The sequence below is a fragment of the Acinetobacter sp. Q85-2 genome (assembly GCF_013420555.1).
Lineage (GTDB): Bacteria > Pseudomonadota > Gammaproteobacteria > Pseudomonadales > Moraxellaceae > Acinetobacter > Acinetobacter indicus.
Genome location: NZ_VOXW01000010.1, coordinates 57,672 through 115,342, shown reverse-complemented (window position 1 = coordinate 115,342; position 57,671 = coordinate 57,672). Strand labels below are relative to the sequence as shown.

At 49.1% G+C, this 57,671-nt stretch carries 44 protein-coding genes, 4 tRNA genes and 2 pseudogenes (2 of these 50 cut by a window edge); 29 read left to right on the top strand and 21 right to left on the bottom strand.

Going from position 1 to position 57,671, the window contains the following annotated elements:
* From FTT68_RS07725 to FTT68_RS07700, 6 genes are all read left to right on the top strand, one after another.
* Window positions 1–908 carry the 3' end of a primosomal protein N' gene (locus FTT68_RS07725; RefSeq protein WP_005181868.1) on the top strand. Its footprint begins 1,315 nt before the window's first position, so 908 of the gene's 2,223 nt are visible here — the last part of the coding sequence; its start codon lies off the left edge, out of view; its stop codon occupies window positions 906–908.
* Window positions 909–958: 50 nt separating this feature from the next.
* Window positions 959–2,800 carry a monovalent cation:proton antiporter-2 (CPA2) family protein gene (locus tag FTT68_RS07720; RefSeq protein ID WP_180006875.1) on the top strand — a complete coding sequence of 614 codons (1,842 nt, stop codon included), beginning with the start codon at window positions 959–961 and terminating at the stop codon, window positions 2,798–2,800.
* Between the two features lie 50 nt (window positions 2,801–2,850).
* A complete protein-coding gene (locus tag FTT68_RS07715) occupies window positions 2,851–3,726 on the top strand; it encodes an Hsp33 family molecular chaperone HslO (protein WP_005181862.1) in 876 nt (291 codons plus the stop codon).
* 410 nt (window positions 3,727–4,136) lie between these two features.
* Window positions 4,137–4,598: a DUF2147 domain-containing protein gene (locus FTT68_RS07710; RefSeq protein ID WP_005181860.1), complete on the top strand. Its 462-nt coding sequence runs from the start codon at window positions 4,137–4,139 to the stop codon at window positions 4,596–4,598.
* Between the two features lie 403 nt (window positions 4,599–5,001).
* Window positions 5,002–5,340, top strand: coding sequence for a chaperone modulator CbpM (locus FTT68_RS07705; RefSeq protein WP_005181858.1), 339 nt, complete (start codon window positions 5,002–5,004; stop codon window positions 5,338–5,340).
* 76 nt (window positions 5,341–5,416) lie between these two features.
* Window positions 5,417–5,686, top strand: coding sequence for a YdcH family protein (locus FTT68_RS07700; protein ID WP_034598128.1), 270 nt, complete (start codon window positions 5,417–5,419; stop codon window positions 5,684–5,686).
* Window positions 5,687–5,772: 86 nt separating this feature from the next.
* Here the strand turns inward: FTT68_RS07700 and FTT68_RS07695 are convergent.
* From FTT68_RS07695 to FTT68_RS07665, 7 genes and pseudogenes are all read right to left on the bottom strand, one after another.
* Window positions 5,773–6,999 (bottom strand): annotated as a pseudogene (locus FTT68_RS07695) (magnesium transporter CorA family protein).
* A 97-nt stretch (window positions 7,000–7,096) separates the two neighbouring features.
* Complete coding sequence (gene pnp / locus FTT68_RS07690; protein ID WP_171065134.1) at window positions 7,097–9,184, bottom strand: polyribonucleotide nucleotidyltransferase; 2,088 nt, start codon at window positions 9,182–9,184, stop codon at window positions 7,097–7,099.
* Window positions 9,185–9,431: 247 nt separating this feature from the next.
* Window positions 9,432–9,701, bottom strand: coding sequence for a 30S ribosomal protein S15 (gene rpsO, locus FTT68_RS07685; RefSeq protein WP_004637724.1), 270 nt, complete (start codon window positions 9,699–9,701; stop codon window positions 9,432–9,434).
* A gap of 217 nt (window positions 9,702–9,918) precedes the next feature.
* Window positions 9,919–10,981 (bottom strand): annotated as a pseudogene (locus FTT68_RS07680) (RNA-guided endonuclease InsQ/TnpB family protein).
* A gap of 684 nt (window positions 10,982–11,665) precedes the next feature.
* Window positions 11,666–13,441 (bottom strand): exodeoxyribonuclease V subunit alpha, encoded by a 1,776-nt coding sequence (recD, locus tag FTT68_RS07675; protein ID WP_180061612.1) that lies wholly within the window; start codon window positions 13,439–13,441, stop codon window positions 11,666–11,668.
* A gap of 62 nt (window positions 13,442–13,503) precedes the next feature.
* A complete protein-coding gene (locus FTT68_RS07670) occupies window positions 13,504–17,220 on the bottom strand; it encodes a UvrD-helicase domain-containing protein (RefSeq protein WP_180006874.1) in 3,717 nt (1,238 codons plus the stop codon).
* A 3-nt stretch (window positions 17,221–17,223) separates the two neighbouring features.
* Window positions 17,224–20,910, bottom strand: coding sequence for an exodeoxyribonuclease V subunit gamma (locus tag FTT68_RS07665; RefSeq protein WP_180175269.1), 3,687 nt, complete (start codon window positions 20,908–20,910; stop codon window positions 17,224–17,226).
* 181 nt (window positions 20,911–21,091) lie between these two features.
* On the opposite strand from FTT68_RS07665, the gene FTT68_RS07660 reads away from it, so the two are divergent.
* A complete protein-coding gene (locus tag FTT68_RS07660; protein ID WP_180175268.1) occupies window positions 21,092–21,598 on the top strand; it encodes a hypothetical protein in 507 nt (168 codons plus the stop codon).
* Window positions 21,599–21,672: 74 nt separating this feature from the next.
* Here the strand turns inward: FTT68_RS07660 and FTT68_RS07655 are convergent, their stop codons facing one another.
* Entirely contained in the window at window positions 21,673–23,097 is a 1,425-nt protein-coding gene (locus FTT68_RS07655; protein ID WP_104505587.1) for a phosphate--AMP phosphotransferase, read from the bottom strand.
* 207 nt (window positions 23,098–23,304) lie between these two features.
* Here FTT68_RS07655 and FTT68_RS07650 point away from each other — a divergent pair, with 207 nt between their 5' ends.
* The 14 genes from FTT68_RS07650 to FTT68_RS07585 all read left to right on the top strand — a co-directional run bounded on the left by FTT68_RS07650 (window position 23,305) and on the right by FTT68_RS07585 (window position 39,153).
* On the top strand, window positions 23,305–24,009 hold the full coding sequence (locus FTT68_RS07650; protein WP_168370336.1) for a hypothetical protein: 705 nt from the start codon (window positions 23,305–23,307) through the stop codon (window positions 24,007–24,009).
* A gap of 207 nt (window positions 24,010–24,216) precedes the next feature.
* Window positions 24,217–25,158 (top strand): bifunctional demethylmenaquinone methyltransferase/2-methoxy-6-polyprenyl-1,4-benzoquinol methylase UbiE, encoded by a 942-nt coding sequence (ubiE, locus tag FTT68_RS07645; protein WP_168370335.1) that lies wholly within the window; start codon window positions 24,217–24,219, stop codon window positions 25,156–25,158.
* 19 nt (window positions 25,159–25,177) lie between these two features.
* On the top strand, window positions 25,178–25,849 hold the full coding sequence (locus FTT68_RS07640) for an SCP2 domain-containing protein (protein ID WP_104471776.1): 672 nt from the start codon (window positions 25,178–25,180) through the stop codon (window positions 25,847–25,849).
* Window positions 25,850–25,861: 12 nt separating this feature from the next.
* A complete protein-coding gene (locus FTT68_RS07635) occupies window positions 25,862–27,481 on the top strand; it encodes an AarF/ABC1/UbiB kinase family protein (RefSeq protein WP_104494772.1) in 1,620 nt (539 codons plus the stop codon).
* A 194-nt stretch (window positions 27,482–27,675) separates the two neighbouring features.
* Window positions 27,676–28,752, top strand: coding sequence for a patatin-like phospholipase family protein (locus FTT68_RS07630; RefSeq protein ID WP_005181814.1), 1,077 nt, complete (start codon window positions 27,676–27,678; stop codon window positions 28,750–28,752).
* A 148-nt stretch (window positions 28,753–28,900) separates the two neighbouring features.
* Window positions 28,901–29,686, top strand: a complete 786-nt coding sequence (hisIE, locus tag FTT68_RS07625; protein WP_005181811.1) for a bifunctional phosphoribosyl-AMP cyclohydrolase/phosphoribosyl-ATP diphosphatase HisIE — start codon at window positions 28,901–28,903, stop codon at window positions 29,684–29,686.
* Window positions 29,687–29,697: 11 nt separating this feature from the next.
* Window positions 29,698–31,200, top strand: a complete 1,503-nt coding sequence (locus FTT68_RS07620) for a UvrD-helicase domain-containing protein (protein ID WP_005181808.1) — start codon at window positions 29,698–29,700, stop codon at window positions 31,198–31,200.
* A 16-nt stretch (window positions 31,201–31,216) separates the two neighbouring features.
* Entirely contained in the window at window positions 31,217–32,584 is a 1,368-nt protein-coding gene (locus tag FTT68_RS07615; RefSeq protein WP_168370334.1) for an AAA family ATPase, read from the top strand.
* A gap of 339 nt (window positions 32,585–32,923) precedes the next feature.
* Window positions 32,924–35,761 (top strand): monovalent cation/H+ antiporter subunit A, encoded by a 2,838-nt coding sequence (locus FTT68_RS07610; protein ID WP_104499198.1) that lies wholly within the window; start codon window positions 32,924–32,926, stop codon window positions 35,759–35,761.
* A 2-nt stretch (window positions 35,762–35,763) separates the two neighbouring features.
* On the top strand, window positions 35,764–36,129 hold the full coding sequence (locus tag FTT68_RS07605) for a Na+/H+ antiporter subunit C (RefSeq protein ID WP_075167613.1): 366 nt from the start codon (window positions 35,764–35,766) through the stop codon (window positions 36,127–36,129).
* Entirely contained in the window at window positions 36,129–37,937 is a 1,809-nt protein-coding gene (locus tag FTT68_RS07600) for a monovalent cation/H+ antiporter subunit D (protein ID WP_168370333.1), read from the top strand. The genes FTT68_RS07605 and FTT68_RS07600 overlap by 1 nt, the downstream gene beginning before the upstream one ends.
* A 2-nt stretch (window positions 37,938–37,939) precedes the next feature.
* Window positions 37,940–38,461: a Na+/H+ antiporter subunit E gene (locus tag FTT68_RS07595; protein WP_104499197.1), complete on the top strand. Its 522-nt coding sequence runs from the start codon at window positions 37,940–37,942 to the stop codon at window positions 38,459–38,461.
* Entirely contained in the window at window positions 38,458–38,733 is a 276-nt protein-coding gene (locus tag FTT68_RS07590) for a monovalent cation/H+ antiporter subunit F (protein ID WP_168370332.1), read from the top strand. Before FTT68_RS07595 ends, FTT68_RS07590 begins: the two co-directional genes overlap by 4 nt.
* Window positions 38,734–38,742: 9 nt before the next feature.
* Window positions 38,743–39,153: a Na+/H+ antiporter subunit G gene (locus FTT68_RS07585; protein WP_168370331.1), complete on the top strand. Its 411-nt coding sequence runs from the start codon at window positions 38,743–38,745 to the stop codon at window positions 39,151–39,153.
* Between the two features lie 200 nt (window positions 39,154–39,353).
* Here the strand turns inward: FTT68_RS07585 and FTT68_RS07580 are convergent, their stop codons facing one another.
* The 10 genes from FTT68_RS07580 to tpiA form a co-directional block, all read right to left on the bottom strand.
* Window positions 39,354–39,758 carry a ribosome-binding factor A gene (locus tag FTT68_RS07580; RefSeq protein ID WP_005181793.1) on the bottom strand — a complete coding sequence of 135 codons (405 nt, stop codon included), beginning with the start codon at window positions 39,756–39,758 and terminating at the stop codon, window positions 39,354–39,356.
* Window positions 39,758–42,478: a translation initiation factor IF-2 gene (infB, locus tag FTT68_RS07575; RefSeq protein WP_005181788.1), complete on the bottom strand. Its 2,721-nt coding sequence runs from the start codon at window positions 42,476–42,478 to the stop codon at window positions 39,758–39,760. The genes FTT68_RS07580 and infB overlap by 1 nt, the downstream gene beginning before the upstream one ends.
* A gap of 10 nt (window positions 42,479–42,488) precedes the next feature.
* Window positions 42,489–43,973, bottom strand: coding sequence for a transcription termination factor NusA (nusA, locus tag FTT68_RS07570; protein WP_005181786.1), 1,485 nt, complete (start codon window positions 43,971–43,973; stop codon window positions 42,489–42,491).
* 32 nt (window positions 43,974–44,005) lie between these two features.
* Entirely contained in the window at window positions 44,006–44,530 is a 525-nt protein-coding gene (rimP, locus tag FTT68_RS07565; protein WP_005181784.1) for a ribosome maturation factor RimP, read from the bottom strand.
* Between the two features lie 228 nt (window positions 44,531–44,758).
* Window positions 44,759–44,835: transfer RNA gene (locus tag FTT68_RS07560), tRNA-Met, on the bottom strand.
* A 143-nt stretch (window positions 44,836–44,978) separates the two neighbouring features.
* Window positions 44,979–45,055: transfer RNA gene (locus FTT68_RS07555), tRNA-Met, on the bottom strand.
* 78 nt (window positions 45,056–45,133) lie between these two features.
* Window positions 45,134–45,210, bottom strand: a tRNA-Met gene (locus FTT68_RS07550).
* A 51-nt stretch (window positions 45,211–45,261) separates the two neighbouring features.
* Window positions 45,262–45,346: transfer RNA gene (locus tag FTT68_RS07545), tRNA-Leu, on the bottom strand.
* A gap of 53 nt (window positions 45,347–45,399) precedes the next feature.
* A complete protein-coding gene (secG, locus tag FTT68_RS07540; RefSeq protein WP_005181783.1) occupies window positions 45,400–45,729 on the bottom strand; it encodes a preprotein translocase subunit SecG in 330 nt (109 codons plus the stop codon).
* 13 nt (window positions 45,730–45,742) lie between these two features.
* Window positions 45,743–46,534: a triose-phosphate isomerase gene (gene tpiA / locus FTT68_RS07535; RefSeq protein ID WP_005181780.1), complete on the bottom strand. Its 792-nt coding sequence runs from the start codon at window positions 46,532–46,534 to the stop codon at window positions 45,743–45,745.
* Window positions 46,535–46,822: 288 nt separating this feature from the next.
* On the opposite strand from tpiA, the gene pilB reads away from it, so the two are divergent.
* From pilB to coaE, 4 genes are read left to right on the top strand one after another with little or no spacing between them, the layout of a single operon-like run.
* Window positions 46,823–48,529: a type IV-A pilus assembly ATPase PilB gene (gene pilB, locus FTT68_RS07530; RefSeq protein WP_168370330.1), complete on the top strand. Its 1,707-nt coding sequence runs from the start codon at window positions 46,823–46,825 to the stop codon at window positions 48,527–48,529.
* 30 nt (window positions 48,530–48,559) lie between these two features.
* A complete protein-coding gene (locus FTT68_RS07525) occupies window positions 48,560–49,786 on the top strand; it encodes a type II secretion system F family protein (protein ID WP_016659656.1) in 1,227 nt (408 codons plus the stop codon).
* Window positions 49,786–50,646 (top strand): A24 family peptidase, encoded by an 861-nt coding sequence (locus tag FTT68_RS07520; protein ID WP_005181774.1) that lies wholly within the window; start codon window positions 49,786–49,788, stop codon window positions 50,644–50,646. Before FTT68_RS07525 ends, FTT68_RS07520 begins: the two co-directional genes overlap by 1 nt.
* A 10-nt stretch (window positions 50,647–50,656) precedes the next feature.
* Entirely contained in the window at window positions 50,657–51,265 is a 609-nt protein-coding gene (gene coaE, locus FTT68_RS07515; RefSeq protein ID WP_005181773.1) for a dephospho-CoA kinase, read from the top strand.
* Here the strand turns inward: coaE and FTT68_RS07510 are convergent.
* The 3 genes from FTT68_RS07510 to FTT68_RS07500 form a co-directional block, all read right to left on the bottom strand.
* The gene (locus FTT68_RS07510) at window positions 51,262–52,182 is read right to left on the bottom strand and encodes a DMT family transporter (RefSeq protein WP_016659657.1); all 921 of its coding nucleotides are present in this window, start codon (window positions 52,180–52,182) and stop codon (window positions 51,262–51,264) included. The genes coaE and FTT68_RS07510 overlap by 4 nt on opposite strands.
* 17 nt (window positions 52,183–52,199) lie before the next feature.
* Window positions 52,200–52,952, bottom strand: a complete 753-nt coding sequence (rlmB, locus tag FTT68_RS07505) for a 23S rRNA (guanosine(2251)-2'-O)-methyltransferase RlmB (RefSeq protein WP_005181769.1) — start codon at window positions 52,950–52,952, stop codon at window positions 52,200–52,202.
* Between the two features lie 105 nt (window positions 52,953–53,057).
* Entirely contained in the window at window positions 53,058–53,381 is a 324-nt protein-coding gene (locus FTT68_RS07500; RefSeq protein ID WP_005181767.1) for a pyrimidine/purine nucleoside phosphorylase, read from the bottom strand.
* Between the two features lie 711 nt (window positions 53,382–54,092).
* Between FTT68_RS07500 and recN the strand changes: the two genes are divergently transcribed.
* The 4 genes from recN to FTT68_RS07480 form a co-directional block, all read left to right on the top strand.
* Window positions 54,093–55,757 (top strand): DNA repair protein RecN, encoded by a 1,665-nt coding sequence (recN, locus tag FTT68_RS07495; protein WP_168370329.1) that lies wholly within the window; start codon window positions 54,093–54,095, stop codon window positions 55,755–55,757.
* Window positions 55,758–55,866: 109 nt separating this feature from the next.
* Complete coding sequence (locus FTT68_RS07490; protein WP_005181761.1) at window positions 55,867–56,421, top strand: YqgE/AlgH family protein; 555 nt, start codon at window positions 55,867–55,869, stop codon at window positions 56,419–56,421.
* Complete coding sequence (gene ruvX / locus FTT68_RS07485) at window positions 56,414–56,854, top strand: Holliday junction resolvase RuvX (protein WP_016659659.1); 441 nt, start codon at window positions 56,414–56,416, stop codon at window positions 56,852–56,854. The genes FTT68_RS07490 and ruvX overlap by 8 nt, the downstream gene beginning before the upstream one ends.
* A 119-nt stretch (window positions 56,855–56,973) precedes the next feature.
* Window positions 56,974–57,671, top strand: the 5' portion of a protein-coding gene (locus FTT68_RS07480) for an IclR family transcriptional regulator (RefSeq protein WP_016659660.1). The gene runs 70 nt beyond the window's last position; the window shows 698 of its 768 coding nt (coding positions 1–698); its start codon is at window positions 56,974–56,976; its stop codon lies beyond the right edge, outside the window.

Below are 57,671 nucleotides of genomic sequence, written 5' to 3'. Positions count from 1 at the left end.
ATGCACCGGTGCTGGTCTGTGACAGCTGCGGCTGGCAGGCACAATGCCCACACTGTGATGCCAACTTTACCCTGCATCATAGTCCATATACCCATCTGCATTGTCATCATTGTGGCACCATTCAACGCAAGCCGGAGCAATGCCCGCAGTGCCAGCATAATGAACTGAAAACCCTGGGCATGGGCACAGCCAAGGTTGAAGAAAACCTGCAACAGCTGTTCCCAGATTACGATGTGGTGCGGGTGGACCGCGATTCCACCAGCCGCGTCGGCAGCTGGCAAAAAATTTATGACCGCATTCAAACCAGCCAGCCGCTGATTCTGCTCGGCACCCAAATGCTGGCCAAAGGGCACCATTTTCCTTATGTGACTCTAGTGGCGATTTTGGATATTGATGCCGGCCTGTTAAGTGTTGATATCCGGGCGCCAGAGCGGACTGCGCAGCTGATTGTGCAGGTGGCCGGTCGTGCCGGCCGCGGTGAACATAAAGGCGATGTCTATTTACAGACCCTGCGTCCTGATCATCCGCTGCTGAGCACCCTGGTCGAGCAGGATTATCGTGCCTTTGCCCGGCAAACCTTAAAAGAACGTCAGGCCGCCCTGCTGCCCCCGTTTCGCTATACCGCCCTGATTCGCTGCGAATCCAAAAGTCAGGAGCAGAACCAGCAGTTTTTACAGCAACATGCCCAGTGGCTGCGAGAAAATTCTGAACAGTTAATTGATATCTGGGGACCGATTCCGGCGCCAATGGAACGCAAGGCCGGCCGCTATCAGGCGCATCTGGTGCTGTTGTCGCAAGATCGCGCCCGTTTACATTTTTATCTACGTGCATGGTGGCAAAATATGTTGCATCACAAGCCATCAAATATGAAACTTAGCTTAGATATAGACCCTCAGGAATTCAGTTAACCACTGACTTTGGCTGCAGCCTGAGGGCACCATAACTCCTAGGATTGTCGATGTCGTTACTGCTGCAAATCACCCTGTTTCTGGGTGCCTCTTTATTACTGGTTCCGCTGCTCAAGCGTTTTGGGATTGCCACCGTACTCGGCTATCTGTTTACCGGTATTTTATTGGGCCCGAGTGTGTTCAATATCGCCAGCGACCCGGAAGCCATTCAGGAACTGGCTGAATTTGGCGTCATTTTACTGATGTTCATTATTGGTCTGGAACTCAGACCCCAGCGGCTCTGGCAAATGCGTCAGTCGATTTTTGTCATGGGCAGCGCGCAGGTGGCCGTCACTGGCCTGTTACTGGCGATTCTGGTGTTTTTCAGTTTGCAGCAGCAGATTGCCGCCAGCCTGATTATTGGTTTTGCCCTGGCCCTGTCCTCAACCGCCTTTGTGCTGCAACTCTTGAATGAAAAACAGCAACTGAACAGCAGTTATGGCCAGCAGTCTTTTTCAATTCTGCTATTTCAGGATATCGCCGCCATTCCATTAATTGCAATTATTCCCTTGCTGGCCGGTACTGAATCGACTCATCATGGGCTGGCCTATTTCGCCGCGATTTTAGCCACCTTTAGCGGGCTGTTTTTATTTAGCCGTTATCTCATGCGCCCGTTTTTCCGTTTTGTTGCCAAAACCGGCGCGCATGAGCTGATTACCGCGGTCGGCCTGTTTATTGTGCTGGCCGTGGTCTGCCTGATGGATGTCTTGGGGATTAGCACCACGCTTGGCGCCTTCCTGACCGGGGTGCTACTGGCCGATTCCGAATTCCGACATGAACTGGAAGCCAGTATTGCACCGTTTAAAGGACTATTGCTCGGCCTATTTTTCATGACCGTGGGGATGACCACTCAGATGTCCCTGCTGATCGACAGTCCACTGTTCATTCTCGGCGGCGCCTTAATACTGCTGTTGGTGAAATTTATTTCCCTGACCGCAATTGCCCGGTATTTTAAATATTCCTGGCAAAACAGTTTGCTACTGGCCACCTGTCTGGCGCAAGGCGGTGAATTTGCCTTTGTGGTGTTACAGGTTGCCTTAACAGAAAAAGTGGTGGCACAGGCCATTTTAGAGCCGATTACCCTGATGGTGACCCTGTCGATGGTGCTAACCCCGGTGCTGTACTGGTTCATGACCAGCCAGGTGATTCCGCGTCTGAATCAGGACAAGACGCCGGAATATGACCAGATTCCCGATGCGCATCCAGCGCTGATTATTGCCGGTTTTGGCCGGGTTGGGCAGATTATTGCACGGGTGGCCTATTTGCAGCACCTACCCTATACCGCCATTGACAGCAACCTGGATAAAGTTGATTTTGTGCGCAATTATGGCGGTAAAGTCTATTATGGCGATGCCACCCAGCCCGATATTTTACGTGCTGCGGGGATTGAACATGCCAAGACCTTTATTCTGGCCATTGATGATATTGAAGACTCGATGAATGTGGCCCGGCATATCCGCCTGAATTATCCGCAGCTCAAACTGCTGGTGCGTGCCCGTGACCGCCATCATGTGCATTTATTGCGGGATTTAGGCGTTGAACACATCTGGCGTGAAACCTATTTATCTTCTTTAGGCATGGCCTATTGCGCGCTACGCGACCAGGGTATTGCTGAAGAAGATGCTTACAAGAGTATCGAATTGTTTCGCAGTTATGATGAAAAATTACTGGCCCAGCAGCAGAATATTTATACCGATGAGCAAAAAATCTATGAAACTCATCGCAATGCACTGGCCGAGCTGGAGCACCTGTTCGAGAATGATGCTCAGGTCCGGGAAAGCCCGACCGGTGTAGATTTAAAGCGTTCACTACAAAACCATCATATTGATGTAACACGTAATGAATCAAACTGACTTGTGATTTACAATATCATCACCATTAATGCAGGGTTATGGAGAATTTTATGTCTGATTTACGCCAACGCTTTTTTATTGAAGATAGCCCTGTCCGCGGTGAGATTGTTCATCTTGAAGAAGCCCTGCAAACCATTTTGGCCCAACGTGACTATGCGCCTGCCATCCAGGTCCTTTTGGGAGAAATGCTCAGTGCCACCGCTTTGCTGGCCAGTACCTTAAAAATTAAAGGTCGGATTAGCCTGCAAATTCAGGCCAGCGGCACCTTTAAATGGGCAATGGCCGAATGTAATCATCTGGGTGAAATTCGTGCTTTGGCAGATTATGAACCAGATCCACATTTCCAGCAGGCTGAAGACAGCAGCACGGTACTCAAAACCCTGGTCAATCCGGTGCTGTTTATTAATATTGAACCGGAATTTGGTGAGCGTTATCAGGGTATTGTGCCTTTAGACAAGCCAAATCTGGCCGGCTGCCTGATGCAATACTATGATTTATCTGCACAAATTCCCACCCGTATTGTACTGGCCAGCAACGACCAGCGTTCTGGCGGCTTGCTGATTCAGCTGTTACCGCGAAATAGCGAAGAAGAACAGCAACGTGTAGATGAAGATTTATGGCCACGTCTGACCATGCTGACCGAAACCCTGAAAACCAGCGAACTGACCGATCTGGAAGTTCAGGAAGTATTGTACCGTCTGTACAACGAAGAAGAAGTACGGCTGCCAGAAGTTGAACATCTTAAATTTGGCTGTACCTGTTCCAAAGAACGCTGTGCTACGGCACTGACCCAGATTGGGGCCAATGCAGTACGCGAAACCTTGGAACATCAAAACCCGATTGTGATGGATTGCCAGTTCTGTAATGCACGTTATCAGTTTACTGCAGAAGAAGCACTTGGCCTGTTTGGTGAACACCTAAGCTAGGCCGCAAGATTCAAGATTACCAAGAGATCAAACCGGAGAACGGTTTGGTCTCTTTTTTTATGTTCAGTTTCATACGTTTATTCAAGCTTTTTGCGCTGTAGATATAGCTTCAAATAGCGCACGCTTTTTACTGAACTCAGCATCAATCTCGCTCAAGCTGTTACTCATCTTTTTTAAGCGACTGGGTTACACAAACCGTACCGCTTTATTCATCTAGCGCAAGCACACATTCTTTGTATAACCTGACTGATGAATTCAAGCGTGTGCAATAGTTGCAACTATTTAGTGGTTTCTCATCTTATTGTGATCTCTTTCACTTATTATTTCATTGATTTAACAGTATTTTCTTCTATAAAATTAGGCACTTTACTCTAATTTTAATAACGCGCATGGCGTTGGGGATAATAATCATGAAAAAGGGGTTTACAGGGATTGTTGCTGGATTGCTTTTGGCAACAGTTTCAGGCGTATCTTTCGCAGAGAATGATCCATTGGTGGGGAAATGGAAAACAATTGATGACCGTACCAGTTATTCCCGTGCCGATGTCGAAATCCGTAAAAAGCCAGATGGCACCTATGAAGGTATTATTGTTGAAACCCGCAACATTCCGGGCGCAGAAAAAATGAATATTTGCCACCAATGTCCGGGTCAACTTAAAAACAAACCGTTTATCGGCTTGCCATTTATCTGGGGCTTTAAGCAGGATCCAAAAAACCCGTTACAGTTTGTGCAAGGCAGTGTACTCGACCCGATTGGCGGCAAAGTCTATAAAGGCAAGGCACGCCTAAGTGCCAACGGTAAACGCCTGACCTTACGCGGCTATGTCGGTGTTTCCGTGATTGGTCGTAGCGTGACCTGGATTAAATACTGATTCTTCAACAGGTTTACAAGAGGCTTCTACGGAAGCCTTCATTTTATCTTAATGATATGGACATAATTTGAAACAATATAGTTGCTCTACCCTCTGTCCGTCCCTCTCGAAAGCCTGAATAATGAATAAAATTTAAACAGTTTATTTAAACTGGAGATTAGCCAAAAGTAGGCCTGCTGAGCGTCCTTGGTGCCAGCAAAATGGCGAAAAAGCAAGCAAGGCTACGTTTCAAGCACAAAGGAATACCAAACAAAACAGCCAAATGCTGAAATATGGTTTTAAATAAAATTAATCCTTCAGATAAAACAACAAGAGCGCAGCGCATAGACCCGAAATTACGTTAGAACAACCCATGCATCTGCTCTTCCTTGTTTTAACAAGTTCAAGCTAAAAGGAGTAAGCCATGACCACGATCCAATATCGCGAAAACTCCCAGTCTGGTCGCCCACAAGCTGAAATTATAGATGAGCGCGTATCTTTTGATTTAGAGCATTTTGCTGAAGCTTGTGGTCAAAGCCCGGAATGGGTATTACAGCTTTTAGAATATGACATTCTCCCTTCACGTCCGGAAGAACGGATTCACCAGTTTTTTGGGGAAGATGTCTCTCGTGCCCGCCAGGCCTATCGCCTGCAACGTGATTTTAATGCCAGCTTTTCTGCCGTCGCCATGATGCTCGACCTGATTGATGAGCTGCAAAATTTGCGCAAAGAAGTCAAACATCTGCATTTAAGACAAAGCTAGGCACCACGCCATTTACTCTCTACAGGGAAATCTGCGTATTTCCCTCTCTTTATTTTTGGGAAAATAGACGGTCGCAATGAAAACAAAAGAATGCAACAAAAAGGTCAAACTCATGTTCCCGGAGTTTCGGGAATTAATGCAACAACTGCGCGAAGACAACCCACATTTTGCGCGCCTGTTTGAAGATCATGAACATCTGGACCGGAAAATCAGCCAGCTCGAGCTTGATCCGGTTCATCAGATTAATGATGATATCGAGGCGCTGAAACGCAAAAAATTAAAACTGAAAGATCAGATTTATCAGCTTTTGCAGCAGGCCCAGCAAAATCCTTCATCTTCACCTTAACCGGTTTTTATTGCAGTGCGATGAAATCTGCACGCTGCCCGAAAGAAAGCAGATGCTTTCTTTCGGGCAGGCAAATGAAGGCTGCATTATTTTGGTTTAAGCTGAGAATCTCGAAGAGCGTTCTGACCTTCCGGCAGTAATGGCTTGCCAGGCACATAATCCAGAAACCAGAACAGGTCCATCCGGGTCCGATCCGGCCGCTGCGAAAGCATGTCCAGTACGCTTTTTTCACCGCGTCCCACCATATGTCGCCGATAAAAATAATACAGCAGCAACAAAGTGGTAATAAGCATGGTGCCAAGCATCACCCAGAAGGCATAGGGTGAATCCAGCCCCGGAATCATCACGAAATTCATGCCATAAATTCCGGTTAACAGGGTTAAGGGTGCAAACACCGCGGTAATAATCGCCAGAATCCGCATATTTTCATTGGTCTGGTTGGCAATGGCAGAAAAATGCAGGTCAATGGCCGCCTGAATGGCACTTCTTAAACGCAAGGTATGTTTCTGGATGCGGGCCACATGGCTGCTTAAGTCATCTACCCGCACCAGCATGATTTCCTGTTTTTCACTGCGTTTCTTGCCTTTTAAATGCAGATAGTTTTCGACAATTTCATCGCGCAGTTCCTGCAAGGTATCAATCTGTTCTTCACACAGATTTTCCACATGCTGAAATGCCATATTTTCCTGTAGCAACTGATGCCACTGGTTAAAACGGCGATGGCCCTGCAACAGCTCACGCTGCCAAAACTCGACCCGGCGGGTTAAAGGATGACGCAGGTTTAAATAGTCATCGACCATACTGTTCAGTAAACGTAAGGCCAAATCTAGAGGCGAGGTCGCCAGTTTTTTTGGTTTATTCTGCTCTTCAGCCGGCCGGCTTAAAATGGTATCTAAACGGGCAATATAATTTTCGATGGCTTTATTGCCCTGCTCACTCACCGTAATAAGCACCTGCGGGGTCAGAATAAAACTGACCGGTGTGGTGCTTAAGCCAAACACATGCTCATGCGCTTCGTCATTAAAGTTATGAATCTGGTCATCCGGAGTAATCAGTTTGCGGAAAATCAGCAGGTCATAATCTTCCAGACTGTCGAAATTACAGGGATGTTCCAGATTTAAAATATCTCACAGATGATATTCATTCAGCCACAACTGGGTGTGCTGAAATACCTGTTGCTACCACTGTTCCGGATGCTGGCGTACATCTTCCCGGGTATAGTCCAGCCAGATAAATTCCGCCTCGGCGGCCGGCTCCCGATGCAGAAATAACTGTTGTGTGGTGTCATGAAGGGAAAAATAATACTGTTGCATCCGCGTGCATCCACATTCCTGTCATTTTATTTTGCGATCATGCCATAAAAAAGCCCGCTTCATAAAGCGGGCTTTTTCAATTCATCAGGGCCTGAAATTAAGCCTGATCAATGTCTTTCATGGTTAACTTGATACGACCACGGTTGTCGACATCTGCAACCTGGACTTTCACTTCCTGGCCTTCTTTCAGTACGTCAGTCACGTTGGCTACACGCTCATTTGAAATTTGAGAAATGTGCAGCAGACCATCTGTACCTGGCATGATGTTTACGAAGGCACCGAATTCAACAATACGGATTACTTTACCGGCGTAGATTTTGCCTGGTTCAACTTCAGCAGTTAAAGCCTGAATTTTGGCAATAGCCGCTTGTGCAGCTGCTTTGGTTTCACCAAAGACGCGAACGGTACCGTTGTCTTCAATATCAATTGCCGCTTTGGTTTCTTCAGTGATTTGACGAATGGTTGCACCGCCTTTACCAATCACGTCACGGATTTTGTCCGGGTTGATGGTAATGACCTGGAAGGTAGGCGCATGCATTGAAATTTCTGGACGTGCACGTGAAATCACTTTGTTCATTTCGTTCAGGATGTGCATACGACCGGTATAAGCCTGGTTCAATGCCACTTCCATGATCTCTTCAGTGATCCCTTCGATTTTGATGTCCATTTGCAGCGCAGTAATACCGTTGGCAGAACCGGCAACTTTAAAGTCCATGTCGCCCAGGTGGTCTTCGTCACCCAGGATGTCAGAAAGCACTGCGAAACGCTCGCCTTCTTTGACCAGACCCATCGCAATACCCGCAACTGGTGCTTTTAGTGGAACACCGGCATCCATCAGTGACAGAGATGCACCACATACAGACGCCATAGAAGATGAACCGTTCGATTCAGTAATGTCCGATACAATACGGATTACGTACGGGAAGCGGTCAGCAGCTGGAAGAACCGCTTGTACACCACGACGTGCCAGACGACCGTGACCGATTTCACGACGTTTAGGACCAGACTCACGACCCGTTTCACCAACCGAGTAAGCCGGGAAGTTGTAGTGCAACATGAAGTTGTCAGTTTTGGTTCCAGCCAGGGTATCAACCATTAATGCATCACGGGTGTTACCAAGAGTCGTTGTTACCAACGCCTGTGTTTCACCACGGGTGAACAGCGCAGAACCGTGAGCACGATCAAGAACGCCCACCTGTACATCTAACGCACGTACAGTTTTGGTGTCACGACCATCAATACGCGGCTTACCAGACAGGATGTTGTCACGTACAGTGCGGTATTTCAGATCTTCAAACAGTTCATTCAGGTCATCTGCGATGCCATCTACATCTTCTTCAGGTACGAACTGCGCAACCGCCTCTGCTTGCAATGCATCCAAAGCAGCATAACGGTCTTGTTTGATTGCAATGGTATAGGCTTCAGAGATTTTCGCTTCAAACGCTTCTTTTAATTTCGCGCGAAGGTCTTCATTTTTCTCTGGTGCAGTCCAGGTTGACTCAGTTGCGCCAGCCGCTGCTGCAAATTCATTAATCGCCTGAATCGCAATTTGCATTTCGTCATGACCGAATAACACTGCGCCCAGCATCTGGTCTTCAGACAGTTCTTTCGCTTCAGACTCAACCATCAGTACTGCAGCTTCTGTACCTGCAACCACGAGGTCAAGGTCAGACTGTGCCAGCTGTTCGTGGTTCGGGTTCAGGATGTATTCACCGTTGATTAAACCCACACGTGCTGCACCAATTGGGCCACGGAACGGTGTACCCGCAATTGCCAGTGCTGCTGAAGTACCTAACATGGCAGCAATATCCGCTTCCATGGTTTTGTCAGAAGAGACAACTGTTGCTGTTACCTGGATTTCGTTGTAATAACCTTCCGGGAACAATGGACGAATTGGACGATCAATAAGACGTGAAATTAAAGTTTCTGCCTCAGACGCACGGCCTTCACGTTTGCCATAACCACCCGGAATACGGCCAGCAGCGTATTGCTTTTCTTGATAGTTTACGGTTAGTGGGAAAAAGTCCTGACCGGCTTTTGCTGTTGGCTGTGCAACTACCGCCACCAGTACCGATACACCACCCATGGTGATTAAAACCGAGTTGGCCTGACGTGCAACACGACCGGTTTCCAGTACCACGTTGTACTGACCATATTGGAATTCTTTACGAATAATATTAAACATTGACATGTATTTTTGTTTCCTGATTTTATTCTAGTGGAGACCCCTAAGGTTTGGCATTCACGACTCAGGTTCAAGTAAATGACAAAGCTTAGAAGCCGACCTCACTAGAAATATAGGTTTTTTAAACACAAAGAAGGAGCGAAACAATCGCCCCTTCTTAATTACCCGGTCAACGCCGGGTACACTTTAGTTTTCAGACATACAGCGCAACGCATGCAATAACCCGAAAATAAAAGTCTAAATCGAATTAACGACGTAAACCTAAAGCACCGATCAACGCAACATAACGACCGTGATCTTTACCGTTTAAGTAGTCTAATAATTTACGACGTTGGTTAACCATACGGATCAGACCGCGACGGCTATGGTGGTCGTGTTTGTGCTCTTTGAAGTGACCTTGTAAGTCATTGATTTGAGCAGTTAAAAGAGCTACTTGAACTTCTGGTGAACCAGTGTCGTTTTCAGCACGAGCAAATTTAGCGATGATCTCTGCGCGATCTGCGTTTGTTAAAGCCATTCGATTTCTCCGAGATGCTTATAAAATACCTTGATAAAAATCAAACCGATGTCAAGCATCTGTCTGACTGCCGTGCATCACTACAGCAAGTGCATTATTTTAAGACAAAACCGCTTAAATTGCAAAACACAACGCGAAAAAGCCATGAATTATCCGATGCGATGTCACATGAATGATGCAGCGTCTACCCGGAGGATTGATTCTATTCTTGACATCCTCACCCACCTGAAAGGAGGGTGATTCCTACTGCTAGACGCTTATGCCCAAGCGCAAGTATGTTCTTGGCGGAGTTTAAATCGCGTTGATTTACACTTCCGCATTCACATTTCCATACTCTTATTCGCAAATCTATCTTTCGGACTACTTGCGGTGATTGCACCGCAGCTCGAACAGGTTTGGGTTGTGAATCTCTCGTTGACTTCCTCAAACATGACCCCTGCGTTCTCGCATTTATACTTGAGCATGGTTTTGAGTGCTAAAAATCCTGTATCTAAAACAGATTTCGCCATTTTAGTTTTTACAAGTTTGTTCGCACTTAGATCACCAACGACAATCAGTGCATTGTCTTTCACCAGCTGGGTGCTAGCCTTGTGCAAATGGTCTTTACGACAGTTTGCAATCTTGGCGTGTAATGCACGGACACGCTTTTTATTTCTCGCTCTCTGAGCAATCCCTAATTTCTGTTCATATTGATGGTAGAACTTGGGATTGGAAATGATCGTACCATCTGAACAAGTAGCAATATCTTTTAAGCCTAGATCAATACCCACGGCTTTTGTGGCGGTAGGTTTGTCTTGTTTGGGTGAATCAACCACTAAGCAGACATACCAACGTCCACGACTATCCTCTACAAATGAGCCTGTTTTAATGCTGTATTTCGATAGTCCGTAACGATCCCATAGCTTAAATTGATGCTTGCCATACTGAACGTATCCATCGGCATATTTAATAGCGACCTTTTTAAAGGGTATCCAACCTAGTGATCTTCTTGCTGATTTCTTATTACTGACACGCCATCTCAATTTTGATTTTTTGAACTGTTTTCTGCGAGTGACCAATTCTTCTGTTACAGCCTGAATGGTTTGGCTATGAAGATTACATTCCTTTGATGCGCCTTTCGTGTATTTAGCAATATCGTATGCTGAAAAGAATTGTTGTTTGCGCTGTAGGTGTTTGAAACACAAATCATTGACATAGTTCCAGACAAAATTAACTTCAGATGCCAATTGGTCTAGCACCTTACAATGTTTGTCTTTTATACGTAATTTAAGTGTTTTCATGGGCTTATATTAGCTCATATTAGGCTTGAAATATTGTTTTTTAGCAATTAAACGACATTTCATGTCGTGTCGCTTATATCTCTGACTGAAAGACAGAAGTTTACGCTCCATTTGATAAAACACCGAGTAGAAGCCCAAGATGATCAAACGCAAATAAGCCCAAGTGGAATAAAAATAGCCCGGGAATAAATTCCCGGGCTATTTTTTGCGCTGTAGTTTCTTCTTTTTTCGTTGTTCTAATTTTATTTATTGTGATGTATAGCGAGGCTTTGGCCTTCTTCTAATCAACATTCCCTGTTTTAATTGGCTTTCCTTATGTGATAGATTTTGCCACAAGCCCTTGGGGAAAGAAGCAGATAATTACCTCTCTCCTTGTACGTTTTCGCTTACGTCGATGAATGACGCTTCATTTTTTTGATTTTGAACTGCCAATAAAAAAGCCCTGTAGTCTCTCCCAAAACTACAAGGCTTAGCGGCTGTAAGTTTCCTCTTTTTTTCACCTACTTCAATGTAAGCTCGCTGTCTCTCGACTTTCTTATTCTGGTTTTGCGATTTTCCTCAACTTTCCGTGTTGAGCTTTTGTGTGAAGTCATCTTCTCAAAAACTCAGGCAAAGCTCTATGCGCAAATTTCTCGAATCGTTGTAAGCATTTTCTTACAACGGCCGGGTTTATTTATGCCAACTTTATAATGACAAATGTTCATTTACTTTTTCTAACACACCACTGTTACGGCTGGTTTTCACGGTTAAGGCCTGTACCAGCGCCTGCCGGTCTGCCAGTAAACTCACCACCGATTTGGCCCGGGTAATGGCGGTATAGATCAGTTCCTTGCTCAGCAGATTCTGCGCGGCCTGATCCAGCACCACCGCCACATGCTGAAACTCCGAACCTTGAGATTTATGAATGGTCAGAGCAAATGCGGTTTCAATATTTTTTGGCAAGCGTGTGGCTGGCACCCATTTATCCAGACTCGGGAAATACACTTCAAACTGCCGGTTGCCCTCACGCAGACGTTGCAGACACAGGCCAATATCACCGTTGGACAGGCCGAGCTGATAGTCGTTATAGGTCATCATTACCGGCCGGCCGACATACCAGTCGCCCTGCTTGGCCACGTCCAGAGCCAGTTGCTGCAACAAACGCTGCTCAATCTGCATGTTCAGCTGTTGCAAGCCCAAGCCACCATGCCGAATTGCAGTCAGAATCCGATACTGGTCAAAGGCTTTCACCACCTGCGCCACCACCGAGTCCGGATCATCAGCCTGTAAATACTGTTTTAGGCTGTGCACATAGCCCTGATAGCCCAGCATCAGTTTGTCATAATAGCCCTGCCCGGCTACGGGATCGGGCGCTTCATCGGGTAAATATTCCAGTTGCAGTACATCGGCCATATCCGGCGTTAAAGTTACGGCCTGTAATTCACCCGGCTGTACCAGCTGTGCGGCAAACTGCTGCAAGATTTGCACGGCCGGCTGTTCAGCCGTTTGCTGCTGAATAAAGCGGGCCATTTCACCAATTAAGGCACCGGCTTTAAAACGGCGACTGGTGACCAGATGCACATGATTATCTGCCAGTGCCGGCACCTGCTGTAAATCGGCCAGCACCGAACCAACATCGACCGACGCCAGCTGCTGCGCATCCCCAAGTAAAATCACCCGGGTCTGTTCAGCAATGGCATTGAACAGCATGCTGGCCAGATTCAGGTCCAGCATGGAAGCTTCATCAATCACAATCAGGTCATAAGGCAACGGCTGCCGGGCATGAAAACGTGGCTGCTGCCGGTTGCCAAGGCCCAAAAGCCGGTGGATGGTAATCGGGGTCAGGCGTTTGAGATCGTCACTGACCAGATTGGCAATTTTCGGATCATCAAAGGAATTCTGTAGCGCTTCTTTCATACGCTGCGCGGCTTTTCCGGTCGGGGCCGCCATGGCAATCCGGATCTCCGGCAAGGCTTGGTTCAGCACGGCAATAATCCGCGCCAAAGTATAGGTTTTACCGGTGCCCGGGCCGCCCGTAATCAGGTTAAAGGCGGTCGTCGCGGTCATTTTTAAGGCCTGCTGCTGGTGCTGGTCTTCCAGTAAATGCAGATAGTCCGACACATCTACCGCCGTAACAACTTGCTGTTTTAAGCGTGCCACCTGCTGTGCCAGCGCCGACTCCAGCGCCCAATATCGGTACAGGTATAAATGCTGCTGGTCATAAATAAACGGCGCCACCGAACCCGGTTCAGAACCGGAGCCGACCAGATTGGCCAACGCTGCCACCTGTTCGGCAGAGGCGGCTATACAGCTGTCACCATTGAGAGTAGCCTCCAGCAACTGCGCGATGATTTTAGCGGAATCTTCTCGCTTTTCCGCCTGAAAAAAAGGCGCCTGTAAAAGATAGTTACTCCAAAGCGCAAACCATGCCGGGGTTTGGGTTTCAGGCGTTGCTGCTAAAACTGTCCGCTGGTTGTCCACACTATTATCCTCAAAGTTATCCACATGCTAAATCATTCTTTCTTTAAATGTTATTAAATGATTTAGGCAATTTTCCCCAGTTGATCGACAGTTGGATTCCCCAACAGTGCATCCAGTCGCAAAATAAACTCGACCGGCGGTTTCCAATGGTACACGCCCTGCCCGGCCTGACCATTCATGCCGCGCAAATACAAATAGCTGGCCCCACCTAAATGTTGATAAATATCGTAATTTTCCAGATGGACTTTCAGGTAGCGATGCAGGGCCACCAGATACAGACCGGCCTGCAGCCAGTAACTGGACTGTGACATGCTGGCCTGCACCGAGGCCGCCTGATAATGCGACTGATCGGCGCCTAAAAAGTTGCTTTTATAATCGGCAATATGGTAACGGTGGCCATCAAAATACACCAGGTCAATCGAACCGGTTAAATAGCGCGCCGAATTGGCATCATGAAAATCCAGCATCTGAATGCCATATTCATCAAACAGCTGATGAATCCGCTTGATCGCCAAGACCTGATCGGACAAGGACAGATAAAACGGAAATTCTGCCAGATGCTGCTCGGGCGCCAGCTGTTTTAACTGAAAGCCCGGATGCAGCGGTGTACTCAGCACATCCAGCAGCCAAGCCGACAGCCAGCTCAGCAAGATGTCCTCCGTATGTTCCGGATATTCCTGACTAAACTTGTCCTGCAGCTCCTGCCACAAAGAAGGATAATCATTTTTAAAACGGCGCTGGATTTCCAGCGGCCAGTCCTGCTGATCCTGAAAATCAATGTGTTCAAAAATCTCATGCAGGAAATTACCGGCCAGCGTACCCATCGGGAACTGGCGTTTAATCCAGGCAATCGGCTGATTCAGGATGTCGACATCAGCCACCGCTACTGGCTGATGCAGTTCATCAGAGGCACTGCTGTGCTGCTCAATATGAGCCGCCAGCGCATCAATCGCCTGTTTACGGCTTAAATGCTGGGCCAGAGCACTGAAACTGGTTTTACTGCGCGGATAAAAACGCTGCTGCGGGAAAGTCTTTGCCGTTAATGGCAGCGTCTGCTCATGCTGCTGCAGCTTCAGCCTTGGCGGCTTTTCAGTCAGCAACGCTTCATCGCCACAATGCGGATGCTGGAAAACGTCGCTGCCCTGACCGCGCCAGAAGGCCAGACCGGAGCAGGATTTTCCGCTCTGATCCTGCAAAATGGCATAGACCCGATGGCTGGCCCGGGTCAGTGCCACATACCACAAACGGCGTTGCTCAGCTTCGGCCCGGAGCTGATGCTGCTGTTGATCCTCTGCACTGAGCAAGGCTGCTGCATTTACCGCAATCAGACGCTGCTGCTCGGTTTGACCGGTCAGCGGATTGACCGCCTGAATGGTCGAAAAATTCAGGGTTTTGTTGACCTCACGAAAATCCTTATCCGCCCCCAACAAGAACACCACTTTAAACTCCAACCCTTTGGACTGGTGGATGGTCATCAACTGTACCCCGGCGGCATTGGACAGTTTTCGCTCCAGTTCCCACTCGCGTTCACTTGGCGCCTGCAACTGTTTTAAATACCACTGATACAGGGTTTGTGCGCCCTGATAATGTTCGCTGTGCTGGCTAAGCAGTTCGCTTAAATGGCGCAGATTGACCACCACCCGTTCATTGTCACGGCTGTGGTGGGCGACCAGATTCTCCCAGACCTGAAACAGGTTCAGGGCATATTGCCAGGCACTTAAAAAGCCTTTTTCAAACCAGATGCTGCGGATGCCGTCAAAATCATCCATAAACTGGCTCAAGCCGGCCGGATGGGCTTCCAGTTCCAGTAAGCGCTGTAAATTAAAATTCAGCAGGCGGCTTAACAAGGCTCTTTTGACTTTGGCTTCATCATAAGGATGCATAATTGCGGTCAGCACCGCCCCCACATCTTTGGCGATCTGGCTGTCAAACACACTGCGTTTGGATGGACGGTTCACCCGAATCCCGAGCCGCTCCAGTTCATACTGCACCTTGTCCAGCCCGTCATGGTTTTTGGACAGCACCGCAATATCATCTTCAATTAGCGGGCTGCGCTCCTGACCATTGTGCAGATAGATTTGCTGCTGCGCCGCCTGATTTAAAAGCGCCCGGATTTTCCAGGCCACCTGCAATGCTTCATTATTTTTGTCTTCCAGCATTAACCAGCGTAAAGGCTGCCGGTTCTCCCCTTGCCCGTCAATTAAGGCCGGATGGGGACGAGGTCCGGCTTCTACCAGGCTATATTGCACCTCTTCACCAAAATCTATTTGGCGCTGGAACAAGGCGTCCACCACTTCCACCAGAGCCGGAATAGAACGATGATTGTATTTCAGGCTATACAGGCGCCCCTGTTTGGCCTGCACATCGGCCCGGGCCTTGTTATAGGTCAGCATATCACCGCCGCGGAAACCGTAAATGGCCTGTTTTGGATCACCCACCATAATCATGCAGCCCTGCTGATAATAGCGGGCATGACGCCAGATACTGGCCAGCATACTGTCCTGATCCTGGTTTGTATCCTGAAATTCATCGACCAGAATCAACGGATATTTACTGTGCACAAACTGGGCAAAACGCAGTCCCTGCTCGCCCTGCAAGGCTTCCGACAGGCTGCGGATCTGCTGGGCAAAGGTGGTTTCACCTTTTTGCTGCAACACCTGTGGCAGGCGTTTTTTCACTTCGCGGCTTAAATAGTATTTGAGATAGGCATCCAGCAGCTCTAAATCCAGTTGCAGCTGCTGCAACTGCTGGCAGAAGGCTTTTAGCCGTTGAATCACCGCATGCTGTTCAAACTGCGTCAGCACCTCGTCCGGACATTTGTTCAGCACTTTTTTGGTGGATAAATCGGTACACAGCTTTAAGGTTTTTTCAAAATGTGGTGCAAACAAGGCATAGCCACGTTGCTGGGACAACGCCTTTAGTAATGCCGGCAAAGCCTCGCATAAGGTGTGTTGCATCAGCTGATTGGTGCGCCACTTTTTCCCAACCAATGCAGCGTACTGGCCCTGCTCCAGATAATAGTCGCTTAGGCTGTCGACATCAGCCAGATCCAGCTGCAACAACTCATCAATGGCTGCTTCAAACTGGTTTAAATCCAGTTCGGGCGCCGGTACTTCACGAAACTGGGCCGAGGCAAAATTCAGGGTATTTTCAACAATACCCACATAGGCGTCGACATGCTTGAGTTTCTTTTGCAACAGCAGATAATTCACCACCTGCTGTGGCTGGGCCTGCAGCCATTGCCGCAGCACATCATGAATCAGCTGATGCACATAACTTTTGGCATCATCAGTAATATCGGCGCGTTCAATCTTGCCACATTCAAAACTGAATTCTCGCAACAACTTCTGGCTAAAACTGTCTAAGGTACCCACAAACAGTTCATCCAGCTGGTCAATCACCAGCTTGAGCCGGTCACGGGCAAAGTCCGGTTTGGCAGCATAATCCGCCAGCACTTTTTGCAATAGCGGATCGGACTCAGTCTGGGCCTTGGCTTGCAGTTCGGCTTCAGTATAGGACTGGCACTGTTCAAAATAACGTAGGGTTTCAACCAGACGTGCACGAATCCGGCTTTTCAGCTCGGCCGCGGCGGCACGGGTAAAGGTGGTCGCCACCACCTGATGGGGTAAATAGGCTTCCAGAAAAATCCGCACAATCAGGCTGGATAAGGTATAGGTCTTGCCGGTGCCAGCCGAAGCTTCAATCCAGTGCAGCCCCTTGAACTGCATGTCGGTAATGGGCTGGAAAGATAGTGGCGAAGAATGTGGAGTAGCGGCCATCATTTACTCCTCAAGCGTCTGCTGGTGCCAGAAAATCGGCTGGTATAAATCATAGGAAAACTGTTCACAGGCATGCGCCAATAATAAACTGGCATCCTGCTCCTGCAAAATAAACTGCCAGTCACGATGATGCTTGCAGGCTTCGTTGTCGGCCACCGAAAAGGCACTAAACTGGCCCGAATCATTCCAGTCCTTATACAAGCCATCCAGATCTTTCAGCTGCATACGCTGTTCGGCATCGGGTTCCCATTCATGCTGCTTGCCTTTTTCCGCCACTTTCAGCAGCAAGGCCGATGGCAGCACCAAAGGCTGGCGCTGGCCATAGTCCCAAGCCTTAAACCAGTGTTCCAGCCACTGTCTGGCCTGATTGGAACTGACTCCTTCACAGCAGACGGTATCATCACTAAATACCACAATCCGCTGATGCTGCTGGCCACCATCGCCCAGATTCAGATAGGCCAGCCAGAGCAGATATTCCAGCCAGAGTGCGGTACGGCGTTTGGCACGCGCACTGGACGCTTCCAGACTAACCCAGCGCTCGGCGCCCTGTTTTGGCAGGGTCAGGCGGATGTGCAAGTCAGGACGCACTTTCCAGACCTGTCGGGTGATAGTCGTTTCACTCGGTGCATAGTGCTGCAAGCGGGCCTGTAGCTGCTGCTGTTCGACCAGACTCATGGTCCAGCTGCCTTCACGAATTTTGCCAATCGGCAGGCGGTCTTGTAACAGCGCCGGATCGGGCGTGTTGTGCTGCTGCTTCAGAAAGTCGCGGATGGTATAACGGCCCAAACCATCCAGCAATAACGGCTCGGCCTGATCGCTGCGCTGTTCCGGACGCAGGTTTTCCACCCCGACACTTTTTAAATACAGCCGCGCCGGGAAAATCATGTCCTGAATCCATTGCTGGCTGTCCAGCACCTGCAAATCCTGGGTCAATAAAGGATAAGGCTGATTGGCCCAGTGACTGCGCTGCCCACCCGGCTGACGAATCTGCTGTGCCACTGCATACCACTGGTCCTGAAAACGGATGATCTCGCTGGATTCAAAACCGAGCGGATCAAACGGCTGTAAACGGTGCACACAGTACAGCTGACGCAACTGCTCCGGCACCTCAATCCCGTCAATACTCACGGTCTGGTTCAGCGCAGACTCGGGCTGCGGCGCGGCAACAATCAGCGCCAGATGCTGAATCAGCTCCTGCAAGATGCTGGACGGATCACGCACCTGCCCGTCATTGACATCAAAGCCGTTATAAAACAGCCAGACCTTGTCCTGCGCCAATAGCAGTGCATCCAAAAATGCACCCTGATCATCTTCCAGACGTGAGCGGTCACCCAGTTGCGGTTTCAGCAACTGCATTAAATCGAATGGCAGCTGCACATTACGATTCGGGAATTTGCCACTGTCCAGATTCAGCATCACCACCAGTTTATACGGCAGCGGACGCAGCTGGCCCAGCTGGCAAAAGGTAATCTGGCCGCTTGGTTCAGCCTGTTCCAGTTGTGCTGCCAGCTGTGCTTCAATTTCTTCCAATATATACGGCAAAGGCAGACTTAAGGCCGCCAGTGCATGCCGGTCCTGCTCATCATAATAGCTGGCCAAAGTCAGCATACGGTATTGCTTTTTAATGATTTTATAGACGTTTTCCAGCGCGGTGACACCAGCTGCGCTAAACTCGTCAATGTCTTGCATTAAGCGTTTTAGCCACTGTTCGGCCCGCGTGTTCTCGCCGCGTTCATGCGCAATCATCCAGTGCCGGCGCTCGGCCAGGTCCTGATAAATCTGGATCAGTTTGGCAATCAGTTCAAAATCGGCCGGCATTACCTCGGCAAAACACAGCGTATCCTGAAACAGGGTATGTTCCGGAATGGCCAGCCCCAGCGCCAGACGATCCAGCGCAAATTTAAAGCTGAAGCGATAATCCTGATCATCGGCGCTTAGGCTGCGCTGCAAATGCTCGGCATCAAAACCGCGTTTAAAACCGGCAGCACTGAGTAGCTCCAGCAGACGCTCCAGCTGGGCAATGTCCAGCTCATAACGCTGCAAACTGGCCGCTAGCCCGAGCCAATCGGCAAATTCATCCAGACTAAAGCGGCCCTGTAACAGACGAATCCGGCCAGCCACGGCGCGCCAGGCATTGCTGACATCCAGCTGGCTGACCCCGGCAATCTGAATTGGCAAATACACGCCGTGCTGGGCCAACCGGCTACTGTCATGTAAGGGATTGCCCAGATCACGCGCACTCGGTGGCGGCGCAAAGACACTGCGGATTAAAGGCTCAATCTCTTTTAAATTCGGACTTAAAACCAGAATATCGCTTGGCCGGCGCGGCTGCTCTTTCGTGCCTTGCGACAGCCAGTGCAACAGCTGGTCTTTTAACACTTCCAGCTGACGCAGACTGGAATGGCAGACATGAATCTGGATGGAATCATCATGCTGCTCTAAAGCATATTGATGCGCGGCCGGTTCATTTAAATACAGGATATCGGCCTGCAGCTTGCCCAATAAGCTGGGCTGATAGTCATCAATAAACAGATCGGCCCAGACGCCTTCTTCACCGGAAGATAAGGCAGAGAGTAAGGAGAAATGATCGCGTGCCTGCTTGCCCAGACGGGTCAGCAAGGGATGACGCGACTCGCGGTTCTGGGCATTAAAATGCAGGGTAAACTGTTCGAAAAACTGGGCAATCTCGGCATCATTGGCCTGTGGATGCTGCGCCAGAAAACGCTGTTTCACCCGCGCATCATAACGTGCCTTCCAGTTCGGATCGACGCTGTCGGCCCAGTACTCCTGTGAAGGGTTGTAATGCAGGATAAAAATTTCAATGTACTGACCTAAACGGCGCAGGAACTGTAACTGCTGCGGCGGCAAGTCCAGCAAGGTAAATACCACCAGCTGTTTCGGTAATTTGCGTAGCGCCTTGCCCGGCTGCTCCGGACTGCCCAGCGCCTGCCAGAACAGCTGGTCAATCTGCTGCATCTGCTCAAAATCTTCATGAAAAACTGCCTGCCACAGCCAGCGCTGCCACGCCTCCAGTTCTTCTGCCTGCTGCAGCATAAAGCCCGACACTTCGCTGTCGGTTTTAAAGAACATCTGCTCCAGATCAAGGGCCTGATCACGGCCCCATTGCATCAGCCAGTTGGTCGGACAGCGGCACTGCTCGCCACAGCCTTTCTGGCAATGCCCGCGATAAGTCATATAGTGGCTAAACAGTTTGGATACCTGTTCGGCCACCCAGTACAGCATGCTCTGTTTTTTCAGCTGGCGTTCCAGCGGCTGTTCCAGCCGGTCAGCACTGGCATAAATCTGCTGGATAATCGGAAACAGCGCATGGCTGGTTGCTAGCGGATTCTGTTCCGGCTGAATAAATTCTTTTAGCGCCTGAAATACGCGCCATTTAATGATAATTCGTGGAATATTGGCTTGACGGACCAAGTCTTTCTGATCGTGCAGCACCCATTGATAGGCACTCCACTGGAAACCGCGAATCCGGTGATGAAACTCGGTATTGGCACAGATGCTTTGATGTTCGGCCAGACGCTGGGTTAACCAGGCTTCCACCGCAGGGGACGGCACAATAAAGTGCTGGGTTTTTAATACCTCCAGCGGATGCGCTGCAGGTTTACGGACTGTCTTCAGCATCGCCTCGACCAGTACATCGACACGCTGACTTTGAATGACATGAATCCCCATAACGCTCTACCCTGTTAAACTTTTGCCATGATATCTACAAAACCATAAAGATTCATTACTATACTTTTGCAGTTGCCTATGTCACTTTTAGCTCATGGTTCGATTCAAAAATGCTTTGAAATACGTACCTTAATAGTGCTTCAATAAAAAAATCGATACACCGCTTAAGGTATTTAATATTATGAAAATAGACAAGATTCCCAACTCGATTGACCCCAATTTAAATTTAGAGCAAGTTCGTGCTGACTGTCTGGAGCTGGTCAAAAAACGGGCCTACGTGTCCGCAGGCGCGGCGGTCATTCCGGTTCCATTTTTAGATGTCGTGATTGACGTCGGTATTTTGTCACAACTGATTCCTGAAATTAATGCCCGTTTTAGTCTGTCGCCGGAACAGGTCAGTGTCTATGACCCCGAAACCAAGCAGATTCACTGGCAGGAACTGCGTAAACGCGGCATTGAATTTTCCGGCCTGGTGGTGGCACGTACCGCCGTCAAAAAATCATTGAACAATGTTGCCGCGAAAGTGATCACGAAGCAAGTCACCAAATTTATTCCTTTAGGCGGACAGCTGGTGGCGGCCAGCCTGGGCTATTTTGTCATGAAGAAAGTCGCCGAAGCGCATGTGGAAGAAAGCTATAAGATTGCCAAAGGCATCCAGCAGAAACAGACCCAGGTGGTCAATGGCTAAGCCTTTTTCCTCAATCTGATGCCGGTCCAGTGACCGGCATTTTTATAGCGGATTCATGCCTGTTTGCTGCCGGCTTAATCAGCTTTCAGCTGTTTTAAGATGGTTTTCAGCACTTCAATCCGGGCACTGTTTTTATCATTGGTGGCAATAATATGCCACGGCGCATCCTCGGTGCTGGTATGGGCAAACATATCGGCTGCGGCATTTAAATAATCATCCCAGCGATTCCGGTTCCGCCAGTCTTCCTCGGTAATTTTAAAGCGTTTATGTGCAGTCTGTTCACGCGCTTTAAAACGCTGTTCCTGCTCATCTTTGCTAATCGCCAGCCAGAACTTGATAATCACGGTCTGATGCTCGGTTAAATCCTGTTCAAAGCGGTTAATTTCCGCATACGCACGTTGCCATTCCAGATCACTGGCAAAACCTTCAATCCGTTCCACCAGTACCCGACCATACCAGGAACGGTCAAAAATACAGATTTTTTCTTCTGGTTGCAGCTTGGTCCAAAAACGCCATAAATAAGGCCGGCGTAATTCATATTTTTCCGGTGCGCCAATGGTATAAATTTCGTATTCACGCGGATCCAGCTTTTTCACAATCCGTTTAATTGCGCCGCCTTTGCCGGCTGCATCCATCCCTTCAAACACAATCACCACGTTGCGGTCATCAAAACGCAAGGCATCGGCCACTTTGCGGCTGAGTTTTTTGAGTTCGGCTTTATAGTCGCCCTCATCCAGCGCGGCATTGTCCGGATTGAGCAAGGCCTCAGGAATGGGCGCCTGCTGCCAGCTCTGCTCAACAGTTTTCGGATGCTCCGGGCAATCTTTAAAAGCCTGTAATACATGCTGGGCAAACTGCTGGTCACGCAGCTGCTCATCTTCACCATCAATAATAATCCAGTCATCGGTAAAGCGCTGGCGCAGCTTTTGCAAGGTGTCGTACTGTTTTTTGTTACGCCAGTCGAGGCCATTCATCTTATGCCAGCGCACTTCGCTCGGGTCCATCTCGTTCAGGCGTTTTTGCAGGGTTTTCCAGGACAGGTCAAACCAGATCTTGACCACATCGACCTGGTTGTTTTTTAAATCCTGTTCAAAGGCCCGAAAACGCTGCACATACTCATCAAACAGGCTGTCATCAAAAGGCTTCGAGACATGGGTGGCACTGCTGAGCAGATCGCTATACCAGTTGCCAAACAGAATCATGATCTGCCCTTCGGCCGGAATAAAACGGGCATAGGGCTGCCAGAAACTGGTTTTGAAATCAAACAGGTGTGCGGCATCGGCCTTCACATGCAAATAACGCGGATCGACCCATTCACGCAGCTGTTTCACCGCCTCGCCTTTGCCAGCCAGCTCAATGCCGCTGACCAGAATCACCAGACTTTTGGCATTGCTCTGACCGCGGCTGTCTTTTAGGGCATATTGTGCTTCAATCAGCTCGACAGACAGCTGATCTTCATCCATTAACTGAAATTCTGTTTGCGGGTTCTGCTCGGTCATAGGCACACACTCTTGTTTTATTGTTCCGTTCAGTATAACCAGCCTGCTGGCCGGGCGGCTGATGATTTTGTATAGCGCGTCTGTCTGATTTTGTCTATTTCTAGTGCAAACTGACCCGATGATCCTGAATCTGTCACCAATTTGTCATGGCCTGTGCATCTAACTGGCTTTAGAATGCCGCTTAAGTCAAAACAATTGAGACGCTCCATGTCCAAACTTGCGGTTTTAGATGACCTTTTAGAACTTTATAATCAATTTGAATATCATCGCCAGCCGGAAATTTTCACACGTTTGCAGGAAGTGCAGCTGTGGCAGAAACAGCGCATGCAACGTACCCATGCCCCGCATTTTGCCGAAAAAAATAATGTACTGATGGCCGAATATTTTCTGAACCGTTTATACGGCGGCCCCGATTTTGATGCGCTGGCCGGACAGATTGCACGCCTGACCAAATACGCACATAAAGCAGAAAAACTGATTCCGGAAAATGCCATTAAAACCGGCACCTCCGGGGTGGCCCTGGCCATTTTAGCAGTGCAACTGGATGAACAGGTTGCCATTCAGCTGTTAAAGGATTATCCGGCGCAGACGCCATTGAGCGACGAGATGATGCGCCTGACCTATTTAAAGCTCGATCAGGGCAGCGCGCGTTTAAAACAGCTGGACATGCTGGATGAACTGGGCAAAAGCCTGGACAAATACATGCGCTCCTTTATGGTTTATACAGCCTTTAAAATGTGTAAAGGCGCCGCGCATAAATATAATTTCGATATCATGTACGAGTTTATGCAAGATGGTTTTGTGGCCATGAAACCGCTGAAATCTGCAGAAAAATTTGTCCGCGAATTTACCGCAGTTGAACGCCAGATTATTGACAAAGTGCATCGGGGAGATCCGCAGCCCTTTCAATAAAGCCACATAATTTTTTGCATGTGATGGCCAAAATTTGGTACAAAAACAGCAGTAAAACGAATATGCATTCACGTTCATCAGGATAACAATTCAATTTTCTGTATTTTATTCCTGACAATTGCAGGCCGATGACTGTACAACGCCTAAGAATCTGTCATCATGCTTGCACTGCCACATCAACCCGATTTTCATGTTAGGAGTGACACTATGTCTAATGAAGAGCAAAAGCCTACCCATCCAGAAACGGCAACCAACACAGACAAAGTGAGCCCATTCTTAACCTCGCCATTACCGGAAGGTGCACCACAAGGTCAGCAGCAGTCTCTAGAACAGCGCCTAACCGATACTCCGGTAACGGGCAGCATTCCAAAATACAACCTGCCACGTGGCGCCAATACCGGTAATGTCGGTGCGACCACACATTTTGGCTACCAGACCGTAAACAGCGAAGAAAAAGCCCAGAAAGTGGCGGAAGTATTTCATTCGGTGGCCAGTAAATACGACATCATGAATGACCTGATGTCTTTTGGTATTCACCGTTTATGGAAACGCTTTGCGATTAACATGTCGGGTGTACGTCGTGGCCAGCACGTACTGGATATTGCGGGCGGTACCGGCGACCTGGCCAAAGTTTTTAGCCGTGAAGTTGGTCCAAGCGGCCATGTGGTCCTTTCAGATATTAATGAATCGATGCTGAATGTCGGTCGTGACCGTCTGATTGATGCCGGCTGTACCAATGTCGATTTCGTCCTGGCCAATGCTGAAACACTTGAACCTTTTGATGACAACAGCTTTGACCTGGTGACCATTTCTTTCGGTTTACGTAATGTGACCGATAAAGATGCTGCACTGCAAGCCATGTACCGTGTGCTTAAGCCAGGCGGCCGTTTACTGATCTTGGAATTCTCAAAACCGGTATTTGAACCGTTCTCGAAACTGTACGACCTGTACTCGTTCACTGCACTGCCAATCATGGGCAAACTGGTGGCGAATGATTCTGAAAGCTATAAATATCTGGCGGAATCAATCCGTATGCACCCAGACCAGCGCACCCTGAAAGGCATGATGGAAAATGCCGGCTTCCAGAACTGTGACTACCACAACCTGACCGGTGGTATTGTGGCGGTGCACCGCGGTTTTAAACTCTAATTCCGAAAAGGACACTGCTATGTGGTCGATTCTGGCCTTAGGTGCCGTTGAACGATGCATCCATCATGTCATTAATCTGGATGCGATTACCCGCATCCAGCTGAACCAGCTACAGGGCAAAACCCTGCGCGTGGTGATGGATGCGCCGCAACTGTCGGTAGATGTATTTTTTGATGAAAACAAGGTGCGTCTGGAGCCGACCGTTACCGGACAGGCAACCCAACCGTCTATTTTCGAGCAGCGCCCGTTTGAGCGCGAACAGCAGCTCAGTGAAGCCACCGCCACCTTGCAGGTCAAGAATGTGGTGGAACTGCTGAAACTGCTGCTGGCCGATGATGTCGGCACCATTCCGGTACAAGGCGACTATAAGCTGCTACAGGACATCCAGCGTATTATCGAGCAGGCCGAACCCGATCTGGCCGCGCATCTGTCGCCATGGGTTGGCCCGACACTGGCACATGAGCTGGGTAAAATCCAGCTGGCACCCAAGCAGCTGAAAAAAACCTTGCAAAGCCAGCTGTTTTTCGCCGAAGATGCCCTGAAAGAAGATTCCGGCCTGTTTGCACCGCGCTGGCAAATGGATGATCTGCAACAGGATACCCGCATCCTGAACCAGAATATCGACCGCGTAGAGGCCAAGATTCAACAGCTCCGCAAGCAGCTTGAAGACACTCCAGATTCACACGACTAGGTAAAGAGATTTATGATTCCGCACGTTTCACGTTTAATCGAACTTTGGCGTATTGCTGCGCACTATAGACTCGACACGTTGTTCCCTGCGGAAGAATTACCAGAAAAAGCCCGCCATATTCTGAGTCTGATCCGGATGCATCCGGCGGCCTGGTCCAGTAAGGAACGGAAAAATCCGCTCAAGCTGAAACAGGCCCTGGAAGATATGGGACCGCTGGCGATTAAACTCGGTCAGCTGTTATCGACCCGTCGTGACCTGATTCCACCTGAAGTATTACAGCAGCTGGTCTTGCTGCAGGACCGGGTCAAACCCTTTGGTTCCGATGTCGCGCAAATGCGGATTCAGGAATCCTTAAAGGCCGATGTCAACACCCTGTTCGCGCGTTTTGATGAACAGCCGCTGGCAGCTGCTTCAATTGCCCAGGTGCATACCGCTGCCCTGCACGATGGCCGCGAAGTGGTGGTCAAAGTCACCCGTCCTAATATCCGCCAGCAGATTCTGCAGGATTTTGAAATTCTGCAATGGCTGGGCCATTTTCTGGAAAAACGTCTTGAAGCGGCACGCGCGCTGCATTTATCCGAAATTATTCAGGACTATCGCCAGATTATCCTGAAAGAACTCGATCTGACCTTAGAAGCGGATAACACCCGCCGTATGCGCCATTACTTCACCGGCTCCAGCATGATGTATGTGCCGGAAGTGTATATGGACAGCAAAGATGTGATGGTGGCCGAGCGGATTACCGGGGTACCAATTTCCGATGTGGCCACCTTTGACCGCTTGGGTATGGACCGCGCCGATCTGGCGCAAAAAGGCCTGACCATCTTCTTTACCCAGGTGTTCCGCGACAACTTCTTCCATGCCGACATGCACCCGGGCAATGTGTTTGTAGAAACCATCAATCCGCAAAACCCGCGCTTTATTGCGCTGGACTGCGCGATTATGGGCGAGCTGTCCAAGCACGATCAGATGACCGTAGCGCGCATGTTACTGGCAGTCATGAACAGCGACTTTATGCAGCTGATCCAGATTGTGCATCAGGCCGGCTGGATTCCACCGGGCACCGATCAGGATGCTTTGGCACGTGAAATGCGCCGTACGGTAGGACCGATGGTCTCCAAACCCATGCATGAGCTGGACTTTGCCGGCATTCTGATTGAAGTGATGGATATTGCCCGCCGTTTCCATCTGGAAATTCCTCCACAGTTAATGCTGCTGCTCAAAACGCTGGTGCATGTTGAAGGTCTAGGCACCGATCTGTATCCAGAACTGGACATCTGGAGTCTGGCCAAACCAATCCTCACCGATTGGGTCAAGGCACAAATGAATCCGCAGAAAAACCTGAAAGAGCTGGGACAAAAAATTCCGGACCTACTGTTGGGTGCGCAGGATTTACCGACCTTGATGATCGACAGCTTAAACGGCCTGAAAAACCAGTCGGCCTGGCATGCCAAACAGCTGAATGAACTGCAAAGCATGCGTCTGCAAATGGAACATCAGCAAAAACGCAGCTGGATCTTTGGCAGCGTAATGGCGATTCTGCTGTCGATTGCGATTATTTCACCGTGGTTTGTCTCAGTCATTCTGATTGTGCTGGCCAGTATTCTGGCAGTCTGGCGCGTGGCCAAATAAGGCGAAATGGGCAAGTTTCCTGAATCCTTATATTCCTCCATTATTTAAACCGGTCACATGACCGGTTTTTTTATGGCCTGCAATTGCAGATAACATACCGGATGACTGAGCAGTCAGAGAGTGAACATTCCTGCCCTTGTGAGCCTTGGTCACTGGCCTAAAATACAGACAACTGTTTATTTTTCTGCCTGACTATGATCCAGATTCTGCAAAAACGTCCACCTGCCCTCACCCTTCGTGCCGGTCATCTGGCCCGGCAGCTGATTGCCGAGCAGGGCCTACAACCCGATCAGGTCGATATGATTCCGGGTGCTGCCGGTGGTCCAAAAGGTATTGGTATTCAGGGACTGGATCAGGCCATTTTTGGCGAGTTTTTGCCGCAGTCAGCGCAGCGCCGCACCCTGATTGGTTCTTCAATTGGCAGCTGGCGTTTTGCCAGCATTCTGGCCTGGGGCGCCAAAGCAGGTACCGAACGGCTGGCAGACTTATATACCAATCTGAGCTTTCATAAAAAAATGTCACGGCAGGACGTCAGTCATGTCTGCCGCGATATGCTGTTGAATCTGGTCGATGGCAAGGCACAGCAGCTGGTCGATCATCCGGATTATCATCTGACCGTGCTCTCGGTAAAAGCACAGCACATTTTCCAGAGTGACCGTGCACTGGCCCTACTGGCCTCGGTGGCTGGTATTGTCAGCGGCAATGCACTGGCGCGCAAACACAACCGCCTGTTTATGCAGCGCGTGATCAGCCAGCCAGCTCAAGGCAACCAGTTTCAGGTGCAGGATGATTTCTTTACCCATTATCATGCGCTAACGCCGGACAATGTCACCAGCTGGCTGATGGCTTCGGCCTCAATTCCGGGCGTGATGTCCGCAATTCGGGATATTCCGGAAGCGCCGGGCAGCTACCGCGATGGCGGCCTGATTGACTATCATATTGACCTGCCGTTTCAGAGTCAGGGACTGGTGCTGTATCCGCATTTTACCGATAGCATTACCCCAGGCTGGTTCGACAAAATGCTGAAACACCGCAAGGCCAATCCGGACAATCATGCACGGACCCTGCTGATTTCACCATCAGCCGAATATTTACAGTCTTTACCCCTGGGCCGCCTACCCGACCGCAAAGACTTTAATTTAAAAGGTATGGATCAGGCACAGCGCATTCAGCTGTGGAAACAATGTATTGCGGAAAGTCAGCGTCTGGGCGATGAGTTTTTAGAACTGGTCGAAAAGCAGTGTTTGCCGGAGGTGTTACAGCCGCTTTAAACAGGACGATAAATGAATGTTAGAGTGGTAACATCCTGAGCGAAAATAGGCAAAGATTTTTTCCTGCAAGCCGGTCAGATACCGTACACTATAGCGTTTGCGCACTGGCGTAATCTCGTTTTTCTGAACAAATTTTGGTGACATACTCATGAATAACTTGCAATGGCTCGATGAAGTAAAATTTAACGAACAGGGATTAGTGCCAGCCATTGCACAGCATCATCAAACCGGTCGGGTGTTGATGGTGGCCTGGATGAACCGCGAAGCGCTGGCCTTAACCGCAGAAAAAAATCAGGCGGTGTATTTTTCCCGTTCACGCAACAAACTCTGGCACAAAGGTGAAGAATCCGGTCATTTCCAGACCGTGCATGAAATCCGTCTGGACTGCGATGCCGATGTGATTATCCTGCAAATTGAACAGCATGGCGGCATTGCCTGCCATACTGGCCGTGAATCCTGCTTCTATCGCAAACTGACTCCGAATGGCTGGGAAATTGTTGATGCGCAGCTGAAAGACCCGAATGCGATTTATGGCGAGAAGTCCAGCAATCCGCACACCCTGGCCATGAATGCCTCCACTGCGCAATCTGAACAGGTCGAAATTCTGAGCTATTTAGGCAAAATGATGGCTGAACGTAAAGCCGCCGATCCGGATTCTTCGTATGTGGCCAAGCTGTATCACAAAGGCCTGAACAAGATTCTGGAAAAAGTTGGTGAAGAAAGCGTAGAAACTATTCTGGCAGCCAAGGAATATCAGGCTGCAGCTTATGAAGACAATAAAAATGACCTGATCTATGAAGTGGCTGACTTATGGTTCCACAGTCTGGTCATGCTCGGCTATTTCAATCTGGACCCGCAACTGATTCTGAATGAACTGGCACGCCGTCAGGGCTTATCTGGTCTGGTGGAAAAAGCCAACCGTACTCAGGCTTAAGCTGTCGCCCTGTGTCTGAGCTGAAGAAACCGACCGCCACCTATGAGCAGGCCACTGCCATTGATAACGCACGTCTGGGTAAATCCTTCAAGGTGATTGCCTATGCCGGCACAGGGAAAACCACCACCTTGCAGATGATCAGTGAAGCCATGCCGGAGCGGCGTGGCATGTATCTGGCCTTTAACAAATCCATTGCCGCAGAAGCGCAACACAAGTTTCATCGCAATGTCGATTGTCGCACCTTTCACTCGCTGGCCTTTCGTAGTGTTCCACGTGGAGTCACCGACAAACTGCGCCTGCCGCGCCTGAGTCCGAGTTTTATTGCCAAGGAATATCGTCTCGAGCCAATTACCCTGCGCCGGATGATGGGTGGCCGCTATGAAAAATATGTGCTGATGCCTTCACGGCTGGCCAGTCTGGTGGCCAATGCCGTTGGCTATTTCTGCTCGACCAGCTCGCAATATCCGGCACCACGGCATATTCAGGCACCGAACTGGCTGCACCCTGATGATGCCGAGCTGCTGCAAAAACATTTGTATCCGGCAGTGGAACGGCGCTGGCTGGAATCAATTGATCCGAACCATCAGGCCGGAATCGGTCATGATATTTACCTGAAACTGTGGGCGCTGTCGGAACCGAATATTCCGGCCGATTATGTGCTGTTTGATGAAGCGCAAGATGCCGACCCGCTAATGCTGGGGATTCTGCTCAAACAACGCAACACCCAGGTGATTTATGTGGGCGATGCCCATCAGCAAATTTATGCCTGGCGCGGTGCCATCAACGCCATGCAGCAACTGCCTTTGCCGGAGTCGCGCTTAACCACCTCATTCCGTTTTGGTCCGGACATCGCCATGACCGCCAATGCCATTCTCGGCGGCTTAAATGAAACCGTGCCGCTGCTCGGCAACCCGGATTTACATTCCAAAGTGGTGAACAAGCCGCATACCAAACAGCGCGATGCGATTTTATGCCGCACCAATGCCCGGGCGATGGAATTGCTGCTGGCCGGTCTGGTACATGGTGACAAGGTCAGCCTGCAGGCCGACCATGTCAAACTGAACCGTTTTGTCGATGCTGCCAGTATGCTGAAACAGGGCCGCCGCGTCACCGATGTGCCGGAACTGGCCTGGTTTAACTCCTGGCACGATGTACATGAATATTGCGAAACCAATGAAGGCAGCGACATTAAGCCGCTGGTAAAACTGGTGGATGATCATGGTACCGATCCGCTGAAAAAGGCGCTGGCCAAAATCACCCCGATTGGTCAGGCGGACTATATTATTTCAACCGCGCACAAAGCCAAAGGGCTGGAATGGGACCGCGTGCATCTGGAAGATGACTATCAGTTCAAGGTCAATGAACGCGATCATAAAATTAGTGATGAAGAGTTACGATTACTGTACGTGGCCTGCACACGTGCTAAAGTAAGCTTAAATATCCATCATATTTACGATCTGGTGCAACAGCTGAAACAGCAGATGCCGGTGTCCTTGCGTAAGGCGGTGGGTTAAAGCATGCAGGTGACCCATGAAAATTCAGTCTGTCCAGTTCAAGCACATCACCCACTTTACCGACCTTCAGCTACAACTGCATCCGCAGCAACAGCCTGTGGCCTTAATTCTGGGCAATCAGAGTTCCGGTAAAACCTCGCTACTGCGCTTCACCTATCAGGCACTGACCTGGTTTGCTGCCCGCTATAAAGATTTACGCACCTCCGGACTGGTCATGCTTGATCAGGACATTATGCACACCCGGCTGCAGTCCAAAATTGATCTGTGCGTGTGTTTTCCCAAAGACATTGGCAGCCTGCCGGAAAGCAGCGATGCCCAGCAGCAGGACCGTCAGTGCTGCGACTGGCAGCTGTACAAAACCCTGAACAGCAACGGCGTCGGGGTCAGCAAGGCTGAAACCCAGAAACTGGAAAAAATGGTCAGCCTGTACCAGCAGGCGGTAAAACAGGACCCGCTACAAGGCTTGCCATTAATTGCCTATTACCCGGCCGAACGTTTTGTCAATGAAGTCAATCTGCTAAGTAAAAACAATCCGCTGATTTTTCAGGCCGCACATGCCTATGAAATTTCGGCCATCCCCTTCACCACCTTTACACGCTTCTTTGAGTGGTTCCGGGAAATTTCCGATATTGAAAACGCCCAGAGCGCCCAGCTGATTGAACAGTTATTACATCCGCAGCATCCCGACGCAGAACCTCCACGGCGTGACAAACTGATGCAGGCACATGCCCAGATGCACGCGCCAAGTCTGCAGGCCCTGCGCGATGCACTACAGATTGTACTGCCAGAACTGAGCCAGATTTATCTACAATATCATCCAAAACTGCAATTAATGGTCACCTATCAGGGCAAAACTCAGCTGTATCAGCAGCTGTCCAACAGTATCCGCAACTGGATTGCACTGGTCGGAGATATTGTGCGGCGTTTATGTCTGCTCAATCCCTATAGTCTGTATCCAACTCTAGAAGGCGACGGCATTCTGCTGATTGATCAGGTCGATCATCAGCTTGATCAGGATATGGCCTCGGTAATTCTGGCGCGTTTGCATCAGGCTTTTCCGGCACTGCAGATTATTGCCACCGGTAACCGCACGGCACTCTTGGAAAATGCCGAAGACTATCAATGTTTAAGGCTGGATCAGCAGCAATTGCATCCAATTCATCTGCAACCGGTGCAGGAACAGCTGGACGCTATTTATGCCCAGTTTATGCAGACTGAAGCCAGCAGCAGCGATGAAAGCCTGAGTGAAGCGGTACAGGAGCCCACCAGCGTAGATGACATCTATCAGCAGATTCAGCAGCAACTGAGTGCCGAACAGCAGGAAGCCTTGCTGAAACGGCTGCAAAATGATGATGACACCTCGACCCCGCATCCGTTGCCTTAAATACGGCTTTGAATAGAGGGGAATATCGGAAAATCAGCCGAAAAAATCCGGTCTGATCTAACAATTTCATCCTGAAAAAAGTTCGGCGGCGTATAATGTCTGCCGTGTGCGCAAAAACAAATTGATGTTGTTTTATTCATGTAATAAAATCAATCAGATTTATATTTTTATAGTAAAATCCGATTTTCTATAAGTTTCTCAAGTTGCGCAACACAACTTGTTTATTTAGACATAATTCTATTTTTCGGCTTTCAAGATTGAGTATTTTGGACTGCTCCTTGCATTCCTGTAATCCTTGAAAGATAAGATTCACCCTTAGGTTTTGAACCTATCAAGACAATGGATACGAGTGTGCTATCGATTATTATATTGCTACCGCTGGTACTTGGCACAACCCTTGTCTCGTGGCTGAAGCAATTCTCGCGCGGGGTAACGGCTTTAGGGGCGATAGGAGTCAGTTTAAGCAGTCTGATCCTGTTACTGACTCAAGCAAAGGATGTCTTTAATGGCGCCACCATCATTCAGTCATGGTCGTGGCTACCCCAGTTAGGGATTGATTTAAGCTTTCGCCTGGATGCTTTAGGTTTATTATTTTCTTTGCTGATTACCGGTATCGGTACCCTCATCTTTATTTATGCTTATTATTATTTAAGCCCCAAAAACTCCCTCAGCAAACTGTATCTCCTGCTCATGCTGTTTATGGCAGCCATGCTCGGGATTTCATTGTCGAATAACCTGATTATCCTGCTGGTGTTCTGGGAACTGACCAGTATTTCCTCCTTCCTGCTGGTGGGTTACTGGAGCAATTACGAAGCGGCTCAACGCGGCTCACGTATGGCCCTGACCATTACCGGCATGGGTGGCTTGGCTATGCTCGGTGGTTTTGTCCTGCTCGGACAGATCACCGGCACCTATGAGCTAGACCAGATTCTGACCATGACCGATCAGATTCAAAGCCATGCGCTGTTTGTACCCAGTTTATTGCTGATTTTACTCGGCGCCTTTACCAAAAGTGCCCAGTTCCCGTTCCATTTCTGGTTGCCGAATGCCATGGCGGCACCAACGCCGGTATCGGCCTATCTGCACTCCGCGACCATGGTGAAAGCCGGAATTTTCCTGCTGGCACGTCTGCTGCCAATTTTTGCCGGCGCAGCGCTGTACCATAATCTGGTGACCTTTGTTGGTCTGTTTACCCTGTGTATCGCGGCTTTCTTTGCCATTTTCAAAGAAGATCTGAAAGGTCTGCTGGCCTATTCCACCATCAGCCATTTGGGCCTGATTGTCTGCCTGCTCGGGATTGGTTCTCCGCTGGCCGTGGCTGCAGCCATTTTCCATATTATCAACCACGCCACCTTTAAAGCGGCGCTGTTCATGATTGCCGGGATTATTGACCATGAATCCGGCACCCGTGATTTACGCAAACTGAGTGGCTTATGGCAGCTGTTACCGTTTACCGGTACGCTAACCATGATTACGGCTGCGTCGATGGCAGGTGTGCCTCTGTTCAACGGCTTCCTGTCCAAAGAAATGTTCTTTACCGAACTGCTGGCCAATTTAAGCGGACCGGTGGTGGTGATCTCGGCAATTGTCGCGACACTGGCCGGTATTTTTGCCGTGGCCTATTCGGTGCGCTTAGTGCATGGCGTGTTCTTCGATGGCCCGATTGGCAAAGACGTACCCAATAAAGATGCACATGAACCGCCAATGGGCATGCGCGCACCGGCCCTGATTCTGGCGATTTTATGTATTGCTGTCGGCCTGTTCCCTGCCCTGCTGGTTGAGCATCTGGTCAATAGCACCACCCGTGCCAGTACCCAGCTGATGAATTTTGAAGGCACCCATCTGGCCATCTGGCACGGCTTTAACCTGCCATTGCTAATGAGTGTGATTGCGCTGGTGGGCGGTCTGGTGATGTATTTTGCCCTGGCCAAAGGCGGCCGTATCCGCGAGATTGATCTTGATCCGGCATTGGGCCGCTTACAGGGACGGGTGTTATTTGACCTGTTCTTAAAAGGCCTATTGCTGAACTCGCGCCGCTTTAAACGCCTGACCGAAAACGGCTCCCTACAAAGTTATCTGTTCTGGATTCTGGTGTTTACTATTGCATTAGTTTCTGTGCCGCTGCTGAATCAGGGGATTGGTACCGGTACGCGTGAGCTGACCCAGGCACCTGCGATTGCCATTGTCTTGTGGCTATTATTATTCAGTGCCTGCTGGATGATGCTGTGGTTCCATCATGAACGGATTAAAGCCGTATTAATCAGTGGTGCTGTCGGTCTGGTGGTAACCATGATCTTTGTGACCTTATCGGCTCCGGATCTGGCCCAAACCCAGATTACCGTCGATGTGGTGACGACCGTGCTGTTATTGATGAGCCTGTCACTGCTGCCACAATTAACCCCGTATGAATCGAGCAGCACCCGTCGCTGGCGCGATGCCGGGATTGCAATTCTGGCCGGTGCTGGTATTAGCTGGCTGGCCTGGTTAATCATGACCCGTGATCACAACTCGATTTCATGGTTCTTTAACCAGCAGTCGATTCCACTGGGCGGCGGTACCAACGTGGTCAACGTGATTCTGGTCGACTTCCGTGGCTTCGATACCTTCGGTGAAATTACCGTACTCGGTATTGCTGCCATTGGCGCCCTCTGCCTGATGGATGGGATGCGTGCCCACGGCACCACCATGACGCAGGGCCTGACCTATCGTTTTAACCCATCTCCACTGATGCTGCGCATGACCGCTTCCTGGATTTTACCGGTGGCCTTAGTGGTCAGCCTGTATATTTTCCTGCGCGGGCACAATCTGCCAGGCGGTGGCTTTATTGCCGGACTGGTCACATCAATGGCACTGATCATTCAGTACATTGCCATTGGTCAGGACCAAACCGAGCAAATGCTGAAAGCCAAATCCGGACGTTTATATGAAATCTGGATTGGTTCCGGTCTGACCATTGCCGGCCTGACCGGGATTGCAGCCTGGTTCTGGGGCCGTCCATTCCTGACCAGTGCACATATTTATGTCAATCCGCCGGTGATTGGTGAACTGCATTTGGCTTCAGCGGCACTGTTTGATGTTGGAGTTTACGTTACCGTTGTCGGGGCAACCATGTTGCTGATTTCCGTGCTGGGCGACTCGCGTCACTCCAGTATGTCTGGTCCAATTCCTCGGGGGTAAGCATGATTAGTATCGAATTTTTAGTCGCAACCTCTGTAGGTTTACTGGTCGCCACCGGCGTGTACCTGATCTTAAGGGCACGTACCTTTCCGGTGGTACTGGGCCTGGCCATGATTGGTTATGCAGTCAATATTTTCCTGTTCGCCATGGGCCGGATTCAGCTGAATGCACCGGCCATTTTAACCACGGCAGCACAATCCACCGACCCTTTACCGCAAGCACTGGTGCTGACTGCTATTGTAATTGGCTTTGCCACCACCGCCTTTGTGGTGCAACTGGCCTTACGCAGCCGTTATGAATCGGGAACCGACCATGTGGATGCCAAAGATGATCCTGCTTTACTTGACCCACGTGAGGATGAGCCATAATGCATGACTTTATCCAATTCTGGGCGCAACACACTCCTATTCTCAGCATCCTGCTGCCGGCTTTTACCGGTTTTATTCTGGTGCTGCTGGGCAACCCGGGTTCGGGTTCGCTGTCGTATGACTGGCGCCAGCCGTGGCGTCGTGGCATCAGCCTGATTTCCACTATTCTCGGACTGGGCTTGGCGATCAGCTATCTGATGCTGGCCAAAACCGGCCAGATTACCGTCTACAACCTGTCCGAATGGTCAGCTCCATTCGGGATTGTACTGGTACTGGATCAGCTGTCTGCGCTAATGCTGGTGCTGACTTACGGTCTGGCCTTGCCAGTGCTGTGGTTCGCCTGCCAGCAATGGGATGAACGTGGCCGCTACTTCCATGCCATGTTCCATTTCCTGATGATGGGCTTGTGCGGGGCTTTCCTCACCGGCGATTTATTTAACCTGTTCGTATTTTTTGAAGTGCTACTGCTGGCTTCATATGTACTCTTGCTGCACAGTCAGGGCAAACCGCGCTTTCAGCTTGGGGTGCATTATGTCACCATCAACCTGCTGGCTTCAGCACTGTTCCTGATTGGTCTGGGCATGATTTACGGCAGTGTTGGCAGCCTTAACATGGCCGATGTGGCGCGTTTAATACCGACGCTGGCAGAAGATCAGCATCGTCTGGCGGTGGTCGGCGGCTTGATCCTGTTTATTGTGTTCGGGATTAAAGCGGCGATGCTGCCGGTCGGCTTCTGGTTACCGAAAACCTATGCCGTAGCAGCTACCCCTGTGGCGGCGATTTTTACCATTATGACTAAGGTCGGGATTTATGCGATTTTAAGGGTCAATGGGACGGTCTTTGATGATGAACTGAGCCAGAAAATTCTCAGCAACTGGTTATTGCCAATTGGCCTGATTACCTCACTGTATGGCGTCATTGGCGCGATTGGGGCAGAACGCTTACGTCGTTTTGTCGGCTTTATGATGCTGTCGTCGGTTGGGACCATCCTGATTGCGATTGCCCTGTTTAGCACCCAGGCCTGGACGGCAGCGCTGTATTACTTGGTACACAGTACCTTAATTGCCGCTGCCTTCTATCTGTTCTGCGGCTGGGTCACGGCGCAGCGCGGTGAATTTAAGGATCACTTTAATATCGCCCCGCAAATGAAACAGCATAAAGTGATGTCAATTACCTATCTGCTGATTGCACTGATGATTGCCGGCCTGCCGCCTTTTAGTGGCTTCCTCGGTAAAGTATTCTTGTTACAGGCCACGGCTGATGCGCCTTATCAGGGCATTATTATTGCCGTGGTGCTGCTAGTTGGTTTACTCAGTATTCTGGCCCTGACCCGGGTTGGCTTTATCCTGTTCTGGCGCGCATCGCGTCCGGAAGATGATCCGGACAATGACGCCTATCACAGCTACCAGGCCCTGCCAGCCAAGGCCCCGAAAGGCAATGATAAGGCCATTTACCTGTTATTGGCAGCACTGGTGGCTTATGTGGTTTTTGCTAATCCAATCCAGCGTTATGCCTTTAGCACGGCCCAGCAAATGCAGAACAACCGTCTGTATGAAATGGCGGTGTTAAAGCAGGATGAAACCGGCCAGGTGATTAGCGTCCAGCCTTATGATCCAAACTATTTGCCAGAAACCAAATACAGTGGTGAAAAACCGGACCCGAATGCCAAGCTGATTCCGTATGTAATCAGTCCAAATACACTGGAAGGTGAGCATATTTCGGACTATAAACAACGTCAGATCAATCAGCAGATTGAGCAGGACGCCGCAAGCAACGACCTGCCACAACTTAAACCTATGGAGCCATAACTATGCAAAAGACATCGTTTTGGGATATCTGGCTGCCACATCCCTTTGTTTCGGTGATTGTGGCCATTAGCTGGTTGTTACTGGCACATAGTGTTTCTGCCGGCAATCTGCTGATGGCATTGATCCTGAGTATCCTGATTCCACTGATGGTCAAACCGTTTATTGCCCGCACCCCGAATATCCACTGGGTGCCAGCCTTTAAACTGTTCTGGGTGGTGGTCTGGGATATTATCCTGTCCAATATCCGCGTCGCCAAACAGGTGCTGGGACCCACCGATGCGCTGCATCCGAAATGGTTCCGTGTACCGCTGGAGACCGAGCATGAACAGGTCAACACCTTGCTGGCGATGATCATTACCACCACGCCAGGGACGGTCACGGCCGGTATTGACCAGGACCGCGGCGATATTCTGGTGCATGCCTTAAGTACCGATGATGAAGAAGCTGAAATTGCCCTGATCAAGAGCCGTTATGAACAGCCGCTGATTGAAATCTTTAACGTCAAGACAGGAGTGGCCTCATGATGATATTGCCTTATGCGATTGGCATCTGCCTGATTGCCATTGCCGGCTCGATGTTTATGTGCCTGATTCGTCTGATTATGGGACCGTCAATTGTCGACCGTCTGCTGGCGCTAGATACCCTGTTCTTAAATGCGACCTGCCTGATTGTAGTACTGGGTATTTACTGGACCAGCACTTCACTGTTTGAAGGTGCATTACTGGTGGCGATGCTGGGCTTTGTTTCAACCGCTGCCCTGGCCCGTTACTTCACCTCTGGCCACGTGATTGATTAGGAGAACAGCATGCAACTGATGATGGAAATCCTGGTCTCCATTTTCCTGTTAATCGGCACCTTCTTTATGCTGGTCGGCGGAATTGGCATGATTCGTCTGCCGGACCTGTTTATGCGCCTGCATGCCCCGACCAAGTCCAGTACCTTAGGTCTGGGCAGCTTCCTGATTGCTGCCATTATTTATTCAGCTTATCTGGGTCGCTTTGGTTTTGCCGAAGTGCTGATTACCCTGTTTGCCTTTATTACCGCGCCGGTATCGGCCAACCTGATGGCACAGGCAGCCCTGCATTTACGTCTGCGCTCGATGAGTGGTGAAGTCCCAGAAACCCTGGAACGTCCGCTACCATGGCAGCGTAGCCGTCACCGCGCCTTTACAGATCGTGAACCACTGGGCAGAATCAAACCCTCTAAAGACGAATAAGTCTTCGCGTCATCTTCTAAAAAAACCTGACCCGGATTGTTCCTGGTCAGGTTTTTTATGTGCTGTCTCAACCGCCCTGCCCTTGCCTGATTGCAATCTTAAAGGGCTTGTATCCGCTGAGAAATAGCAAGTCAAGCAATTATGAAGGACATAAAAAAGCCACCCGAAGGTGGCTTTTTTGCATAGACCTGCTGGCCTACTTATTCTTCATCTTTTTTTGCATCGGCAGCTGGTAAATCTTTTACTGCTTCTGCAATCAGACCAAACATATAGTTACCGTAGGCATTGGTTTTATCGTAATGGAAACGCAAACGCGGCGTAATCCGGGTCTTGATCCGACGGCTCAGCTCATGGCGCAGGAAACCGGAGGCTTTGTTAAGCACATCCAGGGTTTCCTTGTTTGCCGCTTCACTTTGCTCATCGCCAAGTTCACGACCCATTACGGTCACATACACTTCGGCATAGCCTAAATCTGGGCTGACTTTCACCGCCGAGATGGTCACCAGACCACCCAGACGTGGATCTTTCAGCTCCTGGCGGATCAGGTCGGACAACTCGCGTTGTACCGTATCTGCCATTCGCTTAAGACGCTGACTACCCGCCATTAAAGACTCCGTTTAATTAGTTGGACATCGTACACTTCAATCTTGTCTTGTACTTTGATGTCTTTATAGCCTTTGACTGCAAGACCACATTCCATACCGGCACGGACTTCTTCCACCACGTCTTTATAACGACGCAGAGATTCAAGTTCACCCTGGAACACCACCACATCATCACGTAATACGCGAATCGGCTTGTTACGGTGTAAAGTACCTTCCAGTACCATACAGCCTGCTGCTGCACCGAACTTGCTTGAGTGGAATACTTCACGGACTTCAGCCACACCCAGAATCGTTTCACGGTGTTCTGGTGCCAGTTTGCCGCTCATCGCATCTTTCACGTCATCAATCAATTGATAGATGATCGAGTAGTAACGGATGTCGATACCGTCAGCATCGGCTTTTTGACGTGCAGTATTGTCGGCACGAACGTTAAAGCCCAGCAGTACCGCTTCTGAAGATTCAGCCAGCGTTACGTCAGATTCAGTGATCGCACCGACACCTGAACCAATCACACGGACTTTCACTTCATCCGTTGAAAGCTCGGCCAGTGCCACGTGCAATGCTTCCAGCGTACCACGTACGTCAGTTTTCAGTACCACGTTCACAATCGGCACATCTTTCTTGCCCATAGACGCCATGATGTTCTCAAGACGCATTGCAGACTGACGCTCAAGACGTTTCTGACGTTCACGATCCATACGCGCATCAGCAACTTCACGCGCTTTCTTCTCGTCATTGACCACCAGTACTTCATCACCCGCCATTGGCGCTTCTGGCAGACCCAGAATTTCCACTGGAATTGATGGACCAGCAGACTTGATGCGTTTACCGTTTTCATCGGTCATGGCACGTACACGGCCATAAGATGAACCGGCAAGTACCAAGTCACCCACTTTCAGGGTACCGTTTTGAACCAGAATCGAGGTCACTGCACCACGGCCTTTATCAACACGTGCTTCAATCACCACACCTTGTGCTGCACCTTCTTCAGAGGCTTTCAATTCCATCATTTCTGCTTGAATTGAAATCAGGTCAAGTAATTCGTCAATGCCGGCACCGGTATGCGCGGAAACTTTGGCGACTGGAACATCACCGCCCCATTCTTCAGGCACGATTTCCTTGGTGGTTAATTCGTTCAGTACGCGGTCTGGATCAGCTGAATCTTTGTCCATCTTGTTGATGGCAACAATGATTGGCGTACCCGCTGCACGCGCATGGTCAATCGCTTCTGCAGTTTGTGGCATCACGCCATCATCTGCTGCAACCACCAACACCACGATATCAGTCGCTTTGGCACCACGTGAACGCATCGCGGTAAACGCGGCGTGACCCGGAGTATCCAGGAAGGTGATGATACCTTTGTCTGTTGTCACATGGTAAGCACCGATATGCTGGGTAATACCACCGGCTTCGCCTTGTGCCACTTTAGCACGGCGGATACGGTCAAGAAGCGAGGTTTTACCATGGTCAACGTGACCCATGATGGTAACAACAGGTGGACGCGTAGTTTGCTCACCACGTGCTTCTTCAGCCGCTTCCAGCAGGTTGTCTTCTGCCGCAGTTTCAGACACCAGCACCGGATTGTGGCCCATTTCTTCAACCACAAGCACCGCAGTATCCTGATCAATGGCCTGGTTTTGTGTGACCAGCTCACCCATCTTCATCAGGGTCTTGATTACTTCACGTACTTTAATTGCCATTTTCGCAGCCAAGTCAGCCACAATAATGGTTTCACCAATTTCTACATCATAAACCTGTTTTTTCACCGGTTTTTCAAAGCCATGCTTGTTGGCCTGACTGGTTTTTAAACCACGTTTATGCGAGTTGTCACGGAATGACTGTTCTTCACCACGACGGCCGCCTTTCTTCTGGCCACGGGTATCTTTGGTTCCGCCACCACGTTTGATTTCACGGTCTTCTTTGGCAAATGAATCTTCATACGCCTGACCCACCAGACCTGCGGCCAATGGTGAATCATCAATTACGCGAATGGTCGGTGCAGCATCATCAGATGAATACTTCGATGCCATTTTACGCATTTGCTCAAGGGTACGTTGCTGCGCTTCTTCAGCTGCCTTACGACGTGCAGCTTCTTCAGTCGCTTTCAACTGTGCTGCCTGTTCTTCACGGGCGCGTTTTTGCTCAGGCGTTTCAACCACTTTAACCTGGGCTTTCACCACTGGCTTGTTGGTTGATTTACGCTTCACCACCACAGCGGCTTTAGAAGTTTCCTGTTTGGCGGTTTCCTGTTTCGCAGCAGCACGCATTGCTTCTAAGGCCTGTTTGGCTTTAGATTCGCCTTTGCTGGCAGCTTCTGGCGCAGCTTTTGGCTTCGCCGGTTCACGGGCTTGCTGTTCAGCTGCTTTGGCTTCTGCTTCAGCCTGTGCTTTGGCCAAAGCTTCTGCTTTGATTTGCTCAGGGTCTGGCTTGACAAATGTATGCTTCTTGCGCACTTCTACATTAATTGTTTTCGCCTTACCTGACGTACTTGCCACTTTAGCAGTACTGGTAGTTTTACGTTTCAACGTGATTTGTCCTGCATTACCCGCATCTTGACCATGTACTTTTTTCAAGTGGGTCACGAGGGTATCTTGTTGTTCAGTGGAAATAATGTCGTCAGCTTTACGTTGCGGTAAACCTGCATCACGAACCTGCTCCAGGAGTTTCTCAACTGGACGTCCTACGCTGAGCGCTAACTCTTTAATCGTCTTGTCCGTCATACATTACCTCCTAGTTAAACCATGATTCGCGTGCTTTCATAATGAGTTGACCCGCTTTGTCAGCACCTAGACCTTCAATATCTGCGATATCGTCGGTGGCCTGGTCTGCCAAGTCATCAACGGTCACTACACCACGAGCAGCAAGCGCATAGGCGATCTCTTGTGTCATCCCTTCCATTGCCAGAAGTTCGTCACTCGGATCCTGAATATTTTCTTGCTGTTTTAACGCATCTGCCAAAGCCACTTCTTTGGCACGACTTTGCAATAATTCAACCAGCTCGGCATCAAGCTCAATTTCATCAAATGTTTCTGCTGGTACATAGGCAATCTCTTCCAGTGAAGTGAAGCCCATTTCAACCAGTGCCATCGCCAGGTCTTCTGCAATGTCCAAACGCGATACAAACATATCCAGATATTGCTGCGCTTCATTTTGCTGACGCGCGTAATATTCTTCTTCCAGCATCATGTCCAGTTTATAACCGGTCAGTTCAGATGCCAGACGTACGTTTTGACCTTGTGAACCAATGGCACGGGCCAATTGATCGCTGGTGGCAAAAATAATGTCAGCAGTACGTGCATCTTCATCAATCACGATACTCGATACATCAGCCGGCTCTAAAGCGCTGGCAATGTACTGTGCCGGATCATCTGACCACACCACCACATCAATACGTTCACCATTAAGTTCCTGCTGGACTGCCTGGATACGCGTACCACGCATACCAATACATGCACCAACCGGATCAATACGATGATCGTTGGTTTTCACTGCAATCTTAGCACGAACGCCTGGTTGACGCGCAGCCGCCTTGATTTCAATGATTTCTTCAGAAATTTCAGGAATTTCTTTTTTCATTAACGCCATCAGCATTTCAGGTTTTGCACGTGACAATAATAATTGCGCACCACGACCTTCACGGTTGACGTTAAATAAAATGGCATTCACGCGCTGTTTTGGACGCAGAATTTCCTTTGGAATCATTTCTTCACGTGCCAGATACGCTTCGGCATTGTCACCTAAATCAATGATAAAGCCATCTTTGGTCTGCTTTTTCACTTCACCGTAAATCAGCTCGCCCACTTTGGCTTCATAAGCATCGGCAACGAGTGCACGTTCTGCTTCACGAATTTTCTGAACAATTACCTGTTTGGCAATTTGCGCCGCAATACGACCGAAATCAATTGATTCCACTTCAAGTTCGCGAATGTCACCAATTGACCACTGCGCCGGATCGACATCAGAAATCGCATCCTGACATGCTGGCATTTCATGATCTTCATCCGCCACCACTTCCCATTGACGGAAAGTACGGTAGTCACCTGTTTTACGGTCGATTTCTACACGTAAACGTGCTTCTTCCGCATTTGTGCCTTCGTAAAATTTCTTTTTCGTCGCAGCAACAAGAGCCTGCTCTAGCGCCTCAAAGATTGCTTCACGACTTACACCTTTTTCGTTACTAACCGTTTCAACGACGGTAAGAATTTCGCGTGCCATAAGTCACCTATTTTAGATTCTTATTTATTGAATTAATCTTGATAAACCAGATTGGCCTTATCGATATTATGGCTGTCAATTTCCAGCACTTGCTGTTTTTCAACTTCAACCTGAATGGTTTCATTTTCAAGGTCAACTGCCACCAGTTTCGCCTGGAATTTACGACGGTTTTCTACCGCGCTAATCAAACGCAAGGCAATGGTCTGGCCAATATAGGCAGGAAGCTGTTCCAGCTGGAAAAACGGACGATCCCAACCTGGTGAAGACACTTCGAGTGCATATTCACCTGAGATCGGATCATGAACGTCCAAAATGGCGCCCACTTGCTGAGTCACGCGCACACAATCCTGTACGCCTACACCACGACCCTGCTCGAGTTCACCGTCTTCATTCAGGACCGGTGCGGCATTTTCATCAACCGCTTTGTCGATATAAATACGCAATAGTGAGCGTTTACCTTGTGGCAGGAATTCAATTCCCCACAAATCTACATCACAGGCTGCAACTGCGGGTGCAATCAAGTCCTGGAGTGCCTGGGTTTTATTTGATAGCTTCATTTACTCTCGTCATATGGGTGCGATTCAATGGCCTGATCTGACCACTACAGTCTCATTCAAGCTATAGTAGTAGTGAAACATGACACTTGAGTTTATGCCGTATCCGGCTCATATCGACACTACACGATAGCCAATAAAAAAGGGCGTAAATCGCCCCTATTATTACACAGAAAAACCAATGTCCACTGTGCAAAAAGGCCCACCTTGTTGTGAGCCTCTTAAGAAACTTGGTAGCGGGAGCTGGATTTGAACCAACGACCTTCGGGTTATGAGCCCGACGAGCTACCAGACTGCTCCATCCCGCATCAACGTGCAAAAATTATATACAAAATATGCGCAATTTTCAATGAAAATCGTATGTCCTGTATATGGCGTTATTTATCGCTGAAGAATGAGTAACAAGCGTCAGATTCAACCAACATGAAATATATTACTCAACCATTAAAAATGGTAGCGGGAGCTGGATTTGAACCAACGACCTTCGGGTTATGAGCCCGACGAGCTACCAGACTGCTCCATCCCGCATCAGCGTACAAATAACTCTTCTCAGCTCAAGAAACTTAAGCCGCCTTTTTAAAGTTTGCATCTTTAAAAAGGATTGATTGGTAGCGGGAGCTGGATTTGAACCAACGACCTTCGGGTTATGAGCCCGACGAGCTACCAGACTGCTCCATCCCGCATCAACAGAAGTTTTGCTGCATACACCAAACTTATGTTCTGGATTATAAGTTTGGTGCGGAAGGGGGGACTTGAACCCCCACGCCCGAAAGCACTACCACCTCAAGGTAGCGTGTCTACCAATTCCACCACCACCGCAGCTGTGACGCATTCTAGTCGCATCACCGCGAAAAATAAAGGCCTAATTGCAATTATTCGCCAGTTTGAGGTGTAGTTGGTGAAGAATCAGGCAATGTTGCCGGCGCGGTTGTGGTCGCCGGAATTGATTTTAAACTGTAGGCATCGGTGGTTTGCTGTTTGGCAAATACCGCCAGGGTCAGACTGGTGATAAAGAACAAAGCCGTTAAAATTCCAGTCAAACGGGTCATAAAATTACCCGAACCAGAGGCACCAAATACGGTCGCCGCACCGCCGCCACCAAAAGAAGCACCAGCATCTGCCCCTTTGCCGTGCTGAACTAGAATCAGCACAATCATCAAGACGGCTAAAATAATATGTACTACCAGCACAAAAGTTTGCATGCTGAACTCCTAATTATTGTGTATTGGCAAAGGCCTGCGCAATTTGATGGAACGATGCCGCATTTAAAGAAGCACCGCCGACCAGCGCGCCATTAATATCTGGGCAGGCTGCTAACTCTACTGCATTTTCCGGCTTAACACTACCACCGTACAGAATAGCCATTTGCGGACCATAGCTGGTCAGCTGGGTCAGACCTTCACGAATTTTGGCATGCATGGCCTGCGCATCTTCAGGCGAAGCGGTTTTACCAGTACCAATGGCCCAGATTGGCTCATAGGCAATTACAATATTCTGCCACTGCTCTGCCTCGACCACTGCCGCAATGTCACAAATCTGCTGTAATACCACCTGCTCGGCCTGGCCACTTTCACGCTGCTGCAGGCTTTCACCGACACAGTAAATTACGGTCAGACCGGCTGCCAGTGCATTTTGAATTTTTGCATTTAGAATTTGCACATTTTCAGCAAAAATTTCACGGCGTTCTGAATGACCGACCAGTACAAAGCCAATCTGGCTGTCTTTTAATAGCTCGGCACTCACCTCACCAGTATAAGCACCTAAACCAGCAATACGTGAAACATCTTGTGCCACGGTATACACCGGACGTACCGCAGTTTTCAGCTGTTCCTGAACACTGCCCAATGCGATTGCAACTGGCGCAACCCCTAAATGACACTGTGCGGCATCAATGGCCTGCTGTTCTAATAATGTTTTAAATTCTGAAACCAGCTGTTGCGCTTCTGCTTGCACTGGGTTCATTTTCCAATTGCCAATCACCCAAGGCGTAATCGCCGAACCCGACATACAATACCTATTCAAATACCTATGTTTCAATCGCGCACATTCTACACGTAAATCGATTCAGGACAGAACAATTTGTTGCGGCATTTTTAGATTTGCAGTCTAAATAGGCCCATCTGAACATCGGCTTAACAAAAATCTTTGCCGATTAATTGCGACTGGTTCATGCTTTTAGGGGATACTTAGGTGGTGACATCATTTTCAGATATGGTATTTTTATGCAACAAAAGTATAATTTTGTGATACCAATTATAAACAAACTTTTTTGATTTTTTTTAAGGACGTTGGGGAATGTCAGTACAACAAGCAATGCCTAGATTTACAGGTTTTATTCGGCGACTGGTCGAAGAAGGGCTTGTGACGGCTGAAAATATGCAGCAAGCCATTGTCGCGGCGAAAAAAGCCGAGACCGATATTGTGCCGTATTTAATTCAGCAGTTGCAGATTTCACCGCTGACCATTGCTGAAAAAATTTCCTATGAATTTGGTGAACCGATTTTTGACTTGGCGGTGTACGATTCGCGTCTGATTGTACGTGAAGGTCTGGATGAAAAACTGTTCACCAAATACCGAATTCTGCCCATTTTCCGACGTCACAATCAGCTTTATATCGCTACCAGTAACCCAACCAATATCGAAGCCATTGATGCGATCCGCTTTAACAGCAAGCTGAATATTGAAGTGGTGATTGTTGAGCATGACAAGCTGGAACGGCTGATTGAACAGAACTTTACCGAAGACAGCACCTTTGACTTTGATGAAGACTTTGATCTAGAAGTTGGCGACAACGCTCCCGAAACACAAGAAGATAACGATGAGCCACAAGGCGATGAAGCCCCAATCGTCAAATATATTAACAAGTTACTGATCGATGCAATCCGTATGGGCGCCTCGGATTTACACTTCGAGCCTTATGAAAAAAGCTACCGGGTCCGTTACCGGATTGACGGCGTACTGCGCCAGATTGCCAATCCTCCGTTACAGCTGGCTACACGGCTCGCCTCACGTTTAAAAGTTATGTCACAAATGGACATCTCGGAAAAACGTATTCCGCAGGATGGCCGGATCAAGCTCAAGCTGTCAAAAAACAAAGCCATCGACTTCCGTGTCAACTCACTGCCCACCCTGTTCGGGGAAAAAATTGTACTGCGTATTCTCGATCCATCTAGTGCCATGCTGGGGATTGATGCACTTGGTTATGAACCGGAGCAAAAAGAGCTGTTTATGGAGGCGCTGGACAAACCACAAGGCATGTTGCTGATCACCGGCCCGACCGGTTCCGGTAAAACCGTATCTTTATATACCGGCTTAAACATTCTCAACCGCGAAGACACCAATATTTCTACCGCCGAAGATCCGGTGGAAATTAACCTGGAAGGCATCAATCAGGTCAACGTCAACCCGAAAGTGGGTCTGACCTTTGCCGCAGCACTAAAATCATTCCTGCGCCAGGATCCGGATATTGTCATGGTCGGTGAGATCCGTGATCTGGAAACTGCAGAAATTGCCATTAAAGCCGCACAAACCGGTCACATGGTCATGTCGACGCTGCACACCAACAGTGCACCCGAAACCCTGACCCGTTTACGCAACATGGGCGTCCCCTCATTTAACATCGCCACCTCGGTGAACCTGGTGATTGCCCAGCGTCTGGCACGTCGTCTGTGTCAGAAATGCAAGGCCCCGGTGGAGATTCCACGCCAGAGCCTCTTGGAACTCGGTTTTACCGAAGAAGATTTAAACCAGCCAGAGTTCCAGCTGTATCAGCCGGTTGGCTGCCCGGAATGTCGTGAAGGTTATAAAGGCCGTGTCGGGGTCTATGAAGTAATGAAAGTCACCCCGGAAATCTCACGCATTATTATGGAAGATGGTAATGCCTTGCAAATTGCAGCAGCCTCGGCAAAATCTGGGTTTAACAATTTACGCCGTTCAGGATTAATCAAGGTCATGCAGGGGGTCACTTCTTTACAGGAAGTGAATCGTGTGACCAGCGAATAGATGAAGCATTTAAAATAAGGATAAACACGCATGGCTGTCAAAAAAGCACAGATGATGCCCACCTTTATTTATGAAGGGATTGACCGCAAAGGGGCAAAACTTAAAGGGGAACTGCCAGCACGTAATATGGCGCTGGCCAAGGTCACGTTGCGCAAGCAAGGGATCACCATCAAAACCATCCGCCAGAAGAAGAAAAATATTCTTGAAGGCTTGATGAAGAAAAAAGTCTCGACCCTGGACATCACGATTTTTACCCGCCAGCTGGCGACCATGATGAAAGCCGGTGTACCGCTGGTGCAAAGCTTTGAAATTGTGGCTGAAGGTCTGGAAAACCCGGCCATGCGTGAAGTTGTATTGGGGATTAAAGGCGAAGTCGAAGGGGGCAATACCTTTGCTGGTGCACTGCGTAAATATCCGCAACATTTCGATAATCTGTTTTGCTCGCTGGTTGAATCGGGTGAACAGTCGGGTGCTCTAGAAACTATGCTGGACCGGGTAGCGATCTATAAAGAAAAGAGCGAATTACTCAAACAAAAAATCAAGAAAGCCATGAAATACCCGGCAACGGTGATTGTGGTGGCGGTGATTGTCACCATTATCCTGATGGTCAAAGTGGTACCGGTGTTTGAAGAACTCTTCACCTCTTTTGGTGCCGACTTACCAGCCTTCACCAAAATGGTGGTGAATATGTCGCAGTGGACCCAGAAATACTGGTTTGTGCTGATTATTGTGGTCGGCTTTGCGATTGCAGCTTTTCTGGAAGCCAAGAAACGCAGCAAGAAATTCCGTGACCTGCTGGACAAAGCCGCCCTGAGAGCACCAATTTTTGGTGATCTGGTGTATAAGGCGATTATCGCGCGTTATAGTCGTACCCTGGCCACCACCTTTGCTGCCGGTGTTCCCTTAATTGATGCACTGGAATCCACTGCCGGCGCCACCAACAACGTGGTTTATGAAGAAGCAGTAATGAAAATCCGTGAAGATGTCGCCACCGGTCAGCAGTTGCAGTTTGCCATGCGGGTCACGGATAAATTCCCATCCATGGCCGTGCAGATGGTTGCGATTGGTGAAGAATCCGGTGCGCTGGATGCGATGCTGGATAAAGTCGCTACTCACTACGAAAACGAAGTCGATAACGCCGTCGATGGCTTAACCTCGATGATGGAACCACTGATTATGGCCGTTCTCGGGATTCTGGTCGGCGGTCTGGTGGTCGCGATGTATCTCCCAATCTTCCAAATGGGCTCTGTGGTTTAATGCAAGAATTCATTCATTATCTGATTCAACACCCAACTGCGCTGTATTTCGTAGTTGGGATTTTTAGTTTATGTATTGGCAGTTTTCTGAATGTGGTGATTTACCGCACGCCAAAAATGATGGAACAGGAATGGCGCAATGACTGTCAAATGCTGCTGCATCCTGAACAGGCCATCATTGATGAAAGCAAAATCAGCCTCAGTCAGCCAGCCTCGACCTGTCCGAAATGCCACAGCCCGATTCGCTGGTATCAGAATATTCCAGTAATCAGCTGGCTGCTTCTACGTGGCAAATGTGGCCAATGCCAAAACCCGATCAGTATTCGTTATCCTTTTATTGAACTGCTGACCGCAGTGTGTGCCTTAACCGTAGTCGCGGTTTTTGGCCCGACCCTGCAAATGCTGTTTGGCCTGGTGTTGACCTATGTGTTAATTGCCCTGACCTTTATTGATTTTGACACCCAGCTGCTGCCTGACCGCTATACCCTCCCCCTGGCTGCACTCGGCTTGGGGGTGAACAGCTATGCCCTGTACACCTCCGCTAGCTCTGCCATTTGGGGATATATCATTGGCTTTTTATGTCTGTGGGTGGTGTATTACCTGTTTAAGCTGGTGACTGGCAAAGAAGGTATGGGCTATGGCGATTTTAAATTGCTGGCCGCCTTAGGTGCCTGGATGGGCCCGCTGATGCTGCCGCTGATTGTGTTGCTATCTTCTCTGGTTGGTGCAATCATTGGCATTATTTTGCTGAAAATCCGCAAAGAGAACCAGCCTTTTGCCTTTGGCCCTTATATTGCCATTGCCGGCTGGATCGCCTTTTTGTGGGGTGATGCAATCATGAAGCTTTATTTAGGTCAATAAGGACAACAGGATGACATTTGTTTTGGGTTTAACTGGCGGCATTGGCAGCGGTAAATCGGCAGCAAGTCACTGGTTTGAAACCCAAGGCATTGTGGTGGTCGATGCAGATGTGGTGGCACGTGAAGTGGTTGAGCCAGGCCAGCCGGCCCTGACCCAGATTCATCAGGCCTTTGGCGACTGGGTCCTGCTCAATGGCGAGCTCAACCGCCGTGCCTTACGCGAGCATATTTTTAAAGAACCGGCAGCACGCAAAACCCTGGAAGCAATTACCCATCCGGCCATTCGCCAGTCGATCATCCAGCAGTTACAGGCAGCCCGCAGTGCCTATGTGGTGCTGGTGTCTCCACTGTTATTTGAAAGCAACCAGCATGAACTGACCCAGCGCAACCTGTTAATTGATGCCTCTGAAGAACTGCAGATTCAACGCGCCTCACAACGCGATGGACAAAGTATCGAACAAATTCGCAAGATTATTCAGGTACAGATGTCACGCGCAGACAAACGCCAGCGGGCAGATGATATTGTGCTGAATGATGGTCATCTGGAGCATCTCTATGCCCAGCTTCAACCCTTACATCAACACTATCTGACTTTGGCGCAACAGCAGCAGTCGGTTTAAGACGGCTTGTTTTGTCGTTCGATTTGCTGGCTTAAGCTGTCTTTCCGGCCCCACCAGCGCCAAGGCTGTAACGCCCCAATGCCCATACCAAGCAGACCACAGACAATCGCCAGGCTCAATGGCTCATTCAGTAACGGTACCGCCAGAATAGCGGCAATAAACGGTGCCAAGGTCACAATACTGCCAGCCTTAAAAGCACCTAAACGCTTAATCGCTTCGACATAGCTGAGCGTGGCAATAATCACCACAAAAATTCCATGAAACAGGGTCTGGCCGATTAAATGCAGTGGTTCGGGACCACTCAGGTTTTTTGGAAAAAATAGCCAATAAATAGGCACATACACCAAAGCTGACCAGATGGCTACACTGGCCATAGAATGCCAGGCCGACAGCTTCCATTGCCGCAACAGCACCGTAAAGACGCCCCACCATAAGGCACTCAGGAAAAACAGCAGATCGCCAAAACCGAAAGCGACACCGGTTTCCTGATACATCAGCAGACTCATGGCAGCAATCGCCAGCAGCATGATCAATACGCTAATCCAGGTATGCCGGTCAAAGGGCTGTCGAAACAGCAACCAGGCCGCCAGTGCAGTACATAAGGGAATACAGCCATTCAAGAAAATCGCCGCATGCGCCGCTGGCACAAAATGAAATGCACTATAAGCCGTCAGGCAGTAACCGACACCGCCAATCATCGCCAGGATAAAGGACTGTCGGGTCCATAAAAATGCCGTATCTTTACGATATAGCAAAACCGGCATCAGCAGGCAAAAGGCCAGCATAAAACGCAAGGCCACCAGATCCCAAGCACTAATGCCCCACAGGGCACTTAAACGGGTACTCAGGGTAAAGCCCCCCCAAATACACATGGTGATGGCCAGTAACAGATAGCCTTGCTGACGCGCGTTGATCATTAAGATGGAAAGAGCGCTTAAGCCGGTTGACGCTGACGGCAGGCTTCATACAGCGCCATGCCGGTGGCCACACTAACATTCAGACTTTGCAGATTGCCCATCATCGGGATATACACGGTTTGATCACACTGCGACTGGGTGATTGGGCGCAAACCGGTATCTTCGGCTCCCATCACCACACACACCGCCGTACCGGTGAAGTCAAACTTCTGGATCGGCAAGGCTTTTTCATCCAGCATGGTGCCGACCACGCGCACATTAAACTGCTCTTTGATTTGCCCCAAAGTACGGGCCAGATTGGTAACCTGAATAAATTTAACTTTCTCGGCGCCACCAGCAGCCACTTTACGCGCCGTTGGGGTCAGGCTGGCTGAACGGTCACGCGGTACAATCACCGCTTCTACACCCATGGCTGCTGCCGTACGGATACAGGCGCCCAGATTATGCGGATCGGTGACCTGATCCAGAGCCAGTAACAGTGGCTGATTGGACTGCTGCAACAGCTGTTCCAAATCTTTTTCATTTAAGGTTGGATGCGGACGCACCGCAGCCACCACGCCCTGATGAAATGGCAAACCGGCCAGTTTTTCCAGGCTGTCACGACTGGCTTTTTGTACGCTAATACCAAACGGCTCTGCCAGTTCCAGAATACGCTGTAAACGCTGGTCATCACGACCTTTGAGGGTAAACAGGGTTAATACACGCTCCGGTTCAAGTTCTAACAATGACTCTACCGAATGAACGCCATAATAATATTCTGGTTTTGCCATGAATGACCTCAACGCTGTGCTGTAAATCCAAAAGAAAAATCCTGCAAAGGAAACTTTACAGGATTTCTGTGTCGGCCTAGTTTAACCGATTTGGGCTAAAAATGCTTAGCCTTCTAAATGACAAACGTAGTCCAGTACATCATCAGTTTCAATCTTAAAACGGCTGTTGCCCGGTACATAAAAAGACTGACCAGCGCGGAAAAGCTCACTTTCTTCGCTATCAGCGATTTGCACACGACATTCACCTGAAATAATTTCCATCCGTTCAGGAACATGCGTTTCGAAAGTTAAGGCTTGTTCAGTCGGTAAAATCACACCCAGCGTCTTTTTGGTGCCATCTTCAAATTGCACCGTATGACTAATGCAGAGCCCGCCAAAATAAACATTGGATTTTTTTACCACTGATACATGATCAAACTGAGCTGACATGCGTATTCTCCAGCTAACGCGTTTTTATATTTTATGATTGAGGTAGTGTAATGCTGCCTACTGAACTAATCAATCAATCTTCATCTAAGGTAAATCACTCTATTTCCTGTCGTTTCAGGCAAGTCATTTTGCCTGGCACGCGAATAAATTCACCTCATTTTTGCGAGAGTCTAAATCAACTTTCAGGCAAGTACAAATACCTTTTAATCGCAGATGAACTAAAGTTCAACGCCCCCATTGCACTCTCCGACCATCTGTATTTTCAGCCTGACAAATCCTGCGCCGAACTGGTTCAATTCGGGTTATGCATCTGACTGATTTTCATCTGAATCTCTAAATATAGTGAGCACTTTTCTGCTCGTTTTCAGCTTGTCTGATAATCATAAAAAATTTGATGATTGGCAGATAAAGTTATGCAACATTCTGCCGACGCTGTATTGCAAGCACATGAAACTGGACACAGTTTTCTGTTTCAGATGAAGATAAGAGTAGATATTCCGATTGCGGCACTAGCGACTTGATCTACATGGTGGATGTAGAACCTCTGCTCACAGCACACCGCTGAATATTCTGTACCGAGAAGTTTTATTTTTCTGCAAAAATTAAGCTAGAATGATCGTGTTTTTTCAGTTGCTTAAAATAAAGGGCGATGCTTTGCACTGCCCAACCTGACACTCTTCAACTCAAACTTTTCGCAGCCTGGATGCGTTTATGCTGACACATTTAACCCTGATCAATTTTGCCTTAGCCGACCGTTTAGCCATTGATATTGAATCTGGTTTTAACGTCCTGACCGGGGAAACAGGTGCCGGAAAATCATTATTGCTGGATGCACTTTCGGCCTGTCTAGGCGAACGCACCGACACCAATTATGTTCGTTATGGCGCAGACAAGGCCGATGTCACTGCCACCTTCAGCTATCATGACGGTAGTCCAGAAGCCGAGTGGCTAAAACAGCAGGAACTGGATGATGAATCGGGCGAAATTCATTTACGCCGGGTAATTTTCGCCACCGGACGCAGCAAGGCCTGGATTAACGGCCGTCCGAGCAGTCTGTCTGAGCTCAAAGAAATTGGCCGTTTGCTGGTGCAGCTGTATAGCCAGCACAGCCAGCAGCAGCTGTTAGAACCGCCTTATCCAAAACACTGGCTGGATCGTTATAGCAATTTTTATGCGCCAGCCCAGGCCGTACGCGATGCCTATAGCCAGTGGCAAAAAGATATTCGCCAGCATCAGGCGGCTTTGGATGCCCAGGCGACGCGTAAACAGCGCATCGACACACTGGAATTGCAGCTGGAAGAATTAGAAGAAGTGGTCCAGGTCGATTATGCCGATATTGAACAGGAATTTGATCGCTTAAGCCATCATGAAGCGATTATGCAGGATTGTGCCTATAGTCTGAACGGGCTGGATGAAGCAGAGCCAAACCTGAGCCAGGAACTGTCCTCGATTTTACGGCGTCTGGAAAGCCATGCCGGCCGCAGTGAACAGCTGTCAGAAATTTATACTTCCCTGCTGAATGCGCAAAGTGAAATTGAAGATGCCACCGCCAGTTTGCGTCATTTTATTGACCGGCAGAGTTTCGATCCGGAGCGGATGGAAGAACTGAATTCCAAACTGGAAATTTTCCATCGTCTGGCCCGTAAATATCGCACCCAGCCAGAATTATTGAAAACCGAATATGACAACTGGCAGGCCGAGCTGGAACAGCTGCATCAGCTGGAAGATCCGGAAACCTTGGCCGAACAGGTCGAAGTGTCCTATCAGGACTTTTTGGCCAAGGCCGAACATTTAGACCAGATTCGACGTGAAGCTGCCGGACCTTTGGCCAAACAGCTGACCGAACAGGTGAAACAGCTGGCCTTACCAGAAGCACATTTTGAATTTAAATTTGAGCCTTTAGAGCAGCCATCGAGTGAAGGCTTAAGCTTTATCCAGCTGCTGTTTACGGCCAATAAAGGCATTCCAGCACAACCACTGGCGCGTGTCGCTTCGGGCGGTGAACTGTCGCGTATTGCGCTGGTGATGCAGGTCATGAATGCTGAAAAAACCGAAGCAGAAGTGCTGGTGTTTGACGAAATTGATGTCGGGATTAGTGGTGGTACTGCAGAAATTGTGGGGCGTTTACTGGCCGGTCTGGGGCAGCACGTACAAATTCTGTGTATTACCCATCAGGCGCAGGTTGCGGCTCAGTCTGACCAGCACCTGCTGGTGAAGAAACAGCAGACTGATCCGGCCAGTAGTACTATTTTAATGCTGCAAGAAGAAGAGCGGATTCTGGAACTGGCACGGATGACTGGTGGCGTCGAAATTAACGAAACCACCTTGCAGCATGCCAAGCAGTTACGTCAGCTCAAGTTTCAATCTGGCGTATAAAATCACTGAAAAACCACAAAAAATGTTTGGTGAAATAGCAATCCTCTTGTAACGTGATGATTAAGACCTATATCTATATCAGAACATACATTTTAGGAGAAAGGCTTAGGTGACCAAACAATATCTGACACATCGCTGTCTTATTGCGCCACCCGAGATAAATGATGACTTTTTTGCGAATACTGTCATTTATTTGGCGCGTCATGATGAAGACGGGGCGCAAGGCATTATTCTCAATCGTCCGGCAGGGATTCAAATTAAAGAGTTACTGAATGATCTGGATATTGAAGCCGATCATGTCCATCCACATGAAGTATTGCAAGGCGGGCCGCTGCGTCCGGAAGCTGGATTTGTGCTGCATACTGGCCAGCCAACCTGGCATTCATCCATTGCAGTTGGTGAAAATGTCTGTATTACCACTTCCAAAGATATTCTGGATGCCATTGCGCATAACGAAGGCGTAGGCCGTTACCAGATTGCCCTCGGCTATGCCAGCTGGAGCAAAAACCAGCTGGAAGAAGAAATTTCGCGTGGTGACTGGCTGATCTGTGATTCAGATATGGACCTGATTTTTAATCTACCCTATAGCGACCGTTGGGATGCTGCCTACCGGAAAATTGGAATTGACCGCACCTGGCTTGCATCAGAGATTGGCCATGCCTGAGTCTACTGCACACCTGATTATGGCCTTCGATTTTGGCACCCAGAAAATGGGCATGGCGGTGGGTCAATCCCTGATTGAAAGCGCCACGCCGCTGGCCCTGTTTCCCATGAAAGATGGTATTCCAAACTGGGACGAACTGCTGAAACTGGTGAAACAGTATCAGCCAAATTTATTTCTGGTTGGCTTGCCACTGAACATGGATGATAGCGAGTCAGAGCTGTCGACCCGGGCGCGCAAGTTTGCCCGACGTTTACGTCATCAGACCAATATCGAAACCCTGATGGTGGACGAGCGTTTGACCACGCGTGAAGCCCGTGATGAACTGGATCATTATCAGGCTCAGGGACGCGGTAAAAAAATTGCCGCCGACAGTATTGCGGCTGCCCTGTTCATTGAAAGCTGGTATCGTTATCCGCAAGGCGTCCAGCCTTAAAATCTCGCTGTTGACGTCCAAATCCCCTTTCTCTTGGTTTTCAGCTCAATCCGGTCTGTTATGATAGTCAGTACCGGATTTTTTCATTGATCTTTTTTCACGTTGTAGAGTAATCACTGATGGCAATATCGAGTTTTGGCAAAATTTTGATGGTTCTGAATTTATTTTCAGTGTCACGTCCGGTGATTAATGTCGATATGATCAGTGAAGAACTGGGCCTGTCCAAACCGACCAGCTACCGCTATTTAAAAGAACTGGTTTCGGCCGAATTATTGCAGCGTTTAAGTGGGACTTCGGGCGATTACACCCTCGGCTCGAAAATTGCAGTGCTGGATTATATTTCCCGCACCACCGATCCACTGGTGCAAATCAGCATTCCGTTTATGCAGGATATTGTGCAGCGTACCGAATTTTGCTGCGTACTGACCTATCTGAATCAGGATGCCTGTATCGACCTGCATGATGAAGTATTCCAGCATATGAATCTGCTGTCCTATGGCCGCGGCTGCCCACGTCCGGTGTATATGGGTTCGTCACCGAAAATCATGCTGGCGCATTTACCAAAACAGAAAATGCTGAATTATTATCAGCGTTTTGCCGTGCAGTTCCGTCAGTCCGGTTTTGCCCAGGATGAAGCCGAGTTCATCAGCAAAATGAAAAAGATCAAAAAACAGGGCTATTACTATTCTAGTGGTGAACTGGAACCGCAACTGGCCGGCTTGTCGGTGCCGATCAGACTCTCCAATAAAACAGCACCATTCACCCTGACCTTACTGGCCTCCAAAAACCGCTTTGAATTTGTCAATGTCGAAAAGCT

Coding starts and splice junctions, on each gene's coding strand:
- tpiA (WP_005181780.1), bottom strand. CDS start 46,534: ATGTCGGGTTCGGCGATTACGCCTTGGGTGATTGGCAATTGGAAAATG.
- FTT68_RS07630 (WP_005181814.1), top strand. CDS start 27,676: ATGATCCAGATTCTGCAAAAACGTCCACCTGCCCTCACCCTTCGTGCC.
- FTT68_RS07605 (WP_075167613.1), top strand. CDS start 35,764: ATGATTAGTATCGAATTTTTAGTCGCAACCTCTGTAGGTTTACTGGTC.
- FTT68_RS07580 (WP_005181793.1), bottom strand. CDS start 39,758: ATGGCGGGTAGTCAGCGTCTTAAGCGAATGGCAGATACGGTACAACGC.
- FTT68_RS07670 (WP_180006874.1), bottom strand. CDS start 17,220: ATGGCCGCTACTCCACATTCTTCGCCACTATCTTTCCAGCCCATTACC.
- rpsO (WP_004637724.1), bottom strand. CDS start 9,701: ATGGCTTTAACAAACGCAGATCGCGCAGAGATCATCGCTAAATTTGCT.
- FTT68_RS07615 (WP_168370334.1), top strand. CDS start 31,217: ATGAAAATTCAGTCTGTCCAGTTCAAGCACATCACCCACTTTACCGAC.
- rimP (WP_005181784.1), bottom strand. CDS start 44,530: ATGAAGCTATCAAATAAAACCCAGGCACTCCAGGACTTGATTGCACCC.
- FTT68_RS07665 (WP_180175269.1), bottom strand. CDS start 20,910: ATGGGGATTCATGTCATTCAAAGTCAGCGTGTCGATGTACTGGTCGAG.
- FTT68_RS07710 (WP_005181860.1), top strand. CDS start 4,137: ATGAAAAAGGGGTTTACAGGGATTGTTGCTGGATTGCTTTTGGCAACA.
- hisIE (WP_005181811.1), top strand. CDS start 28,901: ATGAATAACTTGCAATGGCTCGATGAAGTAAAATTTAACGAACAGGGA.
- rlmB (WP_005181769.1), bottom strand. CDS start 52,952: ATGGCAAAACCAGAATATTATTATGGCGTTCATTCGGTAGAGTCATTG.
- FTT68_RS07510 (WP_016659657.1), bottom strand. CDS start 52,182: ATGATCAACGCGCGTCAGCAAGGCTATCTGTTACTGGCCATCACCATG.
- recN (WP_168370329.1), top strand. CDS start 54,093: ATGCTGACACATTTAACCCTGATCAATTTTGCCTTAGCCGACCGTTTA.
- FTT68_RS07590 (WP_168370332.1), top strand. CDS start 38,458: ATGATGATATTGCCTTATGCGATTGGCATCTGCCTGATTGCCATTGCC.
- FTT68_RS07655 (WP_104505587.1), bottom strand. CDS start 23,097: ATGACCGAGCAGAACCCGCAAACAGAATTTCAGTTAATGGATGAAGAT.
- FTT68_RS07520 (WP_005181774.1), top strand. CDS start 49,786: ATGCAAGAATTCATTCATTATCTGATTCAACACCCAACTGCGCTGTAT.
- infB (WP_005181788.1), bottom strand. CDS start 42,478: ATGACGGACAAGACGATTAAAGAGTTAGCGCTCAGCGTAGGACGTCCA.
- FTT68_RS07525 (WP_016659656.1), top strand. CDS start 48,560: ATGGCTGTCAAAAAAGCACAGATGATGCCCACCTTTATTTATGAAGGG.
- secG (WP_005181783.1), bottom strand. CDS start 45,729: ATGCAAACTTTTGTGCTGGTAGTACATATTATTTTAGCCGTCTTGATG.
- FTT68_RS07585 (WP_168370331.1), top strand. CDS start 38,743: ATGCAACTGATGATGGAAATCCTGGTCTCCATTTTCCTGTTAATCGGC.
- FTT68_RS07720 (WP_180006875.1), top strand. CDS start 959: ATGTCGTTACTGCTGCAAATCACCCTGTTTCTGGGTGCCTCTTTATTA.
- ruvX (WP_016659659.1), top strand. CDS start 56,414: ATGCCTGAGTCTACTGCACACCTGATTATGGCCTTCGATTTTGGCACC.
- FTT68_RS07500 (WP_005181767.1), bottom strand. CDS start 53,381: ATGTCAGCTCAGTTTGATCATGTATCAGTGGTAAAAAAATCCAATGTT.
- FTT68_RS07700 (WP_034598128.1), top strand. CDS start 5,417: ATGAAAACAAAAGAATGCAACAAAAAGGTCAAACTCATGTTCCCGGAG.
- pilB (WP_168370330.1), top strand. CDS start 46,823: ATGTCAGTACAACAAGCAATGCCTAGATTTACAGGTTTTATTCGGCGA.
- coaE (WP_005181773.1), top strand. CDS start 50,657: ATGACATTTGTTTTGGGTTTAACTGGCGGCATTGGCAGCGGTAAATCG.
- FTT68_RS07660 (WP_180175268.1), top strand. CDS start 21,092: ATGAAAATAGACAAGATTCCCAACTCGATTGACCCCAATTTAAATTTA.
- FTT68_RS07715 (WP_005181862.1), top strand. CDS start 2,851: ATGTCTGATTTACGCCAACGCTTTTTTATTGAAGATAGCCCTGTCCGC.
- FTT68_RS07600 (WP_168370333.1), top strand. CDS start 36,129: ATGCATGACTTTATCCAATTCTGGGCGCAACACACTCCTATTCTCAGC.
- FTT68_RS07595 (WP_104499197.1), top strand. CDS start 37,940: ATGCAAAAGACATCGTTTTGGGATATCTGGCTGCCACATCCCTTTGTT.
- FTT68_RS07640 (WP_104471776.1), top strand. CDS start 25,178: ATGTGGTCGATTCTGGCCTTAGGTGCCGTTGAACGATGCATCCATCAT.
- FTT68_RS07705 (WP_005181858.1), top strand. CDS start 5,002: ATGACCACGATCCAATATCGCGAAAACTCCCAGTCTGGTCGCCCACAA.
- pnp (WP_171065134.1), bottom strand. CDS start 9,184: ATGTTTAATATTATTCGTAAAGAATTCCAATATGGTCAGTACAACGTG.
- FTT68_RS07650 (WP_168370336.1), top strand. CDS start 23,305: ATGTCCAAACTTGCGGTTTTAGATGACCTTTTAGAACTTTATAATCAA.
- ubiE (WP_168370335.1), top strand. CDS start 24,217: ATGTCTAATGAAGAGCAAAAGCCTACCCATCCAGAAACGGCAACCAAC.
- FTT68_RS07635 (WP_104494772.1), top strand. CDS start 25,862: ATGATTCCGCACGTTTCACGTTTAATCGAACTTTGGCGTATTGCTGCG.
- FTT68_RS07610 (WP_104499198.1), top strand. CDS start 32,924: ATGGATACGAGTGTGCTATCGATTATTATATTGCTACCGCTGGTACTT.
- nusA (WP_005181786.1), bottom strand. CDS start 43,973: ATGGCACGCGAAATTCTTACCGTCGTTGAAACGGTTAGTAACGAAAAA.